Consider the following 55,591-nt stretch of genomic DNA (forward strand, 5'->3'; position numbering starts at 1 on the left):
GAAAATGATTGAGATCGAGAACGTTCGTAAATCCTTCGGCAACCTGGAAGTGGTCAAGGGTGTCGACCTGACCGTGAACAAGGGCGAAGTGCTGTCGATCATCGGCGGTTCGGGCTCGGGCAAATCAACCTTGCTGATGTGCATCAACGGCCTGGAAGCCATTCAGGGCGGGCAGATCCGCGTCGACGGCACGCCGGTGCATGCCAGCGGCACTGACCTGAACAAGTTGCGGCAGAAAATCGGCATCGTCTTCCAGCAATGGAACGCCTTCCCGCACCTCACGGTGATGGAAAACGTCATGCTCGCCCCGCGCAAGGTGCTCGGTAAAAGCCGTCAGGAGGCGGAAGAAATCGCCGTGCGCCAGCTAACCCACGTGGGCCTCGGCGACAAGCTCAAGGTGTTTCCGAGCAAGCTCTCTGGCGGTCAGCAACAGCGCATGGCGATTGCCCGGGCACTGGCCATGTCGCCGGACTACATGTTGTTCGACGAAGCTACTTCGGCCCTCGACCCGCAATTGGTGGGCGAAGTGCTGGACACCATGCGCCTGCTCGCCGAGGAAGGCATGACCATGGTGCTGGTGACCCACGAAATCCGCTTCGCCCGGGATGTGTCGGATCGGGTGGCGTTCTTTCGCGACGGCAAGATCCACGAAATCGGTTCACCGGACCAGGTGATCGGCCAACCGCAACGCGCGGAAACCGCCGACTTCCTGAAATCGGTGTTGTAACCCACAGTCAGGCCCCAGGAGACAATCATGCGTTCGAGCAAGATCATTCATGTGGTGAGTTGCCATGCCGAAGGTGAAGTCGGTGACGTTATCGTCGGCGGTGTCGCGCCACCACCCGGTGCGACCCTGTGGGAGCAGGCGCGCTGGATTGCCGAGGACCAGACCCTGCGCAACTTCGTCCTTAACGAGCCACGCGGCGGGGTCTTTCGTCACGTCAATCTCTTGGTGCCAGCCAAGAACCCGCTCGCTGACATGGCGTGGATCATCATGGAACCGGCGGACACACCGCCGATGTCCGGCTCCAACTCGCTGTGCGTGGCCACGGTGCTGCTCGACAGCGGCATTTTGCCGATGACCGAACCGCTGACCCGGCTGGTGCTCGAAGCTCCCGGCGGCTTGATCGAGGTGACCGCCCAATGCCGTAACGGCAAGGCCGAGCGGGTCGAGGTGCGGAACGTGGTGTCGTTTGCCGACAAGCTCGATGCGTGGATCGAAGTCGAAGGCCTCGGTTCGCTGCCCGTCGATACCGCCTATGGCGGCGACAGCTTCGCGATCGTCGACGCCCAGCGTCTGGGGTTCTCGTTGACTGCCGATGAAGCCGCGGACCTGGTGGCTACCGGCCTGAAGATCACTCAGGCAGCCAACGAACAATTGGGCTTCGTGCACCCGCTGAACCCGGACTGGGACCATATCTCGTTCTGCCAGATTGCCGCACCGCTCGACCGCGCCAACGGCGTGGCCAGTGCTGCCAACGCGGTGGTGATCCGCCCCGGCAAGATCGATCGTTCACCCTGTGGCACCGGTTGTTCGGCGCGCATGGCGGTGCTGCACGCCAAAGGCCAACTGGCGGTGGGCGAAGTGTTCATCGGACGCTCGATCATCGGTTCCGAGTTTCATTGCCGGATCGACAGCACCAGCGAAATCGCCGGCCGCCCGGCCATTATCCCTTGCCTGTCCGGGCGCGCCTGGATCACCGGCACCCACCAGCATCTGCTCGACCCAAGCGATCCTTGGCCGGGCGGTTATCGACTGTCCGACACCTGGCCCGTCGAACTGGCTATCTGAAGCAACGTACCTGGCAAAACCCTTTGAACCCCACGGCACTTTCAGTGCTCAACTTAAACGTATACGAAATACTAAAAAGTCATCATCGGAGGCAACATGAGCAAGCACGTTAACTGGAGCGGCGTTTTCCCAGCGGTCACTACCCAGTTCAACCCGGACTTTTCCATCGACTACGAAGGCACGCACAAGGTCATCAGCGGGTTGGTACGCGACGGTGTTTCGGGGCTGGTGATCTGCGGCACCGTTGGCGAGAACACCTCGCTGAGCACCGAAGAAAAGATCAGCCTGGTGGAAGTCGCCAAGGACGCCGCGGCAGGTCGGGTGCCGGTGATTTCCGGTGTCGCCGAATTCACCAGTGCCAACGCCAGCAAGGTCGCCAAGGAAATCCAGCGCGTCGGCGCCGACGGCATCATGTTGATGCCGGCGCTGGTCTACTCCTCGAAACCCTTCGAGACCGCCGCGCATTTTCGCAGCGTCGCCGCCAGCATCGATCTGCCAGTGATGGTCTACAACAATCCACCGATCTACAAAAACGATGTCACCCCGGACATCCTGATTTCCCTGGCCGACTGCGACAACGTCGTCTGCTTCAAGGATTCCTCAGGCGATACCCGGCGCTTCATCGATGTGCGCAATGAAGTCGGCGACCGCTTTGTGCTGTTCGCCGGGCTCGATGACGTGGTGCTCGAAAGCATTGCCGTCGGCGCGGTGGGCTGGGTTTCGGGGATGTCCAACGCCTTCCCGAAAGAAGGCGAGACGCTGTTCCGTCTGGCCCGCGACGGTCGCTTCAAGGAAGCGATGCCGATCTACGAATGGTTCATGCCACTGCTGCACCTCGATGCCCGCCCGGATCTGGTGCAGTGCATCAAGCTCTGTGAAGAACTGATGGGCCGTGGCACGGCGCTGACCCGCCCACCTCGCCTGGGTCTGCTTGACCACGAACGCAATGAGGTCGAGGCGCTGGTCAAGGCTGCGCTCGCCAACCGCCCGACCTTGCCGGACGTCGGTCTGTAACCGCCCTTCCCCACTGCCGCGCTCGGCACCGAGCGCGGCCATGCCGAGCATTTTTTATGTCAGCCATTATCGGCCACAACTTTATCGGCTTCGGCCGCAGCGCAGCAGGCGATCAGCTCCTGCACAGCGTCGACGCCCACAGCGGTGAACCGCTGCCCTATGGCTTCAGCCAGGCCAATGCGGAGGAAATCGACAACGCCGCACACTTCGCCGCCAGGGCCTACCCGATCTACCGCAACCTGCCGGCCAGCGTCCGCGCCGGTTTTCTCGAGACCATCGCCGAAGAAATAGACGCCCTCGGCGACGACTTCATCGCCGTCGTCTGTCGCGAAACGGCCCTGCCCGCTGCGCGGATTCAAGGCGAACGGGGGCGAACCAGCGGCCAGTTGCGGCTGTTCGCCCGGGTGTTGCGTCAAGGCGACTGCCTCGGCGCACGGATCGACCGTGCCTTGCCTGAGCGCCAACCGTTGCCACGGCCCGACTTGCGCCAATGGCGTATCGGTCTGGGCCCGGTGGCGGTGTTCGGTGCGAGCAACTTTCCGCTGGCGTTTTCCACCGCCGGCGGCGACACCGCCGCCGCCCTGGCCGCCGGTTGCCCGGTGGTGTTCAAGGCCTACAGTGGGCACATGGCAACCGCCGAACGGGTGGCGGCAGCGATCATTCGCGCAGCGCAACGCAGCGGTATGCCCGAGGGTGTGTTCAACATGATTTATGGCGCGGGTGTTGGCGAGGCGCTGGTCAAACACCCGGCGATCCAGGCGGTAGGGTTCACCGGTTCGCTCAACGGTGGCCGGGCCCTGTGCGACATGGCCGCCGCCCGGCCGCAGCCGATCCCGGTGTTCGCCGAAATGTCGAGCATCAACCCGGTGCTAGTGCTTCCCGTCGCCCTTGAAGTTCGCAGCCATACCATCGCCAGCGAACTGGGCGCCTCGATCGTCCTGGGTGGCGGCCAGTTCTGCACCAATCCGGGTTTGATCATCGGCCTGCGCTCGGCGGCGTTCAGCGCCTTCATCGAACAACTCACCGCGCAAATGAACGAAAAACCACCCCAGACCCTGCTCAACAGCGGTACCCGGCGTAGCTATGAAGGCGGCGTGCAGCGCTTGCTGGAGCATCCACGGGTGACGCGTTTGAGCGGCGGCCACGCACCGGGCAATCAGGTGCAGCCGCAGCTGTTCAAAGCCGACGTCAGCTTGTTGCTTGAAGGGGATGAGGTGTTGCAAGAAGAAGTGTTCGGCCCGGCCAGCATCGTGCTGGAAGTGGCCGACGAGCAAGAACTCAGGTTGGCGCTGCAGGCCTTGCACGGGCAATTGACCGCCACACTGATCGCCGAGCCGGCAGACCTTGAGCTGTGCGCGCAACTGATACCGATCCTTGAGCAGAAAGCCGGGCGCCTGTTGCTCAACGGTTATCCGACCGGTGTCGAAGTGTGCGATGCGATGGTCCACGGCGGACCCTATCCAGCGACGTCGGATGCCCGTGGCACCTCGGTCGGCAGCCTGGCGATCGAGCGGTTCCTGCGGCCGGTGTGTTATCAGAACTGTCCGGACGGATTACTGCCGGACGCCCTGAAGAATGCCAATCCGCTGGGGATTTTGCGTCTGGTCGATGGGGTGAATACCCGTGAGGAACTGAATCAAGCGGGCTGATGCCCGCTGTACACCGTCAATCGAACTGCGCGCGCATCCAGGCGAGATAGTCGGCCACGCCGGGCTCACCTTCGCGGGGTGCCCAATGCGCATGTTCGCCCTCGCCTACCGGACGATAAGGCCCGGCCTTGCATTCGAATATCACGCTGTCTGCTTCAAGCACTACCAGGCTGTGGTAAACCTTTGCCGGCAGGTCGACACCCACCGCCTCACCACCGGCCTGCAGGATCCGCTGGGTAGTGACCTGACCTGCTTCGTCGAATACCAGCACACCGATTCGGCCCTGGAGGACCAGCAGGGTTTCAGCCTTGTCGCCGCTCAAATGCCGATGTGGCGGAATGTAGGTCGACGGTTGCAACCCTATCGCAATGCGGTGGCAGGGTTCTTCCATCTGGTGGAAGTTGTGATGCTGCCGACCACGAGGATTGGCCGCAGCCTTCTCGGCCAGCTCGGTAAACAGTGCTTGATCAAGAAAGCTCGGCGTCGCCATGTTTTACATTCCTTTGACGGCGTAGATCCCGGCGGCGTTGCGCCAGTAGCCTTTGTAGTCCATGCCGTAACCGAAGATGTAGCGGTCGATGCACGGCAGACCGACGAAATCGGCTTTCAGGTCCGGACGAGCCTTGCGGTCGTGGTCCTTGTCGATCAGTACGGCGGTGTGCACGGCGCGGGCACCGGCGTGTTTGCAGAAGTCGATGATCGCGCCCAGGGTGTGACCTTCGTCGAGGATGTCGTCGATGATCAGCACATCACGGTCGATGAACGAGACTTCCGGCTTGGCTTTCCAGAACAGGTCGCCGCCGCTGGTTTCGTTGCGATAGCGGGTAGCGTGCAGGTAGGACGCTTCCAGCGGGAAATTCAGATAGGTGAGCAGCTTGCCGGAGAAAATCAGGCCGCCGTTCATCACGCAGAACACCACCGGATTGCTGTCAGCCAGTTGTTCGTTGATTTGCGCACCGACGCGGGCGATGGCCGCCTCGACTTCAGCTTCGGTGTACAGGCAGTCAGCCTCTCGCATGATTTGACGGATATGCTCGAGATCAGCGGACATGGTGCTCTCCAAGGGGGTGGCGGATTCGGAAAAGCGAGCAAAGGTACGCATCCCGCCGGGTCAGATCAAGCGTTTCTGGACTAACGTACTGTATGTCTATAGGACAACACCCCCGGATAGATTAATCTAGGCCGGTTTTTTTGCCCGCCGCCGGAGCCTTTCCCTATGCCCATCCGTGAGATCCGCCATCCGCTGATCCGACACAAACTTGGCCTGATGCGCCGCGCCGACATTAGCACGAAGAATTTCCGCGAGCTCGCTCAGGAAGTCGGTGCCCTGCTGACCTACGAGGCCACCAAAGACCTGCCGCTTGAAACCTACGATATCGAAGGCTGGTGCGGCACGGTTTCGGTCGAGAAGATCGCCGGCAAGAAAATTACCGTGGTGCCGATCCTGCGCGCCGGCATCGGCATGCTTGAAGGCGTGCTCAGCCTGATCCCGGGCGCCAAAGTCAGCGCCGTGGGCGTGGCCCGCAACGAGGAAACCCTCGAAGCGCACACGTATCTGGAAAAACTGGTTCCGGAAATCGACGAACGTCTGGCGATGATCATCGACCCGATGCTCGCCACCGGCGGTTCCATGGTCGCCACCATTGACCTGCTGAAGAAGGCCGGTTGCAAGGACATCCGCGCGATGGTCCTGGTGGCCGCCCCTGAAGGCATCGCCGCTGTCGAGAAGGCTCACCCGGACGTGATCATCTACACCGCGTCCATTGATCAGAGACTGAACGAACACGGTTACATCATCCCGGGCCTGGGCGATGCCGGCGACAAGATCTTCGGCACCAAGCAGAAGGACGCGTGAGCATGCAGGATGAGTTCAACGACCCGCTCTGGCGCACGGTGTTGTCTGGCGCGCAGATGCTGTTCGTGGCGTTTGGCGCGTTGGTGTTGATGCCGCTGATTACCGGCCTCGACCCGAACGTTGCGCTGTTCACGGCGGGCCTCGGTACCCTGCTGTTCCAGGTGGTCACCGGGCGGCAAGTGCCGGTGTTCCTGGCGTCGAGTTTTGCCTTTATCACCCCGATCATTCTCGCCAAGGGCCAGTTCGGCCTCGCGGCGACCATGGGCGGGGTGATGGCGGCCGGTTTCGTTTATACCTTTCTCGGCGTGGCCGTAAAGATCAAGGGCACCGGTTTCATCGACCGCTTGCTGCCACCGGTGGTGATTGGCCCGGTGATCATCTCGATCGGCCTGGCGATGGCGCCGATTGCCGCGAACATGGCGATGGGCAAGGCCGGTGACGGTTCCGAGCTGATTCATTACCAGACGGCAATGATGATCTCCATGCCCGCGCTGCTGACGACGCTGATCGTGGCGGTGTTCGGCAAAGGCATCTTCCGTCTGGTGCCGATCATCTCCGGTGTATTGGTCGGGTTTGGCATGGCGTTCTTCTTCGGCGTCGTCGACACCGCAAAGATCGCTGCCGCGCCGTGGTTGGCGTTGCCGCACTTCACCGCTCCGGAATTCAATTGGCAGGCGATTCTGTTTATTGTCCCGGTGGCGCTGGCCCCGGCCATCGAGCACATCGGCGGGGTGATTGCGGTCGGCAGCGTGACCGGACGTGATTACCTGAAGAAGCCCGGCCTGCACCGCACACTGTTTGGCGACGGTATCGCAACCACCGCGGCCGGGCTGCTCGGCGGCCCACCCAACACCACCTACGCCGAAGTGACGGGCGCGGTGATGCTGACCAAGAACTACAACCCGAAAATCATGACCTGGGCGGCGATCTTTGCCATCAGCCTGGCGTTTATCGGCAAGTTCGGTGCGCTGCTGCAAAGCATTCCGGTGCCGGTCATGGGCGGGATTCTCTGCCTGTTGTTCGGGTCGATTGCCGCAGTGGGCATGAACACCATGATCCGCCACAAGATCGACCTGAGCGAAGCGCGCAACCTGGTGATTGTCTCGGTCACGCTGGTGTTCGGGATTGGCGGTATGCTGATCGGCAGCGGTACCGGCGCGCAGGACTTCGGCCTCAAGGGCATCGCGTTGTGCGCTGTCGTAGCGATCGCGCTGAACCTGATTCTGCCGGGCAATGACAGCTGGAAGCACAAGAAGGCGGAGGAGCCGCTGCTTTAAAGATCGCAGCCTTCGGCAGCTCCTACGCGTCTTCTGTAGGAGCTGGCGCAGCCTGCGATCTTTTGATCTTGCTTACAACGCCAGCGGCGCTCGCTCGCACAAGGTGTTCAACGCCTGCGCCCAGTGCGGGTGATCGTTGAGACACGGTACCAGCACCAACTCCTCGCCCCCCGCCTCGCGGAACTGCTCGAGCCCACGGTCACCGATCTCTTCCAGGGTTTCGATACAGTCGGCCACGAACGCCGGGCACATCACCAGAATCTTCTTCACGCCCTGTTTGGCCAACGCGTCGAGGCGCGCTTCGGTGTAGGGTTCGATCCATTTGGCGCGGCCCAGCCGTGACTGGAACGACACCGACCATTTACCGTCCGGCAAGCCCATGCGCTCGGCAAACGCCGCGGCGGTGCGCAGACACTGACCGCGATAACAGGTCGCGAGCACTTCCGGCGGTGCGCCGGCACAGCAATCGCCGCCACCCTCAAAGCGATGGCCGGGGTTGAGTTTCTTCAGGTGCCGCTCCGGCAATCCATGGAAGCTCAGCAGCAGGTGATCGTAATCCTGTTCAAGGTACGGCTTGGCGCTGGCAACCAGCGCGTCTAGGTATTCCGGCTGATCGTAAAACGGCTGAAGAATCGAGAACTGCACGTCCAGTTTCTTCTCGCGCACCACACGCCTGGCTTCTTCAATCACCGTGGTCACGGTGCTGTCGGCGAACTGTGGATAAAGCGGTGCGAGGGTGACTTTTTTAGTCCCTTGAGCTGCCATGCGGGTCAACACCGACTCAATCGACGGCTCGCCATAACGCATGGCCAACTCGACCGGCCCCTGGGTCCACCGCGCGGTCATCGCCTGCTGCAAGCGGCGACTGAGCACCACCAGCGGCGAGCCCTCCTCCCACCAGATCGAGGCATAGGCGTGAGCCGATTGCTCAGGGCGCTTGATCAGAATCAACGAGACCAGCAAACGTCGTACCGGCCACGGCAAGTCAATGACGTAAGGGTCCATCAGAAATTGATTGAGGTAGCTGCGCACGTCCGCCACTTGTGTGGAAGCGGGCGAACCCAAATTGACCAGGAGCAACGCGTGATCGGTCATGCAACGTCCTATTTCAAAGGCGGCTGGACACATCGTCCAGAGCCGCACGCAAATCAGTGAAGCGGAATGTGAAACCCGCCGCCAGCAAGCGCGCCGGTGTCGCCCGCTGGCCGCCCAGCAGCAACAGTGACAACTCGCCAAGACCGAGCCGCAACGCGAAAGCGGGCATCGGCATGAACGCCGGGCGGTGCAAAATGCTGGCGAAGGTCTTGGCAAACTCGCGATTGCGCACCGGTTTTGGCGCGCACGCATTATAAGGACCACGGGCGTCTTTCTGATGCAGAAGAAAATCAATCAGGCCGATTTGATCATTGATGTGGATCCATGACATCCACTGCCGACCATTGCCGATCGGCCCGCCCAGCCCCACTTTGAACGGCAACAACAACCGCGACAAAAAGCCGCCCTCTGCCGACAGCACCAACCCGGTACGCACCAGCACCACACGAATCCCCAACGCCTCGGCGCGCTGTGCGGTCTCCTCCCAGGCGATGCACAGCTGGCTGGCAAAGTCTTCGCTGACCGGCGGCGAGTCCTCAGTCAATTCACGCTCGCCGCCATCGCCATACCAGCCGAGCGCTGAACCTGAAATCAACACCTGCGGTTTCTGCTCGCGGCTTTCAAGCCACGCCAACAGGGTTTCGGTGAGCTTGATCCGACTGTTCCAGAGCAGCGCCTTACGTCGATGAGTCCAGAGACGATCGGCAATCGGTGCACCCGCAAGATTGATCACCGCGTCCACCGGTTGTTGGCCAATGTCTTCCAGATGCCCAATACCACGTACCTGAGTGCCGCATAATTTGGCCACTTTTTTGGGCCTGCGACTCCACACCGTCAGGCTGTGACCCTGGCTCAACCAGTGTCGGCAGAGTTGACGTCCTATCAAACCAGTACCGCCGGTCAGCAATATGTGCATGACATCTTCCTCGCGTGGCGTTTTACCCCAATCACTAGTCTATTTTTATAAGCAGGGATGTTTCGGATCGGGCAGGTTCTGTGTTTAACAATAGGCCAACCTGTCAGAACGAAAACGCTGAAAGTTATACCAGCAAACAACATTGTATAGGTTTAACCCGAAGCGTAGCCTGTACAGAGAGGTAAACGAGGCCCCTATGACTGTACCCATCGCAATCATCGGCACCGGCATCGCCGGACTTTCGGCAGCCCAAGCCCTGCAAGAGGCCGGGTACGTCGTTCAATTGTTCGATAAAAGCCGTGGCAGCGGCGGTCGCATGTCGAGCAAACGCAGCGACGCCGGCGCACTGGACATGGGCGCACAATATTTCACCGCCCGCGATCGCCGTTTCGTCATTGAAGTCCAGCGCTGGCAAGCCAATGGCTGGGTGGCTGAATGGACACCGCAGCTCTACAACTATCACGGCGGTATACTCAGCCCATCGCCGGACGAGCAGACCCGCTGGGTCGGTACCCCGCGCATGAGCGCCATCACCCGCGCGCTGATCGGCGATACGGAAGCGCATTTCGCTTGCCGGATTACCGAGGTCTATCGTGGCGAAGAACATTGGCATTTGCAGGATGCCGAAGGCTTCACCCACGGCCCCTTCAGCCATGTCGTCATCGCCACGCCGGCGCCGCAGGCCACTGCCCTGCTGGCCGCCACACCGAAACTCGCGGGGGTCGCCGCCGGGGTGAAAATGGACCCTACCTGGGCCATTGCGCTGGCCTTCGAAAAACCCCTGGATACGCCAATGGAAGGCTGCTTTGTACAAGACAGCCCGCTCGACTGGCTGGCGCGTAACCGTAGCAAACCGGGGCGCGACACCACCCTCGACACTTGGGTATTGCACGCCACGAGCAGTTGGAGCCGACAACATATCGACCTGCCTAAAGAGGCGGTGATCGAGCAACTGCACGGCGCCTTCGCCGAGTTGCTGCACGATTCCATGCCCGCGCCGATCTTCAGTCTTGCCCATCGCTGGCTCTATGCGCGCCCGTCCAGCAGCCATGAATGGGGCGTATTGGCCGACGCCGACCTGGGCTTGTACGTGTGTGGCGACTGGTGCCTGTCCGGGCGTGTCGAAGGGGCCTGGATGAGCGGCCAGGAAGCGGCTCGTCGCCTGCACGCACACCTGCAGTGAAGCGCATCTATTCGCCGAGGCGGCTGATGACGCCAGCAAAAATCTATACAAGAAATTTGACTTGTACACCTTTGGATCTACGATCAAACCGCGTTGTACAGCGTGAACAGCCTGTGCAGATATAGATCCGAGGTGCGCCCATGCCCAGCCGCTGCGCGAGCAAACCAAAACCTGACGCTCATCCCCATGACGACGACCCCGGTGCCGACTATCAACAGGCCCTGGAGGACGGTTGGCTACCCATCCGCGAAGTCGCCCGGATCACCGGCATCAACGCCGTCACCCTGCGCGCCTGGGAACGTCGCTACGGTCTGATCGTGCCGCAGCGCACGCCCACGGGACACCGGCTGTTCTCGGCCGAGCATGTGCAACGGATCCATGACATCCTCACCTGGCTGAATCGCGGCGTAGCTGTCAGCCAGATCAAACAGCTGCTGGACACGCCACAAGCATTGAGCGAGCCCGTCGAAAATGACTGGCACGTGCTGCGCTTGAAGCTGATACAGACGATCAGCCAGCTGGCCGAACGTCAGCTCGATGACACGCTCAATCAAGCCATGTCGCTGTATCCACCACGCACCTTGTGCGAGCAACTGCTGATGCCGCTGCTGGCCGAACTTGAGCAGCGCTGGCAAGGGCAGTTTGGCGCGCAGATGGAGCGGGCATTCTTTTACTCCTGGTTGCGCAGCAAGTTCGGCGCGCGGATCTACCACAACAATCGTCAGTTGCGCAGTACGCCGTTGCTACTGATCAATCACTCGGACCTGCCCGTGGAACCGCACCTGTGGCTCACCGCCTGGCTGATCAGCAGCGCCGATTGCCCTGTGGAAGTGTTTGATTGGCCGCTGCCGGCCGGCGAATTGGCCCTGGCGGTCGAGCATCTGCAAGCGCGTGGTGTGCTGCTGTATTCCAGTAAAGCGATCAATCTCAAACAACTGCCGAAGCTTCTGAACAACGTCAGTTGCCCAAAACTCATGGCCGGGCCCGCGGTGTGCATCCACCACGCCGAGTTGTCCGCAAAAACCTCTGAAATCGCTGATTTGTCCCTGGCTGAAGATCCGTTGTCGGCCCATCAGGCACTGGTTCAGCGCGGACTCATTTAAATGCTTGTACGGAAACCACCCTGCAATGGATCTGGCTGCGGAGCGATACATGACTGAAAAGGACAATGGGATGAGTCATACAACTCCACGGCGGTATTGGTTGACGGGAGCCGGCAATGGCATTGGCGCTGCACTGGCCGAAGAACTGTTGAAGTCCGGCGTGCATCTGGCAGTCAGTGCCCGCGCGGCTGCGCCATTGAAAGTCCTGGCCCAGCGGTATCCAGGGCAAGTGCTGGTGGTGCCGGGCGATTTGACCAACAGCCAGACTGTGCGCGAGATCGGCGAGCAGATCCGACAGGACTGGGGCTCGCTGGACACCGTGATCCTCAACGCCGGCACCTGTGAGTATGCCGACGCCAAGCAGTTCGACGCCTCGATCATCGAACACGTGGTGCGCACCAATCTGCTCGCCAGCAGCTATTGCATCGAAGCCGCGTTGCCGTTGCTGCGCGCAGGGATCGCGCCCCATCTGGTGGGTCTCGCCAGTTCGGTGACTTACCTGCCCCTGCCTCGGGCCGAAGCCTTTGGTGCCTCGAAAGCCGGGCTGCGCTATCTGTTCGAATCCTTGCGCATCGATCTGGCATCGGAAGGCATTGGAGTCACGGTGATCAGCCCCGGATTCATCGACACCCCGCTGACCGAGAACAACGACTTCCCGATGCCACAGCTCTGGCCAGCCAACAAAGCCGCGCGACATGTCGTCGGTAAACTCAAGCAGCGCCCGCAGGAAATCACCCTCCCGGCCCTGTTCATGACCGCACTCTGGCCTCTGTCGAAAATATCCAACCGCGTAAAGTGGGTGATCGGCAAGCGCATGGTCAGGCGTTCGCCGCCGATCATGGATAAGCCGTAAACAGTTAATGGCCCAACGCCTGTCGGCAACCTTATCCGGTTAAGCGTCCGTCAGGCCTTTCACACAGCATCGGCGCGCTGCCTTACACTGCGCGCCTATGAACACGATCCCCCTCAAGACCATCGCCGAACCGGCGGTCACCTGCTCGACCTGCGCAGCCTGCTGTTGCCAGCTCGAAGTCATGCTGATCACGGACACCGGCGTGCCCGAACGCTTTATCGACACCGACGATTGGGGCGGGGAAGTCATGCTGCGCCTGGATGACGGCTGGTGCGCCGCACTGGATCGCGACAGCATGATGTGCACCATTTACGAAAAACGCCCGCTGATCTGCCGGGAGTTCGAAATGGGTGCACCCGAGTGCATCGACGAGCGCCAGGGGATTGCGACAGCGTATCGCTGAGTGAAAGCTAGCCAAATACACCTGTGGGAGCGAGCCTGCTCGCTCCCACAAAAGCCCGCTCCCACAATAAAGCAGCCAGTCATTACAGCGGCATCGTGTAATGCAATGCGTAGCTTTCTATACCGTCATTGGTGACGTTGATATGGGCATTGGAGTAATGCGTCGCGCGGATCCCGATTTCATGCCCGCCAGCAAACCGCAGGCCGAACCCCAATCGATCCTCAAATTGAAAAGCCTCGCCCAACCGGCGGTCGTCCACTTCGTCGTGAGCGAACAGCGCAACGCCGATGCCGGCCTCCAGATAAGGTTTGACGGTTTGCCCGGAAAACTCATAAACGAACACCGGAGAGAACGACAGGCTGTGATTGCTTGCGGTCCTGTTACCATTCCAATAGGTGTACGCACCGCTCCAGTAGCCCGTCACGCGCCCGACATCACTCTGCCACCAGCTTTTATCCCAATCCCATTGCAGGCCCAGGCGATAAGTCTGGGTCGAATCGCTGGTCTGGCCAACCGCAAACTCGACGCCTGCCGCTTGTGCGGTAAAACTGTGCCCCAACAACGCGGCCGCAATCGCGGCTAAACAGAACAGTCGCTTCATGAGAAACATCCTTTTCCGAACGATTATGTTTGGTTTTTATGGCTCAACAAACGTGCGATGGAAATCCACGCCTCAACAGAAATTGATCCATTCGAAGCGTTCCCCAAAACGATTTTCTACAAACTGAAGCTTCGCACAACCCCGGCGTTATGCCAGAGCAACGGCAGGATATTTCTCAGGTGCTCGGGGCTGGCACTGGTCCAGAATTGCGCATCGCGAGGCGGCCCGTCGGCGAGCAATTCACGTTCGGCGAGCAGGCGCTGGGTTTGCCGGGCAACGGCAGCACCGGTGTCGATCAGGCTGATGTCGGCAGGGAGCATCTGCTTGAGCAATGGCTTGAGGAAAGGATAGTGCGTGCAGCCCAAAATGATCGTGTCACACCCTTCCGCCAGCAAGGGCTCGAGATATCCGGCCAGCATCAGGCGCAGCTCCTGGCTGTGCAGATCACCCGCTTCGATCAACTCAACCAGCCCTGGGCAAGGCTGGGTGATGACGCGAACATCGGTGGCAAAACGGTCGAGCAAGGCGGCAAACTTGGCGCTCTGCAAAGTGCCGGTGGTGGCAAGCACACCGACCACGCCACTGCGGGTCGCCGCCGCTGCCGGCTTGACCGCTGGCTCCATGCCGACAATGGGCCAATCCGGGTAATCACGACGCAAGTCCGCGACACCGGCCACGGTTGCCGTGTTGCACGCCACAACCAACGCCTTGGCACCTTGCTGCTGAAAAAACTCCGCCACCACACTGCAGCGCTGGCGAATGAACTCAGGGGTTTTCTCGCCGTAGGGAATATTCCCGCAGTCGCCGACATACAGCAGCGACTCATTGGGCAACAGATGCTGGATCTCGGCCAGCACCGACAATCCACCGACGCCGGAATCGAAAACGCCTATCGGCGCTTCACGCATGTTTTGGCCCACAGACACTGCACCCTGGATCACGCTTGACCCTCAATTCACGAAAACGTGTGCCCAAGGCATCGATCAACAGCAACCGCCCCACCAGCGGTTCACCGAAACCCACCAACAGTTTCAGCGCTTCAAGCGCTTGCAGGCTGCCGACCAGCCCTACCAGCGGACCGAGCACGCCCGCCTCGCTGCAGGTCAGTTCGGCTTCGCTGCCGTGCCCGTACAAGCAGTGGTAACACGGGCTCTCGGCGCGACGTGGATCGAACACCGACAACTGCCCTTCCAGACGAATCGCCGCACCGCTGACCAAGGGTTTGCGCGCCGCCACACAGGCTGCGTTCACCGCTTCACGGGTGGAAAAATTGTCGGAACAGTCGAGCACCACGTCGACCGCCGACACCGCAGCGGCCAACGTGTCTGCGTCCAGCGCGGTGCGATGGGCGATCAATTGAATCTCGGGGTTGATCGCCGTCAGACGACGAATAGCCGAGTCGACCTTGCTCAGGCCGACGCTGTCCGTGTCGTGAATGATCTGCCGTTGCAGATTGGTCAGGTCAACCGTGTCGAAGTCGGCCAGATGCAGCTCACCGACCCCGGCCGCCGCCAGGTACAGCGCGACCGGCGCACCGAGACCGCCGAGTCCGACGATCAAGACGCGGCTTTGTTTGAGTCGCAACTGGCCGTCGATGTCGACGTGTTGCAACAGAATCTGTCGGCTATAACGCAACAGCTCCTGATCATTCAGCACGGTAGGCGCCCCAGACTGATACGTTCGTGGCCGCCGAGGTCCTTGCGGCTGTGGACCTCTTCAAAGCCTTGGGTCAACAGCAATTCGCGCACGGCATCGGCTTGATCGTAACCGTGCTCGAGCATCAACCAGCCGCCCGCTTCTAGGTGCTGCGGCGCCTGGGCGATGATCAAACGCAAATCGTCGAGCCCATCAGTGCCGGCCACCAGCGCGCTGGCAGGTTCGAAACGCACGTCACCGGCCACCAGATGCGGGTCGGCGGCAGCAATGTACGGCGGATTACTGATAATCAGCGTGTAACGGTGATCCTTCAGCGCACTGAACCAGTGGCTACTGAGCACGGTGACGTTGTTCAAGTGCAGACGCTGACGATTGCGCTCGGCCAGGGCCACGGCTTCAAGAATCCGGTCCACCGCCGTGACCTGCCAGGCCGGGCGCTCGCTGGCCAGAGCCAAGGCAATCGCGCCACTGCCGGTGCCCAGGTCGAGTACCTTGGCGGGCGTTACCGGCAACAGTTCCAGCGCAGCTTCGACCAACAACTCGGTGTCCGGGCGCGGGATCAGCGTATGCGGCGCGACTTCCAGATCGAGCTTCCAGAAACCCTGCTGGCCGAGGATGTACGCCACCGGCTCACCGGACCGGCGACGTTGCAGGTACTCGGCAAACGTCAGCGCCGCTTCGCTGGGAACGATGCGCTCCGGCCAGGTGTGCAGGAAACTGCGGGACTTGCCCAGGGCAGCGGCCAGCAGCAATTCGGCATCCAGACGTGCGGTCGGCGAATCGGGCAAGTCGGCTGCGCGTAACAAGCTGGCAATGATGGTCATTTATTCACCTATCGCTGCCAGTTGGTCAGCCTGGAACTCGGCCAGCAACGGCTCGATCACAGCATCGACGCCACCCGCGAGGATTTCGTCGAGGGAATACAGCGTCAGGTTGACCCGGTGGTCGGTGACCCGGCCCTGGGCAAAGTTGTAGGTGCGGATTCGCTCGGAACGGTCCCCCGAGCCCACCAGCAGCTTGCGCTCGCTGGCGATGGCATTCGCCGCGGCGCTGGTTTGCTGGTCGTTGAGTTTGGCCGAAAGCCAGGACATCGCCCGCGCCCGGTTCTTGTGCTGGGAACGCTCTTCCTGACACTCGACCACGATGCCCGACGGCAAGTGAGTGATACGAATGGCCGAGTCGGTCTTGTTCACGTGCTGGCCACCCGCGCCAGAAGAGCGATAGGTATCGACCCGCAAATCCGCCGGGTTGATCTCGATCGCTTCCTGTTCATCCGGCTCAGGCAACACTGCCACGGTGCACGCCGAGGTGTGGATACGGCCCTGGGACTCAGTGGCCGGAACCCGTTGCACGCGGTGTGCACCGGACTCGAACTTCAGCTTGCCATAGACATTGTCGCCTTCGACCCGCGCGATGACTTCTTTATAGCCACCGTGTTCGCCGATGTTCTCCGACAGAATCTCGACCCGCCAGCCGCGCCGCTCGGCGTAACGCGAATACATGCGGAACAGGTCGCCGGAGAAGATCGCCGCTTCGTCACCGCCGGTGCCGGCGCGGATCTCCAGGAACACGTTGCGCCCGTCGTTCGGATCCTTGGGCAGCAGCATGCGTTGCAGACTGGCTTCGAGTTCGATCAGTTGCTCTTTGGCTTCGCGTACTTCTTCGACGGCCATTTCGCGCATGTCCGGATCGCTGTCCTTGAGCAGCGCCTGGGCACCTTCAAGATCGCCCTGAACCTTGAGCAGCTGTTTATAGGTGGCGACAATCGGCTCAACTTCCGCGTATTCCTTGGAATAGGTGCGGAATTTGTTCTGATCGGAAATGACTTCGCCATCGCCAAGCAAGGCAGTCAGTTCCTCGAAACGGTCCTGGAGGATGTCCAGCTTATTGAGCAGTGACGCTTTCATTGCGTTTTTTTATCCGAAGAGCTGTCCGAATTGCCCTCACCGAGGGCAAAGAGTTCCTGGGCCATGGCCAGCGCATCGAGGCGGCCTTCGGCGGTAAGCTTTTTCAACTGCACGCTGGGGGCATGCAACAGTTTGTTGGTCAGGCCACGGGCCAGCTGCACCAGTACGTCTTCAGCGCTGCTGCCGTTGGCGAGCAGGCGCAGGGCTTTTTGCAGTTCTTCATCGCGCAGGCGTTCGCTCTGTTGACGATAAGCCTTGAGCACATCCACCGCCGCCAGTTCACGCAGACGAACCATGAAGTCGTCGGCGCCGATGGCAACCATCTCTTCCGCCGCCTGGGCAGCACCCTGACGGCTCTTGAGGTTCTCGGCGACCACTTCATGGAGGTCGTCGACGCTATAAAGGTAAACGTCGTCCAGCTCACCCACTTCCGGCTCGATATCCCGTGGCACGGCGATATCGACCATGAAGATCGGCTTGTGCTTGCGCAGCTTCAAGGCACTTTCTACCGCGCCTTTGCCAAGAATCGGCAACTGGCTGGCGGTCGAGCTGATGACGATATCACTGCGCACCAGTTCTGCCGGGATGTCCGAGAGCAGCACCGCGTGGGCGCCGAACTGCTCGGCCAGGATGCTGGCGCGTTCCAGGGTCCGGTTGGCGACCACGATCCGTTTCACGCCCAACTCATGCAAATGGCGGGCGACCAGGGTAATGGTCTCGCCGGCGCCAATCAGCAGCGCCTGGCTGCGCTGCAAATCACTGAAAATCTGTTTCGCCAGGCTGACCGCGGCAAACGCCACGGACACCGGGTTTTCACCGATAGCGGTGTCGGTGCGCACCTGCTTGGCGGCATTGAACGTGGCCTGGAACAAACGCCCAAGCAGCGGACCAATGGTGCCGGCCTCGCGGGCCACGGCGTAGGCCGATTTCATCTGGCCGAGAATCTGCGGTTCGCCCAATACCAGCGAATCGAGCCCGGAGGCAACCCGCATCATGTGACGAACTGCCGCATCATCTTCATGCACATAAGCACTCGCGCGCAGTTCTTCGAGGCTTAAATGGTGATAATCGGCCAACCAGCGCAGTACGGTATCCGCCGAAAGGTGATCCTGTTCTATATAGAGTTCACTGCGATTGCAGGTGGAGAGGATCGCAGCTTCGCGGCTGTCGGTGAGTCGGCAGAGCTGCTGCAAGGCCTCAACCAGCTGCTCTGGGGTAAAAGCCACGCGCTCGCGGACGTCTACGGAAGCAGTCTTGTGGTTAATACCGAGTGCAAGGAAGGCCATTCAAGGTCGCTGATGATGTCGAGAAGCCGACAATTGTCCTACTTCGCCTGACTCAGAACAACCACTCGATATCTATTGCCCCTCCTACGGGGGGTGCATACGCAAATTGACAGGCCGGTTATGTTTGGCCGAAGGCTTGTGTCATGATGATCCGACCGCAGGTTAGTCGTCCTCTTCCTATATGAATAGATCTTCCGCGTTGCTCCTCGCTTTTGTCTTCCTCAGCGGCTGCCAGGCATTGGCGCCCGTTTCGCCGGGCGGCACACCGCCGGTCGAAGGCAGCACAAAGGCCCCTGAAAAGCCCAAGGTTTACAGCTCGTTTAGCGAAGACACGATCTTCAGCCTGCTGAGCGCGGAACTGGCTGGTCAGCGCAATCGTTTCGACATTGCGCTGGACAACTACGTGACCCAGGCCGTCAACACCCAGGACCCGGGCATCTCCGAGCGAGCCTTTCGCATCGCCGAATACCTGGGCGCCGATCAGGCAGCGCTTGATAGCTCGCTGATCTGGGCAAAAAACGCCCCGAACGACCTCGAAGCGCAACGTGCCGCCGCCGTGCAGCTGGCCCGTGCCGGGCGTTATGACGACTCCATGGCCTATATGGAGAAGGTTCTGCTGGGCAAGGGCGATACCCATTTCGACTTCCTCGCCCTGTCCGCGGCCGATACCGATCAGGACACTCGCAATGGCTTGATGAAAAGTTTTGACCGTTTGTTGCTGCGCCACCCGAAAAACGGCCAGCTGATTTTCGGCAAGGCTCTGTTGCTGCAACAGGACGGCGACTCTCAGGGTGCGCTGACCCTGCTTGAGAAAAACCCTCCGGAAGCCGGTGAAATCGCCCCCATTTTGCTGCGGGCACGCCTGCTGCAAAGCCTCAACCGTGGCAAAGAAGCGCTGCCTCTACTGGAAAAAAACATTCGCAAATACCCGGAAGACAAACGCTTGCGTCTGACGTATGCACGCCTGCTGGTCGAGCAGGACCGCATGGGCGACGCCAAAGAACAGTTCTCAAGCCTGGTTCAGCAATATCCGGAAGACGACGAGCTGCGCTACTCCCTCGCACTGGTTTGCCTGGAAGCCAAGGCCTGGGGCGAGGCCAAGGGTTACCTGGAAGACCTCATCGCCCGGGAGAGCCATGTCGACTCGGCCCACCTGAACCTGGGTCGTATCGCCGAAGAGCGCAACGACCCGCAAGGCGCCCTGATTGAATACGCATTGGTGGGCCCGGGTAACGACTATCTGCCGGCGCAATTGCGCCAGTCCGATATTCTGATGAACAACGGACGCACCGCCGAAGCCCAAAACCGTTTGGCCAGATCGCGCGACGAACAACCGGATTACACGATTCAGTTGTATCTGATCGAAGCCGAAACCCTGTCCGCCAATAAGCACGATGATCGCGCCTGGGCAGTCCTCGATAAAGCCTTGAAGCAGTATCCGGACGATCTGAACCTGCTCTATACCCGGGCCATGCTGGCGGAAAAACGCAATGACCTGGCGCAGATGGAAAAAGACCTGCGACTGATCATCAAGCGCGACCCGAACAACGCCATGGCGCTGAATGCCCTGGGCTACACCCTGTCCGACCGCACCACGCGTTACGCCGAAGCCAAGGCGCTGATCGAGCAAGCGCACCAGTTGAACCCGGAAGATCCGGCCGTTCTCGACAGCCTTGGCTGGGTGAACTTCCGTCTTGGCAACCTCGATGAAGCCGAGCGTTACTTGCGCCAGGCTCTGGAGCGTTTCCCCGATCAGGAAGTCGCGGCGCACCTGGGCGAAGTCCTGTGGGCCAACGGCAAGCAACGCGAAGCCAAACAAATCTGGGGAAAATTCCTCAAGAATCAGCCCGACAGCCCTATCCTGCGCAGCACCATCAAGCGCCTGACCGGTTCCGAGACTCTTTAAAATCATGTTTTTGCGCCACATCATCGTTTTCAGCTTCATCGCCCTGCTCGCCGGTTGTGCGGGCTTTGGCGCCCGTGAATCCGTCGAGGGTCACGGCAACCCCGCGCAATGGCGCGAACACAAACATCAACTGACAGGCCTTGATGGCTGGCAAATCAACGGCAAGGTCGGCATCCGGGCCCCGAAAGACTCGGGCAGTGGCACCTTGTTCTGGCTGCAACGGCAGGACTACTACGATATTCGTCTGTCCGGCCCGCTGGGTCGCGGCGCGGCACGCCTGACCGGGCGTCCCGGCCAGGCGTCGCTGGAAGTGGCCAATCAGGGTCGTTTTGAGGCGCCAACCCCCGAAGCCCTGCTCGAAGAACAGCTGGGCTGGAAGCTGCCGGTTTCGCATTTGGTCTGGTGGGTTCGCGGATTGCCCGCACCTGACAGTAAAAGTCGCCTGAACCTGGATGCCGACAGTCGCCTGGCCACTCTCGAGCAGGATGGCTGGCAAGTCGAGTACCTCAGCTACATCCAGCAAAACGGCTATTGGCTGCCCGAGCGGATCAAGCTGCATGGCACCGACCTTGATGTCACGTTGGTGATCAAGGACTGGCAACCACGCAAATTGGGGCAATGACATGCCTGCTACTCGCATTACCCTGCCCTCGCCAGCAAAACTCAATTTGATGCTGCACATTCTGGGTCGCCGTGAAGACGGCTACCACGAGTTGCAGACGCTGTTTCAATTTCTCGATTACGGCGACGAAATCACCTTCGCCGTGCGCGATGACGGCGTCATTCGTTTGCACACCGAGTTCGAAGGCGTCCCTCACGACAGTAATCTGATCGTCAAAGCCGCAAAAAAACTTCAGGAACAATCCGGTTGTTCGCTGGGTATTGATATCTGGATCGAAAAAATCCTGCCCATGGGCGGTGGAATCGGTGGCGGTAGCTCGAATGCGGCCACCACTTTGTTGGGCCTCAATCATCTCTGGCAACTGGGTTGGGACGAGGATCGATTGGCCGCTTTGGGCCTGACGCTTGGCGCGGACGTCCCGGTTTTCGTGCGTGGGCACGCGGCTTTCGCTGAGGGCGTGGGAGAAAAGCTCACCCCTGTAGACCCGGAAGAACCGTGGTATCTCGTGCTTGTGCCGCAAGTATCTGTAAGTACAGCAGAAATTTTTTCAGATCCACTGTTGACACGTAACTCTTCTCCCATTAAAGTGCGCCCCGTTCCCAAGGGAAACAGTCGAAATGACTGCTTACCGGTGGTAACAAGGCGTTATCCAGATGTACGTAACGCTTTGAATTTGTTAGGTAAATTTACCGAAGCAAAACTCACCGGAACTGGAAGTTGTGTGTTTGGGGGCTTCCCAAGCAAAGCTGAAGCTGATAAAGTCTCGGCCCTTCTTACAGAGACCCTTACAGGGTTTGTAGCAAAGGGAAGCAACGTTTCGATGTTGCATCGCAAGCTGCAAAGTCTGCTCTAAAAGGAACCGGGTACTGGGTACTCGTTGTAACAGATACAGGGGCGTCGCCAAGCGGTAAGGCAGCAGGTTTTGATCCTGCCATGCGTTGGTTCGAATCCAGCCGCCCCTGCCATTTTTCTATACTCATCCAGGTTACCCTCAGCCTTCAGGTACTGCGCGTGTCCAAGATGATGGTCTTTACGGGGAACGCTAACCCCGATCTGGCTCGGCGTGTCGTACGTCAGCTGCATATCCCTCTCGGTGACATTTCTGTCGGTAAGTTCTCCGACGGCGAAATCACCGCCGAGATCAATGAAAACGTCCGCGGTAAAGACGTCTTCATTATTCAGCCGACTTGCGCTCCGACCAACGATAACCTGATGGAACTCGTCGTGATGGCTGATGCCTTCCGCCGTTCCTCAGCCACTCGAATCACTGCGGTGATCCCCTACTTTGGTTATGCCCGTCAGGATCGCCGTCCGCGTTCCGCACGTGTGGCCATCAGCGCGAAAGTTGTCGCTGACATGCTTACCGTAGTCGGCATCGATCGTGTTCTCACGGTTGATTTGCATGCTGACCAGATCCAGGGTTTCTTCGATATTCCGGTAGATAACATCTACGGCTCCCCAGTACTGGTGGATGACATCGAAGACCAACGCTTCGAAAACCTGATGATCGTGTCCCCGGACATTGGCGGCGTCGTGCGTGCACGTGCTGTTGCCAAATCCCTGGGCGTGGATCTCGGGATCATCGACAAGCGCCGTGAGAAAGCCAATCACTCTGAAGTGATGCATATCATCGGTGATGTCGAAGGGCGTACCTGTATTCTGGTTGACGACATGGTCGATACCGCCGGCACCCTGTGCCATGCGGCTAAAGCCTTGAAAGAGCATGGCGCTGCCAAAGTCTTTGCCTACTGCACACACCCTGTGCTGTCGGGTCGGGCCATCGAGAACATTGAAAATTCCGTGCTGGACGAGCTGGTGGTGACTAACACCATCCCGCTGTCCGCTGCAGCACAAGCCTGTGCACGTATCCGTCAACTGGATATCGCACCGGTAGTTGCCGAAGCGGTTCGCCGCATCAGCAACGAAGAATCGATCAGCGCGATGTTCCGCTAAGGGCCCTGCCCTTCGGATACATCTCGATGACGAAAAGCGCCCCGCCCCGGCATTACTGTCGGGGCGGGGCTTTTTTGCCCATATCGCCTTTAGCGCTGGTCGCAAACGCTGGGGCGAATGTGGTTATTTTGGAGATACAACATGAACGAATTTACTCTGAATGCTGAAGTGCGTTCCGACCTGGGGAAAGGTGCGAGCCGCCGCCTGCGTCGTCTCGCAAGCCTGGTTCCAGCTGTAGTTTACGGCGGCGAAAAAGCCCCTGAATCCATCAGCATGCTGGCCAAAGAAGTTGCCAAACTGCTCGAAAACGAAGCGGCTTACAGCCACATCATCGAGCTGAACGTTGGCGGCACCAAGCAAAACGTAATCATCAAAGCCCTGCAGCGTCACCCGGCCAAAGGCCACGTGATGCACGCTGACTTCGTACGCGTTGTTGCTGGTCAGAAACTGTCCGCTCACGTTCCTGTGCACTTCATCAACGAAGCTGCTGCAGTGAAAAAAGGCGGCGAAATTTCGCACGTTGTTGCTGAAGTTGAAATTTCCTGCCTGCCAAAAGACCTGCCTGAATTCATCGAAGTCGACCTGGCTGACGCCGAAATCGGTTCGATCGTTCACCTGTCCAACATCAAGGCCCCTAAAGGCGTTGAATTTGTTGCTCTGGCTCACGGTAACGACCTGGCTATTGCCAACGTTCACGCTCCACGTGTTGCTCCAGAAGCTGCAGAAGGCGCTGCAGAGTAATTCACTCTGTACGCCGGAGTGAGCAAGTAACATCGCGGACTGGAACGTAGCGAGAAAGCGGGCGGGAACGCGGAGTTTACATAATGGTAAATGAGCATTTTTCGTCCACTTTCGCCGCACACACCTATTGCAGCGATGTTATCCACCACTCCAAAGAAGGGCCCCTGACGTGATTGCCATCAAACTGATCGTTGGCCTGGGAAATCCAGGCGCCGAATACGAACAGACCCGGCATAACGCAGGGGCCCTTTTTGTTGAGCGCATCGCGCAAGCACAAGGGATCAATCTTGTGGCCGATCGCAAATATTTCGGCCTGACCGGACGCTTCTCGCATCAGGGTCAGGATGTTCGTCTGCTGATTCCCACCACCTACATGAACCGCAGCGGCCAGGCCGTGGCGGCGCTTGCCGGGTTTTTCCGCATCAAGCCGGAAGAGATCCTGGTGGCGCATGACGAACTCGACTTGCCACCCGGCGTTGCCAAGCTCAAACAGGGCGGCGGGCACGGCGGTCACAACGGGTTGCGCGACATCATCGCGCAACTGGGCAACCAGAATACCTTTCACCGCTTGCGGCTCGGCATTGGCCACCCAGGCGTTGCCAGTATGGTTTCAAACTTTGTCCTGGGTCGTGCGCCACGCGCCGAACAGGAAAAACTCGATGCCAGCATCGACTTTGCCCTCGGCGTGCTGCCGGATATCTTCGCCGGTGAATGGAACCGCGCGATGAAAAACCTGCACAGCCAGAAGGCCTGACTCTAACTCCTCGGGGAAACACCATGGGATTCAATTGCGGCATCGTCGGCCTGCCTAACGTCGGCAAGTCCACCCTGTTCAACGCCCTGACCAAATCCGGTATCGCGGCCGAGAACTTCCCCTTCTGCACCATCGAGCCGAATACCGGGATCGTGCCGATGCCCGATGCACGTCTGGACGCCCTGGCGGCCGTCGTGATTCCGGAGCGCGTGCTGCCGACCACCATGGAGTTCGTTGACATTGCTGGCCTGGTGGCTGGCGCCTCGAAAGGTGAAGGCCTGGGCAACAAGTTCCTCGCCAACATCCGCGAGACTGATGCCATCGCCCACGTGGTCCGCTGCTTCGAAGACGAGAACGTGATTCACGTCTCCAACAGCGTCGACCCGAAACGCGATATTGAAATCATCGACCTCGAACTGATCTTCGCCGACCTCGACAGCTGCGAGAAGCAACTGCAGAAAGTCACCCGCAACGCCAAGGGCGGCGACAAGGATGCCGTGGCCCAGAAGGCCTTGCTGGAGCAACTGATTGCTCACTTCACCCTGGGTAAGCCAGCACGTAGCCTGGTCAAGAACATGGGTGCCGATGAGAAGCTGATCGTTCGCGGCTTCCACCTGCTGACCACTAAACCGGTCATGTACATCGCCAACGTTGCCGAAGACGGCTTCGAAAACAACCCACTGCTCGACGTGGTCATGGCCATTGCCGAGGAAGAAGGTGCGATAGTTGTACCGGTGTGCAACAAGATCGAAGCGGAAATTGCCGAACTTGAAGACGGCGAAGAAAAAGACATGTTCCTCGAAGCGCTTGGCCTTGAAGAACCGGGTCTGAACCGCGTGATCCGCGCCGGTTACCAAATGCTGAACCTGCAGACTTACTTCACTGCCGGCGTAAAAGAAGTCCGCGCCTGGACCGTGCGTGTCGGTGCCACTGCACCACAAGCCGCTGCCGTCATTCACACCGACTTCGAAAAAGGCTTCATCCGCGCCGAGGTCATCGCCTATGACGACTTTATCCAGTACAAGGGCGAAGCCGGCGCCAAGGAAGCCGGTAAATGGCGTCTGGAAGGCAAGGAATACATCGTCAAAGACGGCGACGTGATGCACTTCCGCTTCAACGTGTAAGCGCACTCAATAAAAACACCCCGCTGGTCGGGGTGTTTTTCTATGCGCAGGATTTGGCATTCGAGGTGAGTCCCCTGCCTCTACCTCAAGTCTCGCTGGCGAACTCGTGTTCCCAGCAAATCAACTCAATGTCTGCGTGAGCTAACGGCTCCTTTGTCAGCCCGCAAAAAGGTGCATCGGCGACGTGCTGATGAAAGCGGCAGGTCTTGCACAGGCCGAAGCTGGGCACGTCTTCGGTACGCTGAACATTGCGCAACAGCTCTGCCAGCAGAGACTCCAGCTCCACAGCCTGCGCGCCCATTCTCTGGGTGGCGTCGCGCAGAAACTCCGGCGGCATCACCGCGCCCAGAAGCACCCTCGCCTCTTCGGTCAATTCCAGGTGCACGCTGCGCTTATCGTTTGCATCCTGGGTCTTGACGATCAGCCCCTTGGCTTCAAGCGCCTTGAGCGATTGCGACACCGTGCCCTTGGTCAGTCCCAAATAGTCGGTCACGGCCAAAGGCGTGTTGGAGTAACGATTGCAGCGCGCCAGGTACAAGCAGAGGCTGTCGGGGTCAAGTCGGTACCTGCGCTGGTGGTCGAAGGTCAGGTGTTGCACCTGAACTTTGGCGCCGCGCTTGCCGACCTGAAATAAACAGGTCACTGGATCGCCACGTCCCGTGCATTGGCCCTTGACGTGGCGAACCTGAACGCAAAAATAAAGGCGCCCACAGAATCGTCAGCGCCTTTGTTTCACAAGGATTCAGGTCAGGCTTTTCTGGTCCTCGGCAAAAAGATCGCCAACACCCCAAACAACGGCAGGAACGAACACAGCCTGTACACGTATTCAATGCCGTGAGTGTCCGCCAGATGCCCCAGCAGCGCCGCACCAATCCCGCCGAAACCGAACATCAAACCGAAGAACACCCCAGCAATCATCCCAACATTTCCCGGCACCAGTTCCTGCGCATAAACCACAATGGCCGAGAACGCGGAGGCCAGGATGAAACCGATCACCACGCTCAAGACACTGGTCCAGAACAGATCAACGTGAGGCAGGATCAAGGTAAACGGTGCAACGCCAAGGATCGAGAACCAGATCACCGCCTTACGGCCGATCTTGTCGCCAATCGGCCCACCGAAGAAGGTCCCCGCCGCGACCGCCCCAAGAAACAGGAACAGGTGCAGCTGCGAACTGGCCACCGACAGGTCGAATTTTTCGATCAGGTAGAAGGTGAAATAACTGGTGAGGCTGGCCATGTAGAAATACTTGGAGAACACCAGCAGTCCGAGTACCACCAAGGCACTGATCACCCGGCCCTTCGACAACCCATGAGTCGCCGCCTGGCCTTGCCTGAGCTTGAACAGACTCAAGTGGTTGGCGTACCAACGGCTGATGCCATACAGCACCACCAACGCAAACACTGCAAACAATCCGAACCAAGCGACGTTGCCCTGACCGAACGGAATGATGATCGCCGCCGCCAGCAACGGCCCGAACGCTGAACCGGCGTTGCCACCGACCTGGAAGGTCGACTGCGCCAGGCCAAAACGCCCGCCCGAGGCCAACCGCGCCACGCGAGAAGCCTCCGGGTGAAAGGTCGAGGAGCCGACCCCGATCAACCCCGCCGCCAACAGAATCAGCGGAAAACTGCCGGCCTGAGACATCATCAGAATACCGATCAAGGTGCAGACCATCCCCGTCGGCAGCAGATACGGCTTGGGATGGCGGTCGGTGTAATAACCGACCCACGGCTGCAACAACGATGCCGTGAGCTGAAAGGTCAAGGTGATCAGGCCAACCTGGGTGAAGGTCAGCCCGTAATTGGCCTTGAGCATCGGGTAAATCGACGGCAGCACCGACTGAATCAGGTCGTTGATCAAATGCGCCAGCGCCACCGCGCCGATGATTCGCATGACCAACGGGCTGCTTTGCGAAGTCGCGAGTGCCGGCGATGCGGCAGTTTGAGCGTTACTGGTGGCCATGAGCGTTTCCATACGGCGTAAGGGAGAGCACTTGCAGGTGCGCCAATGTGCCATTTTTCAGTGCAGCAACGCCATCCCCTTAGCCTGCTAACGACCTCCGGATTGTCGACCGTTACGTAATAGCGCAGTGCCATGGTCTGAATCTTGCCTTGTTTATCCGCTTCAACGCGGCCCCTTACAAAGGGGATCGAGAATGGGAAGTTTCACCACAGCGCCGGTCTTACATGACCCGTCGAAGTGAACTTTCGAGGCCTTTTATGAGGGCACGGGTAGCGGTCACAACGCCGCGACCGCACGCCAATGGTGCGTGGTGCCCAGAGGAGTAGTCGGGCATGCAGGCTTTTCTGGCACCGGGGATTGGACTGCTTGGGCGTTTCGGTTTCGCCCGCAAGTTTCAGTTGTTGTTTCTGCTGTTTATCCTGCCGCTGGCGGGCAGCCTGTGGATGATTGGCCAGGATTACCGCGACAAGCTCAGCCTGATTGCTGGCGAGCGTGCCGGCGTGCGCCAGTTGATAGCCCTCGATGCGCTGGACAACCTGCTCGCCGCCCAGCGTGACCGCGCCGCTCGTTGGCGCGCCACCGAAACCAATCGCCAGCCAACACCGGCCACCGTCGCCGCGATGGCCGCGTTCGATGCGGTGCAGCCTGTACTGAATCAAGCCGTCAACGATTTGGGTCATGCACTGACAACCGAAGGGGCCGAGGCCGACACCCTGAGTCGTTATCAAACCCTGCAAACCGCGCTCAACGGTCTGGACTCGAAAAGCCTGAGCAGCGTCGGTTGGTGGCCGGACGGCTATGAACGCTTCACTGCGGCCCTCAGCGCGCTGCAAGCACTGCGCGAACAGATCGCCATGGACAACCGCCTGACGCTGGCGCCGTGGCTGGAAACGTACTTGCTGACGCAGATCTCGAGCCAACACGCGCCCGATCTGATCGAACGGGTCGGGCGCCTCGCCAGTATCGGTCAGGCGTCGGTGGTGTCCGGACAATTCTCACTGCAAAGCCGTCTGCAACTGCGCGACTTGCGCGGTCGCATTGGCGACGCTCGCGAGCAACTGATCAAGACTGGCAGCCTGCTCGAAGCACGGCTGCCAAGTGCGTTGCAGGCTTGGGCCGGGCAATACCACGACAGCCTCAAGCATCTGGACGCCGGATTGAAAGGCCTGGATGACGGCATGTTCGGCGCCAGCATTACACTTAAACCAGACGACTTCGAGCGCAACCTCGACGCCCTCCTCACTGACCTCGCCTCGCTGCGTCAGCAATCGCTGGTGTCACTGGATCAGCGTCTGGATTACTACCACGGCTCAGCCATCCGCCAGTTCATCCTGGTGGCAAGCGTCCTCGGTTGCCTGTTATTGGCTGCGCTGTACCTGTTCATTTGTTTGCAGGCTTCGATCCGCCGCAGCGCCAGTGGCATCACGTTGCTCGCCGAAGCCCTGCGCGATGGCAATCTGAGCCTGCAAGTGCCGGTGCATGGTCGCGATGAGCTGGCAGCGATCAGCACCGCGCTCAACGTTGCAGTGGTGCAACTGCGCACCAGCCTGCTGGGGGTCGATCACGAAACCCTGCAACTGAGCAACGCGGTGCGAGCCCTCAATATTCACGCCAGCGGCGCCTTCGGTGAAGTCGAGGCCCAACAGTTGCAGATCAGCCAGATCGCCGCAGCAGCCACGCAACTGGCCGCGACCTCGCAGGGGGTCGCCCAGAGTTGCGAACAGGCTTCAGGCAGCGCTCAGCAGACCCAGCGCATTGCCGCCGAGAGCAGCCGTGACAGCCAACGCACCACGGCGAGCATTCAGCAGCTCAATCAGCGGCTGAACGACACCGCCGCCGCACTGGGTCGGGTCAGTGAACAAGGGCAGCAGATTCAACTGGTGGTGGACACTATTCGCGGTGTTGCCGAACAGACCAACCTGTTAGCGCTCAATGCCGCCATCGAAGCCGCCCGTGCCGGCGAACAAGGACGAGGCTTTGCGGTGGTCGCCGATGAAGTGCGCAGTCTGTCGCAACGCACCCAATCCTCCACCGCGCAGATCGCCGGTACCGTCGACAGCCTGCGCAGCACCGTCAACGAAGCTGTGAGCCTGATGGAAGCCGCCTGCGGCCAGGCACAGACCGACGCGCAAGCGGTCACTGGTCTCGGCGAACGCTTGGGGGAAATCGCCAGCGCGGTGCAAAGCGTCACCGATACCCTGGCGCAGATCGCCACTGCAGTAGAAGAGCAAGCCAGCACGGCCGATGAGGTCAGTGGCAACATCCAGCAAGTCGATCAGGCCGCCGTGCGCCTGCTCGAAGGCGCACGGGCAGTGAACCTCGCGGCGGACACTTTGAGTTCGGGCAGCAAGGCGTTGAGCGAGAATACTGGGCGGTTTCAGCTGGTTTGAAGCCGTAAACTCATTGCTTTTTACCGGGCAGTTCGATAACCGGTTGAAAGCGTAGAGAAATATTTTAGATTTACGCTTGACACATCATCGTTCCGAGCCAATAATGCGCGCCACTTGGCTACATAGCTCAGTTGGTTAGAGCATAGCATTCATAATGCTGGGGTCCGGGGTTCAAGTCCCTGTGTAGCCACCAAGTACTAAAAACGGCTTACCGAAAGGTAGGCCGTTTTTTTATGCCTGAAGAAAAGTACCCGACCCACCGGCGGCTCACATCGCGATGTGAGCCGCCGTGTTCATCAAGCGCCGAGGCGTTCGACTATATCGTGGGCAACGCAGACAAGGCCTTCTCCCAGATCTGTCGGGTGCGAACCCAGACCATTTCCTGCCAGTCAGTGTCGGCGGGATAGAACTGCTCAACCAGATTCAGCTTGATCTCGCGCCCCACGGCATCACTCGGATCACCGTGCAGGTGCAACCAGTGATCGTCACGTAGATGAGCATGAACCGCCTCTCCCGGGTAAGTGCCGCATTCGATGACAAACGGCATCAGGCGTACCTGCGGCAGCGCATCGAGCAACGCCTGTGAGGTATAGCCAGTGGCCGATGCAGCAATCCCGGTTTCGCTCTGGGTCTGCGCGCCGGTCTGTATGGTATAGAGCCACGGACCGTAAATGGCCTGCGCCTGTTCCAGTGCCGGGTAGGCCTCTTGGGTAACGGTCAGCAGCATCGGATGGCCGTATTCTCCTGCGCCAGAGTGCAGATCGAAACACATGGCGACCTCGGCCCGAGAGAGATGCGCGGCAATGATCTGATGCAAAGTCCGGTTCGACCAGCTCGGCGCCAGCCCACCGTAAAACAGACCGTCGGGATGGCTGTGCTGGCCGCCCTCGACAATCGACATCACTGCCGGCCAGCCATGCTCGCGCAACTGTGCGGCGAGCAAGGCATCGGCGCGATCACGCTCCGGGCCGTGCAACTGGGTGAAGGCATAAATCTCGTGCAACGCTGCATAGGCCTGATTGTCGGGCAGCGGGCGATCGAAGTTCAGGTGGTTGCGATTCAGGTCGATGTTGTCTTCGTTGACGCGACGCAGCCACGCCGTGCCCCAAGGGTTGATCAAGTGGATCATCACCACCGCGACATCGGCGGGCAGTGGGCGTTTGCCGAACTCGTTCAGCCAGTTGATCTGGCACTCCGAACCGTAGAAACCTTCAACCCCGTGAGTACCGCTCAGTGCCACCAGCAGGCGCTTTGCGCCGGGGTCGCCGAGCACCGCCACATCAGTGCTCAGAGACTCGCCAAATGGCCCCTTGAGTGGATGCGGGTACTCGGTCAACCGGGCGCCGGCTGCGGTCGCTGCCGCCAGGAATTGTTCGCGCTGCGAACGGTAACTTGGCTGCGTTGGGAACTCGATCTGCATGTCGGCCTCTTGTTGTTATTGACTTGTTATTAGCGAAGATCTCGCGCCCCCGACCCTACAGAAAAACCCCGCACTGAAGAAGGGCAAAGGTGCCCATCCATCGATCAATACGCACAAAGCCAGCGTTGCAGCTGACGCCTTCGGCCGATACAGTCCGCTGATCGTTTATCCCACGGACGGAGTACCCCACGTGTTCCCAGCCTTTCATTTGAGCCGCTACCGCCTGGCGGCCCTCTCGCTGATAGCCACCGCGCTGACCCTTGCCGCTTGTAATGTCCCGCCCGTCAGCACCTTGCCGGTGGCCCCGGAAATTGCCTCGGGTTATCGCACCGACCTGCACACCCAGTACGCCTCCAGACACATGGCCGCAGCCGCCAACCCACTGGCAGCCGCAGCGGGACGGGAGATGCTGCGCCAGGGTGGCTCGGCAATAGACGCCGCTATCGCCATGCAAGCAGTGCTGACGCTGGTTGAGCCGCAATCCTCGGGGATCGGTGGCGGCGCGTTGATCGTGCTCTGGGATGGCAAGGCGGTGCGCACCTACGATGGCCGTGAAACCGCGCCCGCTGGTGCGACTGAAAAACTTTTCCTGCAAGCCGACGGTAAACCCATGCCGTTCCCCGATGCGCAGATGGGTGGTCGGTCGGTTGCCACACCGGGCGTGTTGCGCGCGCTGGAACTGGCCCATCAAAAGTACGGCCGCCTGCCATGGGCGAAGTTGTTCGAACCGGCCATTGCCTTGGCAGAAAAGGGCTTTGCGATCTCGCCACGCCTGCACACGATGATCGCCTCCGATCCGTTCCTGCCGCGCTCGCCCGACATGGCTGCGTACTTCCTGAATGCCGATGGCAGCCCGAAAGCCGTAGGTACGCTGCTGAAAAACCCGGCACTGGCCAAGGTCCTCAAACGCATTGCCGCAGAAGGACCGAGTGCGCTGTATCAAGGTCCGATTGCTCAGGAGATCGTCGCCAAGGTTCAGGGTAATGCCAACCCCGGCAGCCTGTCGTTGAACGACCTCAAAGGCTACAGCGCCAAAGAGCGTGCTCCGCTGTGCACCGACTACAAGCGCTGGCAAGTGTGCGGCATGCCACCGCCATCATCGGGCGGGATCGCTATTGCGCAGATTCTCGGCACCTTGCAGGTACTCGAAAGCTACGACAGTCGCTTCGCTCTGGCACGACTGAAACCACTCAAGAGCAACAAACCGGCAGGTATCGAACCTGCGCCTGAAGCCGTGCACCTGATCGCCGAGGCCGAGCGCCTGGCTTACGCCGACCGCGCGCAGTACGTCGCCGACTCGGACTTCGTACCGGTCCCGGTCGCCGGCCTGGTCTCCCCCGCCTACCTGGCCAGTCGTGCGACGTTGATCGGTTTACGCAGCATGGGCAGCGCCAAACCTGGCACGCCACCGGGCATTCAGGTGGCGTACGCTCCTGATCGCTCGCCGCTGCGGATCTCGACCTCGCAAGTGGTTGCCGTCGACGATCAGGGTGGTGCCGTGTCGATGACCACCACCGTTGAAGCCGCCTTCGGCTCGCACCTGATGGTCCAGGGTTTCATGCTCAACAATCAGATGACCGACTTCTCGTTCATCCCCGAAGAAAACGGCCAACCCGTGGCCAACCGCGTCGAACCCGGCAAACGCCCGCGTTCGTCCATGGCACCGACGCTGATCTTCGATCGTCAAAGCGGCGAGTTGGTCGCGACGCTCGGTTCGCCCGGTGGTTCGCAAATCATCGAGTACGTCGCCAAGTCGGTGATTGGCATGCTCGACTGGAACCTCGACCCGCAAGCCGCCATCAGCCTACCCAACTTCGGCAGCCGTAACGGCCCGACCGAACTGGAACAAGGTCAATTCAGCCCGGCGCTGATCCAGGCCCTCAAGGACAAAGGGCATACGGTCAATCAAATCGACATGACCAGCGGCACTCAGACCATCGTTCGGGTGCGTGATGCGCAGGGCAAAGCGTCCTGGGCGGGTGGAGCGGACCCACGACGCGAAGGTGAAGCATTGGGGGATTGATTGGAACTGGAAACGAGAAAGGGCTTACCGCGAGGTAGGCCCTTTTTTATGGGTAAAGGCTCTGGATCATTCCGCGCCTCAGCCTTTACCTGACATTCATGAGCTTGGCCAACGCATAAGATCTTCAATGCTCGACAAGTCCTTACATCGCTTCTTATTTTCGTAGCCTTGCAACAGTCCCAGCACGGGACTAGGATCACCTCATGAGAATTATCGCTATCAGTCACATGAAAGGATTCTGGGAAAAATTCCCTGACTCAGAGCAGTCATTCCTGGCCTGGATTGACGAAGCAAAGAGCGCGAACTGGGCAGCCCCTGCGGATATCAAGGCCCATTTTGGCAGCGCCAGTATCCTCAAGAGCCGTAGGGTCGTGTTCAACATCAAAGGCAACGACTATCGACTCGTTGTTGCCGTGGCTTACCGCTTCGGGGCCGTTTACATAAAATTTGTCGGCACCCACCAGCAGTACGACGCTATCGACGCCGATACCGTTGAAATGGAGTAACCCATGAATATTCGTCCGATTCACACCGAACAGGACTACCGTGCTGCCCTCAAGGAAGTGTCTGCGCTATTTGACAACGAACCCGAACCAGGCACGCCTGAAGGTGACTACTTCGACGTCATGATCACCCTCATTCAGGCCTACGAAGCGAAGCAGTTCCCGGTTGACCTGCCCAACCCGATCGATGCGATCAAATTTCGCATGGAACAGTCAGGCTTGTCGGCCGCTGATCTGGCGCCAGCCATTGGCCGGACAAACAGAGTGTATGAGGTGCTGAACGGCAAACGTGCATTGACGCTGCCGATGATCTGGAAACTCCATGAGCTGTTCGGGATTCCGGCAGAGAGCCTGATCAAACCCGTCAGAGGAATTTGAGCCGTGGATGGTTGCCGGCCGCTGGCATTACGCCAAACGAATGTGGAATTCACAGCGCGACCGAGTTGTACATCCCGCTGAAAAACTGGCAGCCCTGCAGAGGCGACTTCTTCCACCTCTGCAACGCCGCTGATATCAGGCTGGCACACCCAGAATGATGTGCAAGGCCTTGATCACTGCGGTGGTGCTGACGCCAGGCGCCAGGCCCAATTGCGCAACAGCTTCACGGGTAACGATCGAGTAGACCTCGGAGCCGCCGTCAAGCCGGATCACCACTTCGGCATTCACCGCGCCAGTTGCAGACTCATGCACTCACATAGACCCACGCCTCAATTGCGCCGGTTATCCGGCTGACAGCCAGCACGCACCTGAGCTACCGTGTTCGTCACCGCATACCCGGCAATGACGACTTCCCATGGGCAAGCAAAAAAACCTCACCGACTGGTTCCAGCGAGCCCCCGATTCGGGCGGGCTGGAGCGTATCGAGGCGTTTTTCTCGGGCCATGGTTACGACCTTCATCGCCACGACACCTACGCCATCGGCCGCACGCTGTCCGGTGTGCAACGTTTTCAGTATCGCGGGGGCTGGCGGCATAGCTTGCCGGGCGGGACCATGGTGCTGCACCCGGACGAAGTCCACGATGGCGAGGCCGGGACCGAGGACGGTTTCAAATACCGGATGCTCTACGTCGAACCGGCACTGATCCAGCAGATGCTCGGTGGCCAGCCGTTGCCCTTTATCAAAACTGGGATATCCACTGATCCACGCTTGTTCGCGGCGACCGAAGTGTTGCTGCAAAGCATTGATCGTCCTCTCGATCCGCTGGAGCAACAGGATGCGCTGTTTGATCTGGCGCAGGCGATGAGCGCCGTGTCCGGAGTGCCTGCCTATCGCCAGAGTTTCGATTATCTGGCGGCGGAGCGCGCTCGCGAGTTCATGCTCAGCGCCCTCGACCAACCCGTGACCCTGGACCAATTGGCCGAACACAGCGGACGCGATCGCTGGAGTCTGTCGCGGGACTTTCGCTTGCTGTTCGGCACCAGTCCTTACCGCTACCTGACCATGCGCCGCCTGGACCTGGTGCGTTCGTTGCTGATTCAAGGTGAATCCCTGACCAACGCCGCGCTGATTGCCGGCTTCAGTGATCAGAGCCACATGACCCGGCAATTTGGCAAGACCTACGGCCTGTCACCCGCCCGCTGGATGAAAATGCATCGCTCGTAAGCCACGCACAATCGTGCAAGAAGTACGCAGCCGCGCTGGCTATCGTGGGTTCACAATCCGCCAACGGGAACCATGCCATGCAGCCGTATCAAAGTCTGAACCTCGCCCACAAACTTGCGCAGATCAACGAGCACTGGTCGCCCCGGGTCATCGCCGAAATGAACGACTACCAATTCAAGGTGGTGAAGCTGCTGGGGGATTTCATCTGGCACGATCATCAGGACACCGATGAGACCTTTATCGTCCTTGAAGGCCAATTGCGCATCGACTTTCGCGACGGTCAGGTGCTGGTGTCCCAAGGCGAAATGTACGTGGTACCCAAGGGCGTCGAGCACAAGCCGTTTGCCGAGCAGGAAGTCAAACTGCTACTGATCGAACCCAAGGGCGTACTCAATACCGGGAGCGAAGGTGGTGAGCGTACGGCGCTGAATGATCTGTGGATCTAACCGCGCCGACAACCGGAGATCCCCGCCCTCAATCGCTCAGGTTTTTTCCGGTCACCGGATCGCCAATCTTCAGCCTGCACCTCAGCGCGAGGGCAGGCTCGCTCAAACCGCGCTTAGGTCGACAGCTGATTGGCGAACTGCCCAACCGCATTCACCACTTTCTGCGCGCCGTCCTGGATCTCGACGATCACCGTGCCCGCCTCGGCGGCCAATGCCAGACCTTGTTCGGCCTGAAGTTTGCCGTCGGTCATCAGCACCACGGCATCGCGCGCCATGTCCTGGTTCTGACGCACCACGCCGACAATTTCGTCGGTGGCTTTGCTGGTGCGCGAAGCCAGTTGTCGAACCTCGTCCGCCACCACTGCAAAACCTCGACCCTGCTCACCGGCACGAGCCGCTTCGATGGCGGCGTTGAGCGCCAGCAAATTGGTCTGTTCGGCAATGCCACTGATGGTTTTGACGATGGTGCCGATCACCAGCGACTGCTCGTTCAGCGCTTCGATCCCTTCGCCGGCCTGTTGCATGTGCCTGGCCAGTTCACGCATCACGTCCACCGCCTGAGTGACCACCATGGTGCCGCGTTGCGCGCAGCTGTCAGTCTGCAACGAGGTGCTGTAAGCGATGTTCGCCGCTTCAGCAACCGCCTGCTCCTGATTGACCTGATCGGTGATCACGGTGGCGAACTTGACCACTTTGTAGAGTTTTTCGTTGGCATCGAGCACTGGGTTATAGGACGCCTCGAGCCAGACCACCCGACCGTGGCTGTCGACACGTTTGAAGCGACCGGCCACAAACTCACCGGCGTTCAAGCGCCGCCAGAAATCCTGGTATGCGGAACTGTTGTATTCCTCCGGCTCACAGAATGTGTGGTGATGTTTGCCTTTGATCTGCGCCAGGCTGTAGCCCATACCGCTCAGGAACCGGTCGTTGGCCGTCAGCACATTACCGCCGAGATCGAACTCGATCACTGCCGTCGAACGCACCAGTGCACCGATCAGGTTCTCGTGTTCACGGGAAGCTTCGATGGTGCGGGTCAGGTCGCTGGAGTAAATCACAATGTGCTTGATCCGGCCGTCCGCGCCACGAATTGGCTGTGAGATCGAACGCAGCCATGCTTCGTCACCATTGCCTCTGAGCAAGCGCACGGTGCCCGCGAAGTGCTCGCCACGGGTCAGGGCATGCTTGAAACGCTGGTGAAACTCGTCGGTTTTGACGTGGGCCGGCACGATATCTTCGATGTTCCGACCAATCAGGTCATTGCCCTTGTAGAGCATTTCCTGGGCGAAATTCTGGTTGATCGATTGCACCCGCCCGTCAGGGTCCAGGGTGAGCACGAGCATCTCGCGTTCCAGACTTTCCTTCACTTGTTGAAGGCTGGAGAGTTCCTCGCGAAGAGCCGACAGCTCCTGCTTCAAGCGTTTGTTGAACATGTCGATGCACCGATGGGCAGGGTTGAGAGCGTCCTTTAGCCTAACCATCGGCCTTACAAAATATTTCTGAAGAGTGTTTCGAGGTTGTCCTACAAAAATAGTTGGCACCTCGCCACTATTCACACAGCGATGCCTCAAAACGGCGTTTTGAAGGGTAATTCAACACGCTATAGTCCGCTCTGCACCACCGCCACCCACAGGAGAATCGACGCATGGATCAATCACGCAAAACGCTATTCGATGGCATCGCTCAACAGTTGGGACACCGCTTCGACGGTGAAATGCGCATTGGCGGCAACTACGTGCCAGCCGTGCAAAACGGTGATGAGGTGTACGTCAGCGGACAGATCCCACGTATCGACAATACGGTGATGGTGGTTGGCCGTGTCGGTACCGAGGTTTCTTTGGCGCAGGGCAGGCATGCGGCGCAGATTTGCACGATGCGCGCATTGGCAATCCTCATGCAGTTGCTTGGCGATCTCGAACGCATCAAGAAGATCTTGCGCATTAATGTCTACGTGCAAAGCGCCGCCGACTTCACGCAACAAAGCGAAGTCGCCGACGGTGCGTCGGAAGTGCTTTACCGGATTTTTGCCGAGGCCGGCGTACACACGCGGACTTCGGTGGGCGTGTACCAGTTGCCGAAAAACGCCTCGGTCGAAGTTGACATGATCGTCGCGCTTGAGCCTGAGCCGGCGCCGCTTGGGGAAGACAAACCTTACAATTGAAGTGCCTCAGGGGCTGCAGGTCACGCCTGCCGCATGGTCGACCGGCGACAGGCGTGAACCGAAGTACAACGCTGCGCTGATCCCGACCGCCCCCATCACCGTGCAGAACATCACGCAAATCCACGGGCTCCACGGCATCAGGCCAATCAGCAGCAACGGCGTGATACTGGCCCAAATGGCGTAGGCAATGTTGTAGGTGAACGAAATCCCCGAGACGCGAATCCGCGCCGGAAACAGGTTGACCATCACTGACGGCACCGCGCCGACCACCCCGCAACTCAGACCGGCAATGGCATAGGCCACGCCAATCCAGTGTGCACCGCCAATCAGGCTGGTGTAGAGCACGCCAATCCCCAACGGCAGCAGCAGGCTATAAAGCATCACTGTACGCCAGGCGCCGATACGGTCGACGATCAACCCGGCGATCACGCAACCGATGTTCAGAAACACAATGCCCAGGCTACTCAGAGCGAAAGTATGGCTGGCGGTCATGCCGAAGGTTTTCTGCATCATGGTCGGAGTGATGACAACAAAGGTCACCACCGCCGAGGTCAGCACGCACGTGAGGATTACCGCTGGCAGCATTGCCAGCCGATGCTCACGCAACACCGTGCGTAGCGGCAGCTCGACATGCAGTTCGCGACTCGCCTGCATGGCCATGAACACCGGGGTTTCATTGAGCCAACGGCGCAACCAGACGCCAATCACCCCAAACACGCCACCCAGCAGAAACGGGTAACGCCAGGCGTAATCGAGGATCTCCGTCGGGGTGAAGAGCTGCGCAAGCAAGGTCGCAGTCAACGCACCGATCAGATAACCGAAGGTCAGCCCCGCTTGCAGGAAGCCCAAGGCATAACCACGGTGGCCGACCGGTGCGTGCTCGGCCACGAACACCCAGGCGCTTGGCACTTCACCGCCTACCGCCGCGCCTTGTAGCACTCGCAGGAGCAATAACAGCAACGGCGCGAAATAGCCGATCTGGGCGTAGGTCGGCATGATTCCGATCAGCAGGCACGGCAGCGCCATCATCAGGATGCTCAAGCTGAAGACCCGCTTGCGCCCCAGCCGATCAGCAAAATGCGCCATCAGAATCCCGCCCAGCGGCCGCGCCAGATAACCCGTGACAAAAATCCCGAAACTTTGCAGCAAACGCAGCCACTCGGGCATTTCTGGCGGGAAGAACAGCTGGCTGAGGGTCAGGGCGAAAAATATGAAAATGATGAAGTCGTAGATTTCCAGCGCCCCGCCGAGCGCCGCCAGGCCCAGGGTCTTGTAGTCAGACCGGGAGAACGGCGCCGGTCGTGCATCAAGGATGGCAGTCATAAAAATGCTCTGAAATAGGCAAAAAAATCACGGCGCACATGGTCTACGCAAAAACGCGTTCGAACAACCCGTTAGACCATAGTCCCAAGTGTGCAAAACAGCACCGCAAAAACATCTTGATTGATTTACTGTTTATGTCTGACCGCAAGGCCCTGTGCAGCCCTGCTGCACCACAACAATCATAAAAATCCGAGGTACTCCCGTGGCCACTGAGATCGAAGATAGCCGCTCTGCCCGCTTTGCCCTGCTCTGCTCAAACTTTGCCGAACGCTGGTTTCCCGACTCCTGGGTGTTTGCCGCGCTCGCGGTGATCATCGTTGCCCTTGCCACCATGGCCATGGGCGCCAAGCCCACCGACGCCGCGATGGCCTTCGGCGACGGCTTCTGGAGCCTGATCCCGTTCACCATGCAAATGGCCTTCGTGGTGATCGGCGGCTACGTGGTCGCCAGCTCGCCCCCGGCGGTGAAACTGATCGACCGCCTGGCGCGCATCCCGAAAAACGGGCGCTCGGCCGTGGCCTGGGTCGCACTGATTTCCCTGGTTGCGTCGTTGCTTAACTGGGGGCTGTCGCTGGTATTTGGCGGTTTGCTGGTGCGGGCACTGGCGCGTCGTACCGATTTGCGCATGGATTACCGCGCCGCCGGTGCCGCCGCTTACTTGGGGCTCGGCGCAGTCTGGGCGCTGGGGCTGTCTTCGTCAGCAGCGCAACTGCAGGCCAACCCGGCCAGTTTGCCGCCGTCGATCCTGTCGATCACCGGGATGATTCCGTTCACCCAAACGATCTTCCTGTGGCAGTCCGGCGTGCTGTTGCTGGCGCTGATCGTGATCTCGTTGATCATCGCCTACGCCACTGCTCCCGGCCCGAACTCTGCCCGTGACGCCAAAGCCTGCGGCATCGACCCAAGTTTCAGCATGCCCGCCCCACCGCCGCGTACCCGTCCAGGCGAATGGCTGGAATACAGCCCGATATTGACCATTCTGTTGGTGTTGCTGGCCGCCGGATGGCTGTTCCATGAATTTTCGACAAAACCTGCGATCAGCGCGATCTCCGGCCTGAACACCTACAACTTCCTGTTCCTGATGCTCGGCGCACTATTGCACTGGCGCCCGCGCAGCTTTCTCGATGCCGTGGCCCGTGCGGTGCCGACCACCACTGGCGTGATGATCCAGTTCCCGCTGTACGGCTCCATCGCCGCGCTGATGACCGTGGTCAAAGGCGCCGACGGCCAGACCCTGGCGCACCACATCTCGAGCTTCTTCGTCAGCATCGCCTCCCACGACACCTATGCCCTGCTGATGGGCGTGTACTCGGCGATCCTGGGTTTCTTCATTCCGTCCGGCGGCGGTAAATGGATCATCGAAGCGCCGTACGTGATGCAAGTCGCCAACGACCTTAAATACCACCTGGGCTGGGCCGTACAGATCTACAACGCCGCCGAAGCCCTGCCTAACCTGATCAACCCGTTCTACATGCTGCCGCTGCTCGGCGTGCTCGGTTTGAAGGCGCGGGACTTGATCGGCTTTTCGTTCGTGCAACTGCTGGTGCATACGCCGTTGGTGCTGTTTCTGCTGTGGGCGCTGGGGACGACGCTTGTGTATGTGGCGCCGGTGATGCCGTAACTGAAGGTAGCCGCGCTTGCCCCGTACGGGCAGGTGCGGTTAGACGGATACGTCAGACAAGCACTTCAATAACTCCGGTAACGCCGCCTGAACCGTGTCCCACACAACCTCAAGGTTGATATCAAAGTAGCCGTGGGCGATTCGGTTGCGCATGCCCCGCATACTGCGCCATGGCACTTGGGGATGCCGTGGTGAATTCGGCATAACCATCCATAATTTTGGTGGCGGCCTCACCAATGATGATGAGGCTCATGATGACGGCTTGCTGAGTACGCTTGTCGTCAAAGAACTCCTCTCTACTCAGACCCTCGACAAAGATCAGTGCATCGCCAGCCGCCTGACGCATATGGTCGAGGTAGTCATCGAGGCGATTCTCGTTCATACGGGGAGCGCCTGAGCCAACACTTGCTCACGAAACTTTACCGGCAGATCTCCAGGCGTCAGCAGATCAACGGAAACACCGAGCAAATCCTCCAGTTCAACCTGCAATCCACCAAGATCAAACAGCGTTGCACCGGGTAGCGCATCCACCAATAGATCCAGATCACTGCCATCCTCGTCAGTGCCGCGTAGCACCGAACCGAAAACGCGTGGGTTGGCGGTATGAAAACGCCCCACCACTTCACGTACGGCGGCGCGTTTGAGGTCCAGAGCGGCTGACGGTTTCATGCTGTACCCTCTCGATTCAAAGCAATATGGCGCCAGTCTAGCAGCGCTGGCAAAGACTTAACGCTAACATTCCTGATCGTGAAATATTCACTCACATTCGGCCGTCGACCCCCTCGTTAACTTCAACAATTTCTGAACCTCCTTCAGTATTTCCCCCCCGATCTATAAGCAAACTACTCTGTAGCATTTTCGTCATATTCGATTGTTACCGTCCGAACGAAACACTCTGTAGCCAATTTAAATTTTTATCACCCAGGATTCAGGATGAACGACGACAAAACCGGCAACGATGCACCACCTCCATCAGAAGACAGCCCCACCGACACCAGCCGTCGGCGCTTTCTGGGGGGTGTTGCAGTCCTGGGTGTCGGCGCGACGCTGAGTGCGTGCGGCAACAATGGCGACACGCCAGGTAAGCCGGAGGAGCGGCCGCTGTCGCCTGCCGAGCTGGACAAGGCGTTGCACGATAACGTGAAAACCGTAGTGGTGATCTACGCCGAGAATCGCAGTTTCAATAATCTTTTCGGCAATTTCCCTGGTCTTGAGAAACCGTTGTCAGCGCTCAAGCCTGAGGATTATCAGCAGCGCGACCGTGACGGCAGTCTGCTGGAAACCTTGCCGCCGGCCTGGGGTGGCGTGTTGCAGATCGGTCCGCAAACACTCGATGGCGTGACCTACCCGAACGAAACCCAATTCCAGGAACACCTGCCCAACGCTCCCTTCGCCCTCAAGGGGCCGAACGGCGAAGACTTGCCGCTGGGCCTGGTGACGCGGGATCTGTGGCATGTGTTCTATCAGAACCAGATGCAGATCAATGGCGGCAAGAATGACCGTTTTGTCGCTTGGGCCGACTCGGGCGGGTTGACCATGGGTCATTACGCCCAAAGCCGTTATTCCCTACGCCTGTGGGACGTCGCCCAGGAGTTCGTGCTCTGCGATAACTTCTTCCAGGGTACGTTTGGTGGATCGTTTCTCAACCATCAATACCTGATCAGTGCCGCCGTGCCGTTTTACCCGGATGCCACCAACTCGGTGGCCAAGGCGCAAATCGCTTCGCTGCAAAGCGATGATCCGCTCAACACACGCCTCAAGCCGCTGGAGAAATCTCCGGCCAGCGCCATGACCGGTCCACCGCAATTCGGCCCCAGTGCCCTGACCCCGGACGGCTATGCCGTCAACACCATGGCCCCACCTTATTGGCCGACCTGGATCCGCGACCCGGAACGCCCGGAATACTCCAAAGCTGACCTGCCCAGCGTGCTGGTGCCGCAAACCCACGAACACATCGGCGACAAGCTGTCGAAGAAGAACATCGACTGGGCCTGGTACGCCGGCGCCTGGCAGGCGACGCTGGAGCAATTCAAGGATTCGGGGGGCATTCCGAAAATCCCCAATTTCCAGTATCACCATCAGCCGTTCAACTACTTCAAGCAACTGGGCCCGGAAAACCCGGCCGAACGCAGCAAGCGCCTGCGCGATGGCGGTTTGGGCGACGAGTCGAGCAGCAACCGGTTTTTTGCCGATGCCGAAGCCGGGAAATTGCCGGCGGTGAGTTTCTACAAACCCCAGGGCAACCTGAACATGCACGCCGGTTACGCCGATGTGGCGTCCGGTGACCGGCATATCGTCCGCGCCCTGAAAGTGCTGCGCGAAAGCCCGCAATGGAAAAACATGGTGGTGGTGGTCACGGTCGACGAAAACGGCGGCTGGTGGGACCACGTCGCGCCGCCGCAAGGCGATCGCTGGGGCCCTGGCACGCGAGTGCCGACGCTGGTGGTTTCGCCGTTTGCCCGCAAAGGCACGGTGGATCACACGGTGTACGACACCGCGTCGATCCTGCGGTTGATCACCCGGGTGTTCCAGCTTGAGACGCTCGACGGGATCAAGCAGCGTGATACAGCCATGATCGCCCGCGGCCAGAAGCCAATGGGCGACTTGAGCAATGCACTGCATTTTCCCGGCTGATTTGTTTTCTGCCTTGCGATCTTTTCGCGTGGGTACTAGACCTATCGGCTCAAGTGGTTTCAGTATGTAACCGCCCTCGCTCCCGGGGACCCACGCTGAAAAGGATCTGAGCATGTTCAAACTCGCAGGATTAAGCCTCACCCTCGCAGCCCTTACCTTGGGTGCTACCGCCCACGCCGATACCGACCTGAAACTGGGCAGTACCGAACGGGTAACGCAGCTGTTCGCCTACCCCAACAACTGCAACGTCATTTGCTATCGCAACTGGACGCTGGAGCAAACGGTCGAGCACTACCTGACCCAAAGCGTTCAGCGGGATGGCTACACCACGGCAAAAGTCCGGGTAAAAACCGACAACCATCAGCTCTATGCAGACATCAGCGGCGTGCCAAAGGACTACGCAAAACAGCTGACTGCATTGCTTGATGCCGGGGATCTGGCCCACGCCGGCGCCAACAAACTGAATGCCGACGGTAAGTGGGCGTACAGCTGGTACCTGTTCCTGCCCTTGGGCATGGCGCTGGAAAACCGTAAAAGCGTCGAGTTGCTGCACTTCCCACCGGACTATTCGCTGACCCAGGCCCAGGATTACCTGGAATCGAAGACCACCGACCGCTGGGCCACGCTGCTAACCGCCAACGGCATCGCCGCCGAACAAACACCGGCCTACCAGACCATCATCGATATCGCGCCGATTGCCGCCCCATCCACCGCTGGCAAGGACCTTGAAGGCGTCTACGGCTACTTCAAGGATTACCAAACCACCCTGGTCAAGCAATTCAGCCAGACCGCCAGCGGCGTGACCTTGCCGATGGTCGCGTTCGGTGCACCGGTGCGTAACTGGGTCAAGGAGCAGTATGGGCAGACCGTGGCCGTATTGGGGTTGGCACAAATCATCCCAACCCCGGGCGTGAAGGTGCCGGTGCTGGGCTCTAACCACCCAAGTTACATTTGGTACGCGGCCGACCCGGCGAACTATAACGACGATCAGGCCAAGGCCGATGCAGTAGGCTTGAAGGTGATGGGCCAGGACTTGAGTGCAGCTTGCTGGCAAGCGGGGATGGGCAGCAAACCGTCCAGCGACCCGAGTACACAACTCAATAGCTGCACGCAAACCTGGCAAGTGACCCAGAAAGAGAAAACCTGCGAGCTGTTCTACACCTCGATCCGCAACCTGACGCCCGAGCAAGCTACAGCCAAGTGCTCGACCGCAGACATCAAACCCCAACTGGACCAGCTGAAGGTGCCTGCACCCGCGCTGGCTACGACTCACCTGTAATCCTGCGTACCTGCTTGCTGCGTAAGCATTCACTGACGCAGCAAGCAGCATCTATCTCCTGTCAGTTCTGACAGTAGACCTTCTATTCCATTTGCGAGACTCTTTGAGCGTACCCATGTGCTGCAGGGCTGACAGGATCGCCAGCCTCCGGTGGTCGCAGCGCCCAATAGACAAGGATCGTTATGAAGCCCCAGGCCAAGGACAAGGCAGCCACGCTGTCGAGCGGCTGCATTTACCCGAACAAAGAACTCAGAGCCCGCCAGGGCTACCCCTCCAGAGCTCACTTCACGGTTATCCAGACTGATGATGGGAGCGCTGCGGCAATCACGGCACAGCGCGATTACCTGCGCATCAGTCGTATCTGCCGGGTATCAGGACTACTGATCCATACTCGCCGTTTGCATACCCGGCAACTGGCGCCGGGTATCCACGTCTACGACCCGTTTTTTTGCGGGCTACTGCTGCATTCCTGCGACCCGAACGTCTTTCTCGACATGAGCGAACTGTGGTTATGGGCGCTTAAGGACATCACACCTGGCAGCGTGCTGTGCATGGACTACGCCAGCACCGAAGAGAAGCTGACGCGTCAGTTCGCCTGTCAATGCGGCTCGCCCGACTGCCGTGGCTGGATCACCGGCTACGATGATCCGCCAAACGCCGAAGGCGAGCAGTTCTTACAACACTGGCGTCGACATAACCCCTGATGAACAGAGGCTCGCCACTGTTTACAAGGCACCGACCGGACGCAAACGGTATTGCGGCGGCAACTGCTCGAAACCGCTGATGGTCGCGTTCAGGCTCTTCCAGCGACCGTCCTTGATGCCATAGATGCAGCCGTGAATCGACAGGTTCTGCCCGCGGTGCCAGGCATTTTGCACAATGCTGGTATGACCGACGTTGGCCACTTGCTGGATCACGTTGAGTTCGCAGAGACGGTCGACCCGCTCTTCTTCAGTCGGCAATTGGCCAAGCTCTTCGCGGTGTTCGTAATACAGATCGCGAATTGAGCGTAGCCAGCCGTCGATCAGGCCCAACTGACGGTCCTGCATCGAGGCACGCACACCGCCGCAACCGTAGTGGCCGGTGACCAGGATGTGTTTGACCTTGAGCACGTCCACTGCGTACTGAATCACCGACAGGCAATTAAGGTCGGTGTGCAGCACCACGTTGGCAACGTTACGGTGCACGAATAGGTCGCCAGGCAACATGCCCACGATTTCGTTGGCCGGTACGCGCGCGTCGGAACAACCGATCCACAGGTATTCCGGGGCTTGCTGGCGCGCCAGCTTGGCGAAAAACTCAGGATCTTCCTGCTTGATCGCATCGGCCCAACGCTCGTTGTTATCAATCAGATCTTGTAATTCGTTCATGCTCTGAAACCTCAAGAATGGTGCGTTGCTTTGACAGACAACCGTCCGTCGGGGTCACGCGGGTGTTGCAGGTAGCCGAACAGAAAATACCTTGGAATCTTCTAGGGTAACGCCTGTCCACCCTATAGAGCCCCACATTATGAGGATTTTCCATGACTGATTCACGACGTCCCTACGGCTCGGTACAACCCGAGCCCATCGACGACAACGAAGACCGCATGGGCTCGATGCGCGAACTGGACTTCGATGAAGAAGAATCCGGCGAGACAATCGGCGGCCTGACCCGCGAACACGAGCGTGAGCAACGAATGCCCACGGAACGCGTACGTGAAGCGGGCATGACCGGGGACTCGGCTGACGACGAGGAGTCTTCCGACGACGACATGAGCCCGGGAAACCTGATTCGTGAAGATGGCGCCCGTGACGCCCATGAGGCTGGGGAAGGCGAACAGGCCGATTGGGACTTGAGCATTGTCGACGAGGACGAGATCGGCGGCGGCAACGGGCTGGATGAGGCTGAACTGGCGGAGCGCGATCCGATTGATGGCAATCGTTGATCATGTGGCGCCTGAGAGACCGTCATCGCGAGCAAGCTCGCTCCCACAGGATTTATGTCGTTCACAGCATGTGTATGTGTGACACAGATCCAATGTGGGAGCGAGCTTGTTCCGGGCGGCGTTCCGACGATGTTTTTAAGGCTCAATCCACCAGTGTGCAGGCCATGACGACTGCATCTTCACGCCCGCCTACCGCCGGATAGTAATCACGACGGCGACCGACTTCATTGAAACCATAACGCTCATACAGACGGAACGCCGCCTGATTGCTGTCGCGCACTTCCAGGAAACATTCCCGGGCTTGCGCCTTGTAAGCAATCGACATCAGATGCTCAAGAAGCATGAGGCCAAGGCCGCGCCCCTGATTTTCCGGTTTGACCGTGATGTTCAGTAGATGCGCCTCATCGAGGATGATCTGCACCACGCCGTGGCCAACCTGTTGCTGTCCTTCGAACATCAGCCAGATCTGGTACTTGCCCAGACCATCAAGAAAAATCCCACGGGTCCAGGGATGGCTGAACGCCGCGTATTCGATTTTCAGTACGGCGTCCAGATCTGCTTCGGTCATCGGGCGGAACGATACAGCGTCACTCATTCGATTCTTTCCAGCGCGCCATCAGCCGACGCATGGCTTGCCAGACATCAGCCTTACGCTGTGGCTCTTCCATTAATAATTCCAGCCCGGGCAGCGCCCAGACCGACCCCAGGCCTTCGACCTGAAGTTCACGGTTATACGATTCGGCGTTCGCCTCACCGGCAAAACGCACTGCCGGCAGGCCGATCAACCACAGGCACACGCAAGGTGCGTCTTCCAGGCGAGCCGAAAGGAAGCCCTGCACGAAATCGCGCGCAGCTTCCGGGCCCTGATCCATGGTTCCGCGTGTCAGCAACGGCCAACGGACCGGGTCACCGACAATTTGCGGGCTGTCCGGCAGGCCCGCGGCGCGCAGCATGTCCTTGAGCAGCAAGTAGGCCGGGTCGCGAGTCTGGAACGCACCGCCTGTGGGTAACTCCACCAGCAACAGGCAACGGCCGGCGCGCAGCAATTGCAGGGCAAAACGCGGCGGCGGTACGTGCGGCGCCTTGGCCACGACCGGCGCGTCTTCGGCGCCTTCGACCGGCTTGCTCGCCGGGCGCGCGACCGAAGGCGTTGGGCGCGGCACTTCGACCTTGACCCGCTCGGCCGGTTTGGCCACTGGCTCTGCGGCAGCTTTCGCGACCTGAGCGGGCACAATCGGCGTCTCGACCAACGGCTCTGGCGCGTCCAGCAGCTCGGGCCGCGACGGCGCGGCAAAGGGCAATTCGGTGCGCGGCAGCCAGTTGACCACCTGCATGGCGGTCAAATAGGCGCGGCGACGGGACTCGATAAGCAAAGGTCGGCCACTTGTGGATAACTGAAGTGCAGGGATTCTACCGCCCTTCGCTCAAGATCGCCCGTAGTTGATCGATAGAAAAGCGACTGTCCGTCCCGCCGATCCCCCGAGAGTGATTCCCATCGCGTGTGATGCAGTACAATCGCCGCTTTTAATCGCCAACCAGCCGGCCATTCCAATGATCGAACCCAAGCGCGTCTTGCGCGCCCTCGCCGAACACTGGGCACTTCTGGAGCCTTTGTGCGAGCACTTCGACCAAGGCACTCTGAGCCTCAACGAACTGCGCTCGCAGCTGGCCACCCAGCAACTGGACAGCACGCCACAGGACATCACCAGCCTGCTGGACGTGTGGATCCGCCTCGACATTCTGGTTCCGGTGGCCAAAAGCCCGAACCGTTTTGAACTAAACGCGCAAATCCACGACTTCCTCGCGTACCTGCGCCGTGAGCACCGCTTGGGCCTGTGCCTGGAAATCGAAGCCTATCTGCGCCATCTGGAACGGCTGGCCGGTTACATTCAGGACGCCTTCGACATCCGTGACGGCAATGATCTGGCGCGCCAACTGCGTTTGCTCGACATGCGCGTACGGGATGTCCTGAAGAAACTCGCCAACGACGAACAGGCCCTGGTGGCCGTCGCCGAACGGGCCAAGACCAGCGACCGGCAGATCCCGTTGCGTCAGCGTTATGCCGAAGTATTGGCAACGTGGGACGAATACGTCGAGCCGATGATTCAGTTGGTCAACGCCGACGGCGCCTTCGAGCAAGGCGTGCGCAAGGTTGAAAACGTGCTGTTGCGCATGCTCAGCGAACAACAGCGCCTCGGCCATCTGGTCGACGACGACATGCTGCTGCGCACCCACGCACGCATCCTCGAAATGCAGACCAGCGCCCAGCTGACCTTGCGTCACGCTCGCGAGCTGTTGCTGCCGCTGCGTGAAGAAGCCCGCCGGCACAACGCCGTGACCCGTGGCGCGGCGCTGGCCCTGTCGATGATCCGCCGCAAGGGTATCGACGCGGTGCCACAAGCGGCGATGCCGATGTTCACCCGACCGCAAAGCACCTTCCTCGGCAGCGCCAGTCAGGTCGAAGCCTACGTTTACGCACTGGCGCGTTTCGAGCCGAAACCGGCGCGTTTCCCCAAGGCCCACAAAACCCAAAATGGCGAAGCCCCACGCGCACCACGCACCGTTCGGGAAATGCTCGATCGCTGCGAAGACGCGCTGCCGATGCCGGATTTGATGACCTGGCTGCTGGAGCAGGAACCGGACGGCGCGACCGACGAGTTGCTGTACTGGTTCTCGCGCCTGTCACGGGAAAAACGCTTCAAACGCGAGCGTCTGGAACGCCGCGATTACCACACTCACGAGCACCAGGTCAGCCTGCGCTCCTTCGCCCTGCTCTCGGCCCGCGATGACGCGCCCGAGCATTCTGCGAGCACACCTCATGCATCTTGATCTTTCCGAACTGTCTCAGCTGGCGCCGATCTTTCGCGAGCTGTTCAAGGGCTACCACGTCAGCCGTCGCGATCCTGAACTGTACGCGCAGCTGTCGAACTTTCAGGATCAGTACCGCACGCTGTTCAAGGCCCTGGGGTTTGAGCTGGTCTGCGACACTCGCGGCTTCTACTACTTTGTGCCGGATCTCGCCGCAGCAGCGGTGAACAAGACAGCCCAGCGCTTGGCATTGTTTACCTTCATCCTCGTCGAGCATCTGGCTGATCAGGGCCGCGACCCAATCGCCGTCCTCGATGGCGGCAGCCTCGGTCGCGATGAACTGCCGTCATTGCTGGAAAAATACCGCGACCTGTTCATTCAGGCCGAAGTACAAACCCAGGAAGAGCTGGAAGAAAAAATCATGCGCCGCATGACCCAGCTCGGTTTTGCCGGCGAAGAGAACGGCATCTACCGCTTCCTGCCGCCGATGCACCGTTTCCTCGACGTTTGCCTGTCAGTGCAGCAAGACCGCGACCTGGCCGCCAGTCTGCACAGCGTGCTGCCATTGCCGGCGCCGGTGCTGATCGATGACGACAGCGACGAAAAACTGCTGCAAACCGATGATCCGCTGGACTTGAGAGAATTTGAGGTAGAGAGCGCCGAAGACAGCGAAGAATTCGCGTTAGCCCGTGCCATTGCCGAAGAACAGGAGCTCGACGCATGAGCAAGGAACGTTACGGCATTCGCCGCTTTGCCCTTTTGAACACCGCCGGTTACAGCCTCGGGCTGTTCCCGCTGGAAGAGCCGCTGTCGGTCTACGGCGCGAACAACCTCGGTAAATCTGCCTCGATCAACGCCTTGCAGTTCCCGATCCTGGCGCGCATGTCAGACATGAGCTTCGGCAAGTACAGCCTCGAACAATCGCGGCGTTTCTACTTTGCCTCGGACACCAGTTACATCCTGGTCGAAGTCTCGCTGCCGCACGGTCCGCATGTGATCGGCGTGGTCGGCCGTGGCCCCGGCGGTGGTTTCGGTCACCAGTTCTTCGCCTACGCCGGTAAGCTGGACCTGGCCCATTACCAGAAAAATGACACCTGCCTGCGTCAGAAAGAACTGTTCACCAACCTTGAGCGCGAAGGCCTGAAAGCCTATGAACTCAAACCTGATGAGCTGCGTCGTTTGCTGGTCGGCGGTCACACTTCGATTCCGTTGGACCTGACGCTGATCCCGCTGCGCTCCACCAGTGAACAGAGCCTGAAGACCTTCCGTGCGTTGTTTATCAACCTGCTGCACATGCGCGAAATCACGGCGGCCAAGCTCAAACAGCTGTTCCTCGATGCCTTCGAACACAGCCTGCGTTCCGGCAGCGTCGATTACATCGCCGCGTGCGAAGAAGCCTTCCGCGACGTGCGCCGCATGGAGCAAGACTACAACTCGCTGGTCACCGCCGGTCCGCTGGTCGAAGCACTGTCCGCTGGGGTTACGCAGCGCAACATTCTGCGCGGCAAGTTGCACCGCATCTCGCCGTTGCTCGACTCGTTGCTCGGCACGTGGTCGGACTACGCCAGTGCCCGCAAAGAAGAGCTGACAATTCAGGCCGAACACTACCGCAACGAGCAGGACGCGCTGCAAAACGATCAGCGCGGCGGTACTCAGGAACTGATGCGCCTGGAGCGCGAAATCACCGGCATCCAGCGCTGGCTGGGCGAGTTGTCGGTGCTCAAGCATCGCTTTGCCCTGGTCGACGACGTCAAGGTGCTTGAGCAACAACTGCTCGCCGCCAAGGACGCGCACGATGAACTGGCCGGCGCGCTGGCGCAGTCCCGTCAGTTCAGTGCCGAAGACCTCGAAGAGCGTCTGCGGGATCTGGAAAAACGCCTGAAGTCGGTCAAGCAGCAACTCGATCACGCTGACAACAACAGCTACGCCCGCTTGCGCGAAGAGTTCTCGCAACAGGACGTCGAACGCCTGATGCGTCTGTTCAACAGTGCGCTGTTCAGCTTGCCGCTGGGTGAACATGGCATTGCCCTGGACGAAGACGGCCAGTGGGTCAAATCCATGGAGCTGATCCTCGACAGTTTCAAAGGCGAGCGTTTCGAAGCGCCGGGCCTGTCCATCGACTTGTCGCACATCGAGCCACCGGCCCTGCAAGCCTTGGCTGACCGCGCCGCACTGCGCGATCAGAAAGAGCGTCTGGACAAAGAACTCAAGCAACTGAAAACTCAAGCAGCCGTCGCGGCGGACCGCGCGGCCAGCAAAACCCAGACCGAAGCGCTGTACCAGCAAGTGCTGGATGCGCAAAAAGCCCTGGAAGACTTCCGCCGCTCACAAACCCTGAGTGCCGAGGAAGGCGACAAGCTTGAGCAACTGGCACAGATGGAAGCCGCGCAGGACGAGTTGAAGCGTTCCAGCGACGCCTTCACCGAACGCGTCCAGCAACTGTCGGCCAAGCTGCAACTGGTCGGCCGGCAGATCGGCGACATGGAGGCCAAACAACGTACCCTCGACGACGCCCTGCGCCGCCGACAGCTGTTGCCGGCAGACCTGCCGTTCGGCACGCCGTTCATGGACCCGATCGATGATTCCATGGACAACCTGCTGCCGTTGCTCAATGACTATCAGGACAGCTGGCAAGGTCTGCTGCGTGTCGACGGGCAGATCGAAGCGCTTTACGCACAGGTTCGCCTCAAGGGCGTGGCCAAGTTCGACAGTGAAGACGATGTCGAGCGTCGTCTGCAATTGCTGATCAACGCTTACGCGCACCGCACCGACGAAGCCCTGACCCTCGGCAAGGCCCGTCGTGCAGCGGTAACCGACATCGCCCGGACCCTGCGCAATATTCGCAGCGACTACGACAGCCTTGAACACCAACTGGCACTGTTCAACCGCGAGATCAACAAGCGCCAGGTTTCCAACCTGCAAAGCTTCCGCATCGTCCTGGCGCCGAACAAGGAAGCCCTCAAGCATATCGACCAGATCATCCACAGCGCGGGTCAGTATGAGGAAGGCGAAACCCTGTCGGTGTTCGACCTGAGCCAAAGCGCCGATCAGGACAACAAGAACGAAGAAGCCAAGGAATACCTGGCGCGTCTGGTGGCGGCGAACCACAACCAGCTCGGGCTCAAGGATCTGTTCGAGTTGGCGTTCGAAATCACCAAGGTCAACGGCCAGCCGGTGATTCACACCGACATTGATGGCGCGGCGTCCAACGGCACCACCATGACCATCAAGGCGCTGACCAACATGTACTTGTTGCTGCACTTGATGGACCGCGACCAGGCCGGCCGTGTGCGTCTACCGTACTACCTCGACGAGGCAGCGGACATCGACGAAAAGAACCAGGCCGCCTTGCTGGAAACCAGCTTGCAGCTGGGCTTCGTGCCGATCCTCGCCAGTGTGAAGCCGCAGGTCTGCGCCAGTGTCGCCATCGACCTGGAAGGCGGCAGCGGACCGCACGGTATCTACATCGACGAAGCCGACTGGAAGTACATTCGTCGGCATGACGAGGTGAAGACTGCGGTCAACGTTGAGTCGACCGAACCGGAACTGGACGCGGTTTAATCCTTTCATCGGTGTCGTAACGAAAAAGGCCGCGATCCAATGGATCGCGGCCTTTTTTATGGGTGCCGTTACGGCTTACTTCCCGAGGGAAATTTTCGGCGCCCAGACCAGCCACTCGTCCTCGAACTTGTCGAACAACGGGAAGGTTTGCTCAGCACGCGCGGGACTGCCCATGCGATCACCTTCCGGCGTGGCGAATGCAATGCCGCCCTGAATCATCGTTTCCAGTGATTCAGTGCGCAGGGTAACGCCCTTGAACAGACCGAAGTCTGCACCAAAACCGCTGGTGTTCCAGAAGCGAGTGCCGCTGCGCACCAATGGCGCGTACTTCGGCTCGATCAGGATATGGATCAGTACCCGGTCCGCCGTCTGGCCCAGCTCATAACCGGTCACCTTGCCCACTGTTATCTCGCGGTAAGTCACCGGTACCCCGGTCTTCAACGAACCACGGCGAGCGGCGCTCAACACCAGACTCAGACCGGCCTCTTGAGTCGTCGCTTCAGGGGGCTGCGACAATGCGACAAAGCTCTTTTGCGGCCCAAGGTTTTTCGCGGCGGGCTGAACCTCGATGTATTGCCCAGTGACCAGGGTTTCCAGGTTGGACGTTTTGATCAGGCCCAGCTCCGGTTTGACCACCCAGAACTGACTGCCGACTCGAGCAACGCGCTCCGGCACTTCGGTGATGCGGGCGGTGAGCAGCACCGATTGCAGATCATCACTGAGGTCGACGCCTTCTACCTTACCGACGTCCAGACCTTTGAAACGAATCGGCGTGCCGTTGCGCAAGCCGTCGGCGCGATCAAGCTTGATCGTGACCACAGCGCCCTTCTGGGTCGCCTCGTCATGGCTGGCGAACAGACGGAAACGTGGAATGCGCTTCTGCAGCGGCGCCTTGGCTTCCGGTGTTTCGAACGCGATACCGCCGGCCATCAAGCTTTGCAGGGATTCGCTTTTGACCTGAATCCCGCCGGTGAGACCACCGGTCAGGGTAATCCCGCTGGCATTCCAGAATCGCGTCGAGGCGTTGACCAGCCCCTCGTATTCTTTCTCGATGTGTACGCCGATGACTAACTGCTTTTTGGTCCGAGAGAATTGATAGCTTTGCACCGAACCGACTTTGACCTGCTTGTAGAGAATCGGGCTACCAACTTCCAGCGAGCCGAGGTTTTCAGTGAACAGCACCAGGTGCAGACCCGGAGAGCGCAGATCCAGTGGCGGGGCTTTGGCCCGAGCTTCGAATTCGCGTTGCGGCGCCCCGCCCTTGTCGCCAGGACGCACGGCGATGTAGTTACCTTTGACCAAGGCTTCGAGTCCGGTGATCCCCGCCAACGAAATCGACGGCTTGACCACCCAGAACTGGGTCCCGGTGACCAGGTAATCCTCGGCGAGCGGATCAAGGGTCAGCTCGGCCGTGGCGCTGGAAAGGTCCGGGTCGACCTTGAGCGCTTTCAGGTTACCGACCTGAATGCCTTTGTACATCACGGGCGTGCGGCCAGCCTGCAGGCCTTCAAAGTCGCTGAGTTTCACTTTGACGCGAATACCGGCCTGAGCAGCGTCGAAGTCTTCGTAGAGACGAAACGGCAAGCTTGGGTCGGTGGGTGGGCTGTCTTTGCGGTTGTCTGGTGTGGCGAAGGCGATACCGCCCGCAACAATACTGGCCAGCGATTCGCTGCGTACTTTCACGCCGGACAGGTTGGCGTCGATGCTGATCCCGCTGGCATTCCAGAAGCGCGTATGTTTGCGCACCAGATTGGCGTAGGTAGGCTCGATAAAGACTTTGATCTCGACGGTGTTCTGGTCTTCGGACAGCTGGTAACTTTTCACCTGACCGACCTGGATCTGCTTATAGAACACCGGACTTCCACGGTTCAGGGAGCCCAGGCGATCGGCCTTGATGGTCAGGTGCAAGCCTGGCTTGAAGTCAGACAGCGGCGGCTCTTTGGTCAAGGCGGTGAACTTGCGGCTTGACTCCCCTTCACCCGGACTGATTGCCACATAGTTACCGGAGACCAGCGTTTCCAGACCAGTAATCCCGGCCAGGGTGACGCTCGGCTTCACCAACCAGAAACGTGTGCTGGTCTTAAGGTATTGCTCGACGTCCTTGTTCATCTCGATGGTGGCGATAACCCCGCGGGTTTTCCCCTCGTCATCCAGTGTCAGGTTTTTTACCTTGCCGACCGGCATACCTTTGTAGACAACTTCGGTCTTTTTGGCCTGAATGCCTTCGCCACTCTCAAAGC

The 55,591-nt window shown here is 59.6% G+C and carries 54 protein-coding genes, 2 tRNA genes and 4 pseudogenes (2 of these 60 only partly in view); 36 read left to right on the forward strand and 24 right to left on the reverse strand.

Translation table 11 applies throughout. From position 1 onward, the window contains the following. The 5 genes from AC1RPZ_RS07665 to AC1RPZ_RS07685 form a co-directional block, all read left to right on the forward strand. Window positions 1–12, forward strand: the 3' end of a protein-coding gene (locus tag AC1RPZ_RS07665; protein WP_493136365.1) for an amino acid ABC transporter permease. 639 nt of this gene lie to the left of the window's left edge; only the last 12 of its 651 coding nucleotides appear in the window; its start codon lies beyond the left edge, outside the window; the stop codon is at window positions 10–12. Further along, window positions 5–727, forward strand: coding sequence for an amino acid ABC transporter ATP-binding protein (locus AC1RPZ_RS07670; protein WP_103318455.1), 723 nt, complete (start codon window positions 5–7; stop codon window positions 725–727). The genes AC1RPZ_RS07665 and AC1RPZ_RS07670 overlap by 8 nt, the downstream gene beginning before the upstream one ends. Before the next feature lie 27 nt (window positions 728–754). Beyond that, window positions 755–1,792 carry a trans-3-hydroxy-L-proline dehydratase gene (locus tag AC1RPZ_RS07675; protein ID WP_493136367.1) on the forward strand — a complete coding sequence of 346 codons (1,038 nt, stop codon included), beginning with the start codon at window positions 755–757 and terminating at the stop codon, window positions 1,790–1,792. A gap of 96 nt (window positions 1,793–1,888) precedes the next feature. After that, window positions 1,889–2,806: a dihydrodipicolinate synthase family protein gene (locus tag AC1RPZ_RS07680; protein ID WP_071553357.1), complete on the forward strand. Its 918-nt coding sequence runs from the start codon at window positions 1,889–1,891 to the stop codon at window positions 2,804–2,806. A 56-nt stretch (window positions 2,807–2,862) separates the two neighbouring features. Beyond that, window positions 2,863–4,455 (forward strand): aldehyde dehydrogenase (NADP(+)), encoded by a 1,593-nt coding sequence (locus AC1RPZ_RS07685; RefSeq protein ID WP_493136368.1) that lies wholly within the window; start codon window positions 2,863–2,865, stop codon window positions 4,453–4,455. A gap of 16 nt (window positions 4,456–4,471) precedes the next feature. Here AC1RPZ_RS07685 and AC1RPZ_RS07690 read toward each other — a convergent pair whose 3' ends face one another. Both AC1RPZ_RS07690 and AC1RPZ_RS07695 read right to left on the reverse strand, forming a co-directional pair. Beyond that, window positions 4,472–4,945, reverse strand: coding sequence for a WbuC family cupin fold metalloprotein (locus AC1RPZ_RS07690; RefSeq protein WP_493136370.1), 474 nt, complete (start codon window positions 4,943–4,945; stop codon window positions 4,472–4,474). Between the two features lie 3 nt (window positions 4,946–4,948). Then, window positions 4,949–5,506, reverse strand: a complete 558-nt coding sequence (locus AC1RPZ_RS07695) for a hypoxanthine-guanine phosphoribosyltransferase (RefSeq protein WP_493136372.1) — start codon at window positions 5,504–5,506, stop codon at window positions 4,949–4,951. A gap of 165 nt (window positions 5,507–5,671) precedes the next feature. On the opposite strand from AC1RPZ_RS07695, the gene upp reads away from it, so the two are divergent. Together upp and AC1RPZ_RS07705 are read left to right on the forward strand one after the other, a co-directional pair. Beyond that, window positions 5,672–6,310: a uracil phosphoribosyltransferase gene (upp, locus tag AC1RPZ_RS07700; protein WP_493136373.1), complete on the forward strand. Its 639-nt coding sequence runs from the start codon at window positions 5,672–5,674 to the stop codon at window positions 6,308–6,310. A gap of 2 nt (window positions 6,311–6,312) precedes the next feature. Then, window positions 6,313–7,587: a uracil-xanthine permease family protein gene (locus AC1RPZ_RS07705; RefSeq protein ID WP_493136375.1), complete on the forward strand. Its 1,275-nt coding sequence runs from the start codon at window positions 6,313–6,315 to the stop codon at window positions 7,585–7,587. Between the two features lie 72 nt (window positions 7,588–7,659). On the opposite strand, the gene hemH is transcribed toward AC1RPZ_RS07705, so the two are convergent. Both hemH and AC1RPZ_RS07715 read right to left on the reverse strand, forming a co-directional pair. After that, window positions 7,660–8,682, reverse strand: a complete 1,023-nt coding sequence (gene hemH, locus AC1RPZ_RS07710) for a ferrochelatase (RefSeq protein ID WP_493136377.1) — start codon at window positions 8,680–8,682, stop codon at window positions 7,660–7,662. 13 nt (window positions 8,683–8,695) lie between these two features. Continuing rightward, the gene (locus AC1RPZ_RS07715; protein WP_493136379.1) at window positions 8,696–9,598 is read right to left on the reverse strand and encodes a TIGR01777 family oxidoreductase; all 903 of its coding nucleotides are present in this window, start codon (window positions 9,596–9,598) and stop codon (window positions 8,696–8,698) included. A 196-nt stretch (window positions 9,599–9,794) separates the two neighbouring features. On the opposite strand from AC1RPZ_RS07715, the gene AC1RPZ_RS07720 reads away from it, so the two are divergent. The 4 genes from AC1RPZ_RS07720 to AC1RPZ_RS07735 all read left to right on the forward strand — a co-directional run bounded on the left by AC1RPZ_RS07720 (window position 9,795) and on the right by AC1RPZ_RS07735 (window position 13,140). Further along, window positions 9,795–10,781 (forward strand): NAD(P)/FAD-dependent oxidoreductase, encoded by a 987-nt coding sequence (locus AC1RPZ_RS07720; protein WP_493136381.1) that lies wholly within the window; start codon window positions 9,795–9,797, stop codon window positions 10,779–10,781. 140 nt (window positions 10,782–10,921) lie between these two features. Continuing rightward, window positions 10,922–11,884 (forward strand): MerR family transcriptional regulator, encoded by a 963-nt coding sequence (locus AC1RPZ_RS07725; RefSeq protein ID WP_493136382.1) that lies wholly within the window; start codon window positions 10,922–10,924, stop codon window positions 11,882–11,884. Window positions 11,885–11,954: 70 nt separating this feature from the next. Further along, window positions 11,955–12,737, forward strand: coding sequence for an SDR family NAD(P)-dependent oxidoreductase (locus tag AC1RPZ_RS07730; protein ID WP_493136383.1), 783 nt, complete (start codon window positions 11,955–11,957; stop codon window positions 12,735–12,737). A gap of 97 nt (window positions 12,738–12,834) precedes the next feature. Continuing rightward, window positions 12,835–13,140 carry a YkgJ family cysteine cluster protein gene (locus tag AC1RPZ_RS07735; protein WP_493136384.1) on the forward strand — a complete coding sequence of 102 codons (306 nt, stop codon included), beginning with the start codon at window positions 12,835–12,837 and terminating at the stop codon, window positions 13,138–13,140. Between the two features lie 82 nt (window positions 13,141–13,222). On the opposite strand, the gene AC1RPZ_RS07740 is transcribed toward AC1RPZ_RS07735, so the two are convergent. The 6 genes from AC1RPZ_RS07740 to hemA form a co-directional block, all read right to left on the reverse strand. Continuing rightward, the gene (locus AC1RPZ_RS07740) at window positions 13,223–13,741 is read right to left on the reverse strand and encodes an acyloxyacyl hydrolase (protein ID WP_493136385.1); all 519 of its coding nucleotides are present in this window, start codon (window positions 13,739–13,741) and stop codon (window positions 13,223–13,225) included. 116 nt (window positions 13,742–13,857) lie between these two features. Continuing rightward, the gene (gene murI / locus AC1RPZ_RS07745; protein ID WP_493136386.1) at window positions 13,858–14,649 is read right to left on the reverse strand and encodes a glutamate racemase; all 792 of its coding nucleotides are present in this window, start codon (window positions 14,647–14,649) and stop codon (window positions 13,858–13,860) included. Further along, entirely contained in the window at window positions 14,642–15,397 is a 756-nt protein-coding gene (locus tag AC1RPZ_RS07750; protein WP_493136387.1) for a molybdopterin-synthase adenylyltransferase MoeB, read from the reverse strand. The genes murI and AC1RPZ_RS07750 overlap by 8 nt, the downstream gene beginning before the upstream one ends. Next, window positions 15,391–16,221: a peptide chain release factor N(5)-glutamine methyltransferase gene (gene prmC, locus AC1RPZ_RS07755; protein WP_493136388.1), complete on the reverse strand. Its 831-nt coding sequence runs from the start codon at window positions 16,219–16,221 to the stop codon at window positions 15,391–15,393. The genes AC1RPZ_RS07750 and prmC overlap by 7 nt, the downstream gene beginning before the upstream one ends. After that, a complete protein-coding gene (gene prfA / locus AC1RPZ_RS07760) occupies window positions 16,222–17,304 on the reverse strand; it encodes a peptide chain release factor 1 (protein ID WP_123424951.1) in 1,083 nt (360 codons plus the stop codon). Then, window positions 17,301–18,590: a glutamyl-tRNA reductase gene (gene hemA, locus AC1RPZ_RS07765; RefSeq protein ID WP_493136389.1), complete on the reverse strand. Its 1,290-nt coding sequence runs from the start codon at window positions 18,588–18,590 to the stop codon at window positions 17,301–17,303. Before hemA ends, prfA begins: the two co-directional genes overlap by 4 nt. A gap of 181 nt (window positions 18,591–18,771) precedes the next feature. On the opposite strand from hemA, the gene AC1RPZ_RS07770 reads away from it, so the two are divergent. From AC1RPZ_RS07770 to ychF, 8 genes are all read left to right on the forward strand, one after another. Further along, the gene (locus AC1RPZ_RS07770) at window positions 18,772–20,496 is read left to right on the forward strand and encodes a tetratricopeptide repeat protein (protein ID WP_493136391.1); all 1,725 of its coding nucleotides are present in this window, start codon (window positions 18,772–18,774) and stop codon (window positions 20,494–20,496) included. A gap of 4 nt (window positions 20,497–20,500) precedes the next feature. Beyond that, window positions 20,501–21,118: a lipoprotein insertase outer membrane protein LolB gene (gene lolB / locus AC1RPZ_RS07775; protein ID WP_493136393.1), complete on the forward strand. Its 618-nt coding sequence runs from the start codon at window positions 20,501–20,503 to the stop codon at window positions 21,116–21,118. A gap of 1 nt (window position 21,119) precedes the next feature. After that, window positions 21,120–21,971, forward strand: a complete 852-nt coding sequence (gene ispE, locus AC1RPZ_RS07780; protein ID WP_493136395.1) for a 4-(cytidine 5'-diphospho)-2-C-methyl-D-erythritol kinase — start codon at window positions 21,120–21,122, stop codon at window positions 21,969–21,971. A 37-nt stretch (window positions 21,972–22,008) separates the two neighbouring features. Beyond that, a tRNA-Gln gene (locus AC1RPZ_RS07785) sits at window positions 22,009–22,083 on the forward strand. Between the two features lie 46 nt (window positions 22,084–22,129). Further along, a complete protein-coding gene (locus AC1RPZ_RS07790; RefSeq protein ID WP_003171603.1) occupies window positions 22,130–23,071 on the forward strand; it encodes a ribose-phosphate pyrophosphokinase in 942 nt (313 codons plus the stop codon). Between the two features lie 141 nt (window positions 23,072–23,212). After that, window positions 23,213–23,812 carry a 50S ribosomal protein L25/general stress protein Ctc gene (locus AC1RPZ_RS07795; RefSeq protein ID WP_493136397.1) on the forward strand — a complete coding sequence of 200 codons (600 nt, stop codon included), beginning with the start codon at window positions 23,213–23,215 and terminating at the stop codon, window positions 23,810–23,812. A gap of 169 nt (window positions 23,813–23,981) precedes the next feature. Beyond that, window positions 23,982–24,566 carry an aminoacyl-tRNA hydrolase gene (gene pth, locus AC1RPZ_RS07800; protein WP_493136399.1) on the forward strand — a complete coding sequence of 195 codons (585 nt, stop codon included), beginning with the start codon at window positions 23,982–23,984 and terminating at the stop codon, window positions 24,564–24,566. Window positions 24,567–24,589: 23 nt separating this feature from the next. Beyond that, window positions 24,590–25,690: a redox-regulated ATPase YchF gene (ychF, locus tag AC1RPZ_RS07805; RefSeq protein ID WP_493136401.1), complete on the forward strand. Its 1,101-nt coding sequence runs from the start codon at window positions 24,590–24,592 to the stop codon at window positions 25,688–25,690. 85 nt (window positions 25,691–25,775) lie between these two features. On the opposite strand, the pseudogene AC1RPZ_RS07810 reads toward ychF, so the two are convergent. Then, window positions 25,776–26,225, reverse strand: a pseudogene (locus AC1RPZ_RS07810) (MarR family winged helix-turn-helix transcriptional regulator); the annotation flags it as partial. A gap of 3 nt (window positions 26,226–26,228) precedes the next feature. On the opposite strand from AC1RPZ_RS07810, the pseudogene AC1RPZ_RS07815 reads away from it, so the two are divergent. Then, a pseudogene (locus tag AC1RPZ_RS07815) lies at window positions 26,229–26,324 on the forward strand (thioredoxin family protein); the annotation flags it as partial. Window positions 26,325–26,437: 113 nt separating this feature from the next. Here the strand turns inward: AC1RPZ_RS07815 and AC1RPZ_RS07820 are convergent. Next, entirely contained in the window at window positions 26,438–27,655 is a 1,218-nt protein-coding gene (locus AC1RPZ_RS07820) for an MFS transporter (RefSeq protein WP_493136403.1), read from the reverse strand. A gap of 332 nt (window positions 27,656–27,987) precedes the next feature. Here AC1RPZ_RS07820 and AC1RPZ_RS07825 point away from each other — a divergent pair, with 332 nt between their 5' ends. Together AC1RPZ_RS07825 and AC1RPZ_RS07830 are read left to right on the forward strand one after the other, a co-directional pair. After that, window positions 27,988–30,045 carry a methyl-accepting chemotaxis protein gene (locus AC1RPZ_RS07825; protein ID WP_493136404.1) on the forward strand — a complete coding sequence of 686 codons (2,058 nt, stop codon included), beginning with the start codon at window positions 27,988–27,990 and terminating at the stop codon, window positions 30,043–30,045. Between the two features lie 116 nt (window positions 30,046–30,161). Next, a tRNA-Met gene (locus tag AC1RPZ_RS07830) sits at window positions 30,162–30,238 on the forward strand. A 123-nt stretch (window positions 30,239–30,361) separates the two neighbouring features. Here the strand turns inward: AC1RPZ_RS07830 and AC1RPZ_RS07835 are convergent. Next, a complete protein-coding gene (locus tag AC1RPZ_RS07835) occupies window positions 30,362–31,465 on the reverse strand; it encodes a DUF2817 domain-containing protein (protein ID WP_493136406.1) in 1,104 nt (367 codons plus the stop codon). Between the two features lie 190 nt (window positions 31,466–31,655). Here AC1RPZ_RS07835 and ggt point away from each other — a divergent pair, with 190 nt between their 5' ends. The 3 genes from ggt to AC1RPZ_RS07850 all read left to right on the forward strand — a co-directional run bounded on the left by ggt (window position 31,656) and on the right by AC1RPZ_RS07850 (window position 34,369). Next, window positions 31,656–33,488, forward strand: coding sequence for a gamma-glutamyltransferase (gene ggt, locus AC1RPZ_RS07840; RefSeq protein WP_493136407.1), 1,833 nt, complete (start codon window positions 31,656–31,658; stop codon window positions 33,486–33,488). 203 nt (window positions 33,489–33,691) lie between these two features. Further along, window positions 33,692–33,994, forward strand: coding sequence for a type II toxin-antitoxin system HigB family toxin (locus AC1RPZ_RS07845; RefSeq protein WP_493136409.1), 303 nt, complete (start codon window positions 33,692–33,694; stop codon window positions 33,992–33,994). Between the two features lie 3 nt (window positions 33,995–33,997). Then, complete coding sequence (locus AC1RPZ_RS07850) at window positions 33,998–34,369, forward strand: helix-turn-helix domain-containing protein (protein ID WP_262115434.1); 372 nt, start codon at window positions 33,998–34,000, stop codon at window positions 34,367–34,369. Between the two features lie 135 nt (window positions 34,370–34,504). On the opposite strand, the pseudogene AC1RPZ_RS07855 reads toward AC1RPZ_RS07850, so the two are convergent. After that, window positions 34,505–34,663: pseudogene (locus AC1RPZ_RS07855) on the reverse strand (TOBE domain-containing protein); the annotation flags it as partial. Window positions 34,664–34,784: 121 nt separating this feature from the next. Between AC1RPZ_RS07855 and AC1RPZ_RS07860 the strand changes: the two are divergent. Together AC1RPZ_RS07860 and AC1RPZ_RS07865 are read left to right on the forward strand one after the other, a co-directional pair. Continuing rightward, window positions 34,785–35,594 carry an AraC family transcriptional regulator gene (locus AC1RPZ_RS07860; RefSeq protein WP_493136411.1) on the forward strand — a complete coding sequence of 270 codons (810 nt, stop codon included), beginning with the start codon at window positions 34,785–34,787 and terminating at the stop codon, window positions 35,592–35,594. A gap of 77 nt (window positions 35,595–35,671) precedes the next feature. Next, the gene (locus AC1RPZ_RS07865) at window positions 35,672–36,040 is read left to right on the forward strand and encodes a cupin domain-containing protein (protein ID WP_493136413.1); all 369 of its coding nucleotides are present in this window, start codon (window positions 35,672–35,674) and stop codon (window positions 36,038–36,040) included. Between the two features lie 113 nt (window positions 36,041–36,153). Here AC1RPZ_RS07865 and AC1RPZ_RS07870 read toward each other — a convergent pair whose 3' ends face one another. Beyond that, window positions 36,154–36,612: a methyl-accepting chemotaxis protein gene (locus AC1RPZ_RS07870; protein WP_493136453.1), complete on the reverse strand. Its 459-nt coding sequence runs from the start codon at window positions 36,610–36,612 to the stop codon at window positions 36,154–36,156. Between the two features lie 81 nt (window positions 36,613–36,693). Next, window positions 36,694–37,518: pseudogene (locus AC1RPZ_RS07875) on the reverse strand (PAS domain-containing protein); the annotation flags it as partial. A gap of 164 nt (window positions 37,519–37,682) precedes the next feature. On the opposite strand from AC1RPZ_RS07875, the gene AC1RPZ_RS07880 reads away from it, so the two are divergent. Then, a complete protein-coding gene (locus tag AC1RPZ_RS07880) occupies window positions 37,683–38,198 on the forward strand; it encodes a RidA family protein (protein WP_493136415.1) in 516 nt (171 codons plus the stop codon). A 6-nt stretch (window positions 38,199–38,204) separates the two neighbouring features. On the opposite strand, the gene AC1RPZ_RS07885 is transcribed toward AC1RPZ_RS07880, so the two are convergent. After that, window positions 38,205–39,521, reverse strand: coding sequence for an MFS transporter (locus AC1RPZ_RS07885; protein ID WP_493136416.1), 1,317 nt, complete (start codon window positions 39,519–39,521; stop codon window positions 38,205–38,207). 202 nt (window positions 39,522–39,723) lie between these two features. On the opposite strand from AC1RPZ_RS07885, the gene AC1RPZ_RS07890 reads away from it, so the two are divergent. Continuing rightward, window positions 39,724–41,142 (forward strand): short-chain fatty acid transporter, encoded by a 1,419-nt coding sequence (locus tag AC1RPZ_RS07890; protein WP_493136418.1) that lies wholly within the window; start codon window positions 39,724–39,726, stop codon window positions 41,140–41,142. A gap of 39 nt (window positions 41,143–41,181) precedes the next feature. On the opposite strand, the gene AC1RPZ_RS07895 is transcribed toward AC1RPZ_RS07890, so the two are convergent. From AC1RPZ_RS07895 to AC1RPZ_RS07905, 3 genes are read right to left on the reverse strand one after another with little or no spacing between them, the layout of a single operon-like run. Continuing rightward, on the reverse strand, window positions 41,182–41,304 hold the full coding sequence (locus AC1RPZ_RS07895; protein WP_493136420.1) for a HepT-like ribonuclease domain-containing protein: 123 nt from the start codon (window positions 41,302–41,304) through the stop codon (window positions 41,182–41,184). Beyond that, a complete protein-coding gene (locus tag AC1RPZ_RS07900) occupies window positions 41,264–41,524 on the reverse strand; it encodes a HepT-like ribonuclease domain-containing protein (protein ID WP_493136421.1) in 261 nt (86 codons plus the stop codon). The genes AC1RPZ_RS07895 and AC1RPZ_RS07900 overlap by 41 nt, the downstream gene beginning before the upstream one ends. Beyond that, window positions 41,521–41,811, reverse strand: coding sequence for a nucleotidyltransferase family protein (locus AC1RPZ_RS07905; protein WP_262115444.1), 291 nt, complete (start codon window positions 41,809–41,811; stop codon window positions 41,521–41,523). Before AC1RPZ_RS07905 ends, AC1RPZ_RS07900 begins: the two co-directional genes overlap by 4 nt. A 264-nt stretch (window positions 41,812–42,075) precedes the next feature. Between AC1RPZ_RS07905 and AC1RPZ_RS07910 the strand changes: the two genes are divergently transcribed. The 3 genes from AC1RPZ_RS07910 to AC1RPZ_RS07920 all read left to right on the forward strand — a co-directional run bounded on the left by AC1RPZ_RS07910 (window position 42,076) and on the right by AC1RPZ_RS07920 (window position 45,759). Next, a complete protein-coding gene (locus AC1RPZ_RS07910; RefSeq protein WP_493136423.1) occupies window positions 42,076–43,776 on the forward strand; it encodes an acid phosphatase in 1,701 nt (566 codons plus the stop codon). 112 nt (window positions 43,777–43,888) lie between these two features. After that, window positions 43,889–45,055, forward strand: a complete 1,167-nt coding sequence (locus tag AC1RPZ_RS07915) for a hypothetical protein (protein WP_493136425.1) — start codon at window positions 43,889–43,891, stop codon at window positions 45,053–45,055. Window positions 45,056–45,237: 182 nt separating this feature from the next. Next, a complete protein-coding gene (locus AC1RPZ_RS07920) occupies window positions 45,238–45,759 on the forward strand; it encodes a lysine methyltransferase (protein WP_493136426.1) in 522 nt (173 codons plus the stop codon). A gap of 21 nt (window positions 45,760–45,780) precedes the next feature. Here AC1RPZ_RS07920 and can read toward each other — a convergent pair whose 3' ends face one another. Beyond that, window positions 45,781–46,425, reverse strand: coding sequence for a carbonate dehydratase (gene can, locus AC1RPZ_RS07925; RefSeq protein ID WP_493136428.1), 645 nt, complete (start codon window positions 46,423–46,425; stop codon window positions 45,781–45,783). Window positions 46,426–46,577: 152 nt separating this feature from the next. Between can and AC1RPZ_RS07930 the strand changes: the two genes are divergently transcribed. Beyond that, a complete protein-coding gene (locus AC1RPZ_RS07930) occupies window positions 46,578–46,982 on the forward strand; it encodes a serine kinase/phosphatase (RefSeq protein ID WP_493136430.1) in 405 nt (134 codons plus the stop codon). A 142-nt stretch (window positions 46,983–47,124) separates the two neighbouring features. Here AC1RPZ_RS07930 and rimI read toward each other — a convergent pair whose 3' ends face one another. Together rimI and AC1RPZ_RS07940 are read right to left on the reverse strand one after the other, a co-directional pair. Continuing rightward, window positions 47,125–47,577, reverse strand: a complete 453-nt coding sequence (rimI, locus tag AC1RPZ_RS07935) for a ribosomal protein S18-alanine N-acetyltransferase (RefSeq protein WP_493136431.1) — start codon at window positions 47,575–47,577, stop codon at window positions 47,125–47,127. Further along, window positions 47,570–48,316, reverse strand: a complete 747-nt coding sequence (locus AC1RPZ_RS07940; protein WP_493136454.1) for an energy transducer TonB — start codon at window positions 48,314–48,316, stop codon at window positions 47,570–47,572. The genes rimI and AC1RPZ_RS07940 overlap by 8 nt, the downstream gene beginning before the upstream one ends. A gap of 217 nt (window positions 48,317–48,533) precedes the next feature. On the opposite strand from AC1RPZ_RS07940, the gene mksB reads away from it, so the two are divergent. From mksB to mksF, 3 genes are read left to right on the forward strand one after another with little or no spacing between them, the layout of a single operon-like run. Continuing rightward, window positions 48,534–49,811, forward strand: coding sequence for an Mks condensin complex protein MksB (gene mksB, locus AC1RPZ_RS07945; protein ID WP_493136433.1), 1,278 nt, complete (start codon window positions 48,534–48,536; stop codon window positions 49,809–49,811). After that, on the forward strand, window positions 49,801–50,514 hold the full coding sequence (mksE, locus tag AC1RPZ_RS07950; RefSeq protein WP_493136435.1) for an Mks condensin complex protein MksE: 714 nt from the start codon (window positions 49,801–49,803) through the stop codon (window positions 50,512–50,514). The genes mksB and mksE overlap by 11 nt, the downstream gene beginning before the upstream one ends. Then, a complete protein-coding gene (gene mksF, locus AC1RPZ_RS07955) occupies window positions 50,511–53,351 on the forward strand; it encodes an Mks condensin complex protein MksF (protein WP_493136437.1) in 2,841 nt (946 codons plus the stop codon). The genes mksE and mksF overlap by 4 nt, the downstream gene beginning before the upstream one ends. A 75-nt stretch (window positions 53,352–53,426) precedes the next feature. Here mksF and AC1RPZ_RS07960 read toward each other — a convergent pair whose 3' ends face one another. Then, window positions 53,427–55,591 carry the 3' portion of a PqiB family protein gene (locus AC1RPZ_RS07960; RefSeq protein WP_493136438.1) on the reverse strand. 139 nt of this gene lie beyond the right edge of the window, so the window shows 2,165 of its 2,304 coding nt (coding positions 140–2,304); its start codon lies beyond the right edge, outside the window; its stop codon occupies window positions 53,427–53,429.

It is taken from the genome of Pseudomonas sp. GW822-FHT02D10, assembly GCF_058802345.1.

Bases quoted from the DNA above. Each gene is read 5' to 3' on its own strand.
- AC1RPZ_RS07670 (WP_103318455.1), top strand. From the start codon at position 5: ATGATTGAGATCGAGAACGTTCGTAAATCCTTCGGCAACCTGGAAGTG.
- AC1RPZ_RS07675 (WP_493136367.1), top strand. From the start codon at position 755: ATGCGTTCGAGCAAGATCATTCATGTGGTGAGTTGCCATGCCGAAGGT.
- AC1RPZ_RS07680 (WP_071553357.1), top strand. From the start codon at position 1,889: ATGAGCAAGCACGTTAACTGGAGCGGCGTTTTCCCAGCGGTCACTACC.
- AC1RPZ_RS07685 (WP_493136368.1), top strand. From the start codon at position 2,863: ATGTCAGCCATTATCGGCCACAACTTTATCGGCTTCGGCCGCAGCGCA.
- AC1RPZ_RS07690 (WP_493136370.1), bottom strand. From the start codon at position 4,945: ATGGCGACGCCGAGCTTTCTTGATCAAGCACTGTTTACCGAGCTGGCC.
- AC1RPZ_RS07695 (WP_493136372.1), bottom strand. From the start codon at position 5,506: ATGTCCGCTGATCTCGAGCATATCCGTCAAATCATGCGAGAGGCTGAC.
- upp (WP_493136373.1), top strand. From the start codon at position 5,672: ATGCCCATCCGTGAGATCCGCCATCCGCTGATCCGACACAAACTTGGC.
- AC1RPZ_RS07705 (WP_493136375.1), top strand. From the start codon at position 6,313: ATGCAGGATGAGTTCAACGACCCGCTCTGGCGCACGGTGTTGTCTGGC.
- hemH (WP_493136377.1), bottom strand. From the start codon at position 8,682: ATGACCGATCACGCGTTGCTCCTGGTCAATTTGGGTTCGCCCGCTTCC.
- AC1RPZ_RS07715 (WP_493136379.1), bottom strand. From the start codon at position 9,598: ATGCACATATTGCTGACCGGCGGTACTGGTTTGATAGGACGTCAACTC.
- AC1RPZ_RS07720 (WP_493136381.1), top strand. From the start codon at position 9,795: ATGACTGTACCCATCGCAATCATCGGCACCGGCATCGCCGGACTTTCG.
- AC1RPZ_RS07725 (WP_493136382.1), top strand. From the start codon at position 10,922: ATGCCCAGCCGCTGCGCGAGCAAACCAAAACCTGACGCTCATCCCCAT.
- AC1RPZ_RS07730 (WP_493136383.1), top strand. From the start codon at position 11,955: ATGAGTCATACAACTCCACGGCGGTATTGGTTGACGGGAGCCGGCAAT.
- AC1RPZ_RS07735 (WP_493136384.1), top strand. From the start codon at position 12,835: ATGAACACGATCCCCCTCAAGACCATCGCCGAACCGGCGGTCACCTGC.
- AC1RPZ_RS07740 (WP_493136385.1), bottom strand. From the start codon at position 13,741: ATGAAGCGACTGTTCTGTTTAGCCGCGATTGCGGCCGCGTTGTTGGGG.
- murI (WP_493136386.1), bottom strand. From the start codon at position 14,649: ATGCGTGAAGCGCCGATAGGCGTTTTCGATTCCGGCGTCGGTGGATTG.
- prmC (WP_493136388.1), bottom strand. From the start codon at position 16,221: ATGACCATCATTGCCAGCTTGTTACGCGCAGCCGACTTGCCCGATTCG.
- prfA (WP_123424951.1), bottom strand. From the start codon at position 17,304: ATGAAAGCGTCACTGCTCAATAAGCTGGACATCCTCCAGGACCGTTTC.
- hemA (WP_493136389.1), bottom strand. From the start codon at position 18,590: ATGGCCTTCCTTGCACTCGGTATTAACCACAAGACTGCTTCCGTAGAC.
- AC1RPZ_RS07770 (WP_493136391.1), top strand. From the start codon at position 18,772: ATGAATAGATCTTCCGCGTTGCTCCTCGCTTTTGTCTTCCTCAGCGGC.
- lolB (WP_493136393.1), top strand. From the start codon at position 20,501: ATGTTTTTGCGCCACATCATCGTTTTCAGCTTCATCGCCCTGCTCGCC.
- ispE (WP_493136395.1), top strand. From the start codon at position 21,120: ATGCCTGCTACTCGCATTACCCTGCCCTCGCCAGCAAAACTCAATTTG.
- AC1RPZ_RS07795 (WP_493136397.1), top strand. From the start codon at position 23,213: ATGAACGAATTTACTCTGAATGCTGAAGTGCGTTCCGACCTGGGGAAA.
- ychF (WP_493136401.1), top strand. From the start codon at position 24,590: ATGGGATTCAATTGCGGCATCGTCGGCCTGCCTAACGTCGGCAAGTCC.
- AC1RPZ_RS07820 (WP_493136403.1), bottom strand. From the start codon at position 27,655: ATGGCCACCAGTAACGCTCAAACTGCCGCATCGCCGGCACTCGCGACT.
- AC1RPZ_RS07825 (WP_493136404.1), top strand. From the start codon at position 27,988: ATGCAGGCTTTTCTGGCACCGGGGATTGGACTGCTTGGGCGTTTCGGT.
- AC1RPZ_RS07835 (WP_493136406.1), bottom strand. From the start codon at position 31,465: ATGCAGATCGAGTTCCCAACGCAGCCAAGTTACCGTTCGCAGCGCGAA.
- AC1RPZ_RS07845 (WP_493136409.1), top strand. From the start codon at position 33,692: ATGAGAATTATCGCTATCAGTCACATGAAAGGATTCTGGGAAAAATTC.
- AC1RPZ_RS07850 (WP_262115434.1), top strand. From the start codon at position 33,998: ATGAATATTCGTCCGATTCACACCGAACAGGACTACCGTGCTGCCCTC.
- AC1RPZ_RS07860 (WP_493136411.1), top strand. From the start codon at position 34,785: ATGGGCAAGCAAAAAAACCTCACCGACTGGTTCCAGCGAGCCCCCGAT.
- AC1RPZ_RS07865 (WP_493136413.1), top strand. From the start codon at position 35,672: ATGCAGCCGTATCAAAGTCTGAACCTCGCCCACAAACTTGCGCAGATC.
- AC1RPZ_RS07870 (WP_493136453.1), bottom strand. From the start codon at position 36,612: ATGGTGGTCACTCAGGCGGTGGACGTGATGCGTGAACTGGCCAGGCAC.
- AC1RPZ_RS07880 (WP_493136415.1), top strand. From the start codon at position 37,683: ATGGATCAATCACGCAAAACGCTATTCGATGGCATCGCTCAACAGTTG.
- AC1RPZ_RS07885 (WP_493136416.1), bottom strand. From the start codon at position 39,521: ATGACTGCCATCCTTGATGCACGACCGGCGCCGTTCTCCCGGTCTGAC.
- AC1RPZ_RS07895 (WP_493136420.1), bottom strand. From the start codon at position 41,304: ATGCGGGGCATGCGCAACCGAATCGCCCACGGCTACTTTGATATCAAC.
- AC1RPZ_RS07900 (WP_493136421.1), bottom strand. From the start codon at position 41,524: ATGAACGAGAATCGCCTCGATGACTACCTCGACCATATGCGTCAGGCG.
- AC1RPZ_RS07905 (WP_262115444.1), bottom strand. From the start codon at position 41,811: ATGAAACCGTCAGCCGCTCTGGACCTCAAACGCGCCGCCGTACGTGAA.
- AC1RPZ_RS07910 (WP_493136423.1), top strand. From the start codon at position 42,076: ATGAACGACGACAAAACCGGCAACGATGCACCACCTCCATCAGAAGAC.
- AC1RPZ_RS07915 (WP_493136425.1), top strand. From the start codon at position 43,889: ATGTTCAAACTCGCAGGATTAAGCCTCACCCTCGCAGCCCTTACCTTG.
- AC1RPZ_RS07920 (WP_493136426.1), top strand. From the start codon at position 45,238: ATGAAGCCCCAGGCCAAGGACAAGGCAGCCACGCTGTCGAGCGGCTGC.
- can (WP_493136428.1), bottom strand. From the start codon at position 46,425: ATGAACGAATTACAAGATCTGATTGATAACAACGAGCGTTGGGCCGAT.
- AC1RPZ_RS07930 (WP_493136430.1), top strand. From the start codon at position 46,578: ATGACTGATTCACGACGTCCCTACGGCTCGGTACAACCCGAGCCCATC.
- rimI (WP_493136431.1), bottom strand. From the start codon at position 47,577: ATGAGTGACGCTGTATCGTTCCGCCCGATGACCGAAGCAGATCTGGAC.
- AC1RPZ_RS07940 (WP_493136454.1), bottom strand. From the start codon at position 48,316: ATGCAGGTGGTCAACTGGCTGCCGCGCACCGAATTGCCCTTTGCCGCG.
- mksB (WP_493136433.1), top strand. From the start codon at position 48,534: ATGATCGAACCCAAGCGCGTCTTGCGCGCCCTCGCCGAACACTGGGCA.
- mksE (WP_493136435.1), top strand. From the start codon at position 49,801: ATGCATCTTGATCTTTCCGAACTGTCTCAGCTGGCGCCGATCTTTCGC.
- mksF (WP_493136437.1), top strand. From the start codon at position 50,511: ATGAGCAAGGAACGTTACGGCATTCGCCGCTTTGCCCTTTTGAACACC.